This window comes from Streptomyces sp. NPDC104202, assembly GCF_055584185.1.
Window position 1 is genome coordinate 1 of sequence record NZ_JBVJMN010000027.1, and the last position, 57,671, is coordinate 57,671.

At 72.5% G+C, this 57,671-nt stretch carries 53 protein-coding genes (1 of these 53 running past the window's edge); 48 read left to right on the forward strand and 5 right to left on the reverse strand.

What is annotated here, in order from left to right; all coding sequences use genetic code 11:
• Positions 1-136: 136 nt before the first annotated feature.
• From ruvC to ACZ60W_RS18870, 8 genes are all read left to right on the forward strand, one after another.
• Complete coding sequence (gene ruvC, locus ACZ60W_RS18835) at positions 137-700, forward strand: crossover junction endodeoxyribonuclease RuvC (RefSeq protein ID WP_469756440.1); 564 nt, start codon at positions 137-139, stop codon at positions 698-700.
• Positions 697-1,326 (forward strand): Holliday junction branch migration protein RuvA, encoded by a 630-nt coding sequence (gene ruvA, locus ACZ60W_RS18840; RefSeq protein ID WP_469756441.1) that lies wholly within the window; start codon positions 697-699, stop codon positions 1,324-1,326. Before ruvC ends, ruvA begins: the two co-directional genes overlap by 4 nt.
• A 53-nt stretch (positions 1,327-1,379) precedes the next feature.
• On the forward strand, positions 1,380-2,468 hold the full coding sequence (ruvB, locus tag ACZ60W_RS18845) for a Holliday junction branch migration DNA helicase RuvB (protein WP_469756442.1): 1,089 nt from the start codon (positions 1,380-1,382) through the stop codon (positions 2,466-2,468).
• A 165-nt stretch (positions 2,469-2,633) separates the two neighbouring features.
• A complete protein-coding gene (gene yajC, locus ACZ60W_RS18850) occupies positions 2,634-3,116 on the forward strand; it encodes a preprotein translocase subunit YajC (protein WP_469756443.1) in 483 nt (160 codons plus the stop codon).
• 145 nt (positions 3,117-3,261) lie between these two features.
• Positions 3,262-5,025, forward strand: coding sequence for a protein translocase subunit SecD (secD, locus tag ACZ60W_RS18855; RefSeq protein ID WP_469756444.1), 1,764 nt, complete (start codon positions 3,262-3,264; stop codon positions 5,023-5,025).
• Position 5,026: 1 nt separating this feature from the next.
• Positions 5,027-6,103: a protein translocase subunit SecF gene (secF, locus tag ACZ60W_RS18860; protein ID WP_469756445.1), complete on the forward strand. Its 1,077-nt coding sequence runs from the start codon at positions 5,027-5,029 to the stop codon at positions 6,101-6,103.
• On the forward strand, positions 6,100-6,651 hold the full coding sequence (locus tag ACZ60W_RS18865) for an adenine phosphoribosyltransferase (protein ID WP_469756446.1): 552 nt from the start codon (positions 6,100-6,102) through the stop codon (positions 6,649-6,651). Before secF ends, ACZ60W_RS18865 begins: the two co-directional genes overlap by 4 nt.
• Before the next feature lie 220 nt (positions 6,652-6,871).
• Positions 6,872-9,349, forward strand: a complete 2,478-nt coding sequence (locus ACZ60W_RS18870) for a RelA/SpoT family protein (RefSeq protein ID WP_469756447.1) — start codon at positions 6,872-6,874, stop codon at positions 9,347-9,349.
• 112 nt (positions 9,350-9,461) lie between these two features.
• Here ACZ60W_RS18870 and ACZ60W_RS18875 read toward each other — a convergent pair whose 3' ends face one another.
• Positions 9,462-10,691, reverse strand: coding sequence for a DUF349 domain-containing protein (locus ACZ60W_RS18875; RefSeq protein ID WP_469756448.1), 1,230 nt, complete (start codon positions 10,689-10,691; stop codon positions 9,462-9,464).
• A gap of 200 nt (positions 10,692-10,891) precedes the next feature.
• Complete coding sequence (locus ACZ60W_RS18880) at positions 10,892-11,692, reverse strand: peptidylprolyl isomerase (protein WP_469756449.1); 801 nt, start codon at positions 11,690-11,692, stop codon at positions 10,892-10,894.
• A 164-nt stretch (positions 11,693-11,856) separates the two neighbouring features.
• Here ACZ60W_RS18880 and ACZ60W_RS18885 point away from each other — a divergent pair, with 164 nt between their 5' ends.
• The 6 genes from ACZ60W_RS18885 (at position 11,857) to rpsD (ending at position 17,934) form a co-directional block, all read left to right on the forward strand.
• Positions 11,857-12,564, forward strand: coding sequence for an MBL fold metallo-hydrolase (locus ACZ60W_RS18885; protein ID WP_351824619.1), 708 nt, complete (start codon positions 11,857-11,859; stop codon positions 12,562-12,564).
• A gap of 10 nt (positions 12,565-12,574) precedes the next feature.
• Positions 12,575-13,837: a histidine--tRNA ligase gene (hisS, locus tag ACZ60W_RS18890; RefSeq protein ID WP_469756450.1), complete on the forward strand. Its 1,263-nt coding sequence runs from the start codon at positions 12,575-12,577 to the stop codon at positions 13,835-13,837.
• A 141-nt stretch (positions 13,838-13,978) separates the two neighbouring features.
• Positions 13,979-14,605: a vitamin K epoxide reductase family protein gene (locus tag ACZ60W_RS18895; protein WP_469756451.1), complete on the forward strand. Its 627-nt coding sequence runs from the start codon at positions 13,979-13,981 to the stop codon at positions 14,603-14,605.
• Positions 14,606-14,647: 42 nt separating this feature from the next.
• Positions 14,648-16,000 (forward strand): replication-associated recombination protein A, encoded by a 1,353-nt coding sequence (locus ACZ60W_RS18900; RefSeq protein ID WP_469756512.1) that lies wholly within the window; start codon positions 14,648-14,650, stop codon positions 15,998-16,000.
• 271 nt (positions 16,001-16,271) lie between these two features.
• Positions 16,272-16,964: an HNH endonuclease family protein gene (locus tag ACZ60W_RS18905; protein ID WP_469756452.1), complete on the forward strand. Its 693-nt coding sequence runs from the start codon at positions 16,272-16,274 to the stop codon at positions 16,962-16,964.
• A 355-nt stretch (positions 16,965-17,319) separates the two neighbouring features.
• Positions 17,320-17,934 carry a 30S ribosomal protein S4 gene (gene rpsD / locus ACZ60W_RS18910; RefSeq protein WP_015032311.1) on the forward strand — a complete coding sequence of 205 codons (615 nt, stop codon included), beginning with the start codon at positions 17,320-17,322 and terminating at the stop codon, positions 17,932-17,934.
• 49 nt (positions 17,935-17,983) lie between these two features.
• Here the strand turns inward: rpsD and ACZ60W_RS18915 are convergent, their stop codons facing one another.
• On the reverse strand, positions 17,984-20,224 hold the full coding sequence (locus ACZ60W_RS18915) for an ATP-binding protein (RefSeq protein ID WP_469756453.1): 2,241 nt from the start codon (positions 20,222-20,224) through the stop codon (positions 17,984-17,986).
• Positions 20,225-20,392: 168 nt separating this feature from the next.
• Between ACZ60W_RS18915 and ACZ60W_RS18920 the strand changes: the two genes are divergently transcribed.
• The 15 genes from ACZ60W_RS18920 to nusB all read left to right on the forward strand — a co-directional run bounded on the left by ACZ60W_RS18920 (position 20,393) and on the right by nusB (position 34,385).
• Positions 20,393-20,830, forward strand: coding sequence for a DUF948 domain-containing protein (locus ACZ60W_RS18920; RefSeq protein ID WP_469756454.1), 438 nt, complete (start codon positions 20,393-20,395; stop codon positions 20,828-20,830).
• A gap of 6 nt (positions 20,831-20,836) precedes the next feature.
• Complete coding sequence (locus ACZ60W_RS18925) at positions 20,837-21,193, forward strand: hypothetical protein (protein WP_469756455.1); 357 nt, start codon at positions 20,837-20,839, stop codon at positions 21,191-21,193.
• The gene (gene alaS, locus ACZ60W_RS18930; RefSeq protein WP_469756456.1) at positions 21,193-23,862 is read left to right on the forward strand and encodes an alanine--tRNA ligase; all 2,670 of its coding nucleotides are present in this window, start codon (positions 21,193-21,195) and stop codon (positions 23,860-23,862) included. The genes ACZ60W_RS18925 and alaS overlap by 1 nt, the downstream gene beginning before the upstream one ends.
• A gap of 2 nt (positions 23,863-23,864) precedes the next feature.
• Complete coding sequence (gene ruvX / locus ACZ60W_RS18935) at positions 23,865-24,329, forward strand: Holliday junction resolvase RuvX (RefSeq protein WP_030693079.1); 465 nt, start codon at positions 23,865-23,867, stop codon at positions 24,327-24,329.
• A 103-nt stretch (positions 24,330-24,432) separates the two neighbouring features.
• Complete coding sequence (gene mltG / locus ACZ60W_RS18940) at positions 24,433-26,274, forward strand: endolytic transglycosylase MltG (RefSeq protein ID WP_469756457.1); 1,842 nt, start codon at positions 24,433-24,435, stop codon at positions 26,272-26,274.
• Positions 26,271-27,098, forward strand: coding sequence for a shikimate dehydrogenase (locus tag ACZ60W_RS18945; protein ID WP_469756513.1), 828 nt, complete (start codon positions 26,271-26,273; stop codon positions 27,096-27,098). The genes mltG and ACZ60W_RS18945 overlap by 4 nt, the downstream gene beginning before the upstream one ends.
• A gap of 41 nt (positions 27,099-27,139) precedes the next feature.
• Positions 27,140-27,502: a hypothetical protein gene (locus ACZ60W_RS18950; protein WP_469756458.1), complete on the forward strand. Its 363-nt coding sequence runs from the start codon at positions 27,140-27,142 to the stop codon at positions 27,500-27,502.
• 114 nt (positions 27,503-27,616) lie between these two features.
• The gene (gene aroC, locus ACZ60W_RS18955) at positions 27,617-28,801 is read left to right on the forward strand and encodes a chorismate synthase (protein WP_469756459.1); all 1,185 of its coding nucleotides are present in this window, start codon (positions 27,617-27,619) and stop codon (positions 28,799-28,801) included.
• A complete protein-coding gene (locus tag ACZ60W_RS18960) occupies positions 28,798-29,319 on the forward strand; it encodes a shikimate kinase (RefSeq protein ID WP_469756460.1) in 522 nt (173 codons plus the stop codon). The genes aroC and ACZ60W_RS18960 overlap by 4 nt, the downstream gene beginning before the upstream one ends.
• Complete coding sequence (gene aroB / locus ACZ60W_RS18965) at positions 29,316-30,410, forward strand: 3-dehydroquinate synthase (protein ID WP_469756461.1); 1,095 nt, start codon at positions 29,316-29,318, stop codon at positions 30,408-30,410. The genes ACZ60W_RS18960 and aroB overlap by 4 nt, the downstream gene beginning before the upstream one ends.
• A complete protein-coding gene (gene aroQ, locus ACZ60W_RS18970; protein WP_469756462.1) occupies positions 30,407-30,853 on the forward strand; it encodes a type II 3-dehydroquinate dehydratase in 447 nt (148 codons plus the stop codon). Before aroB ends, aroQ begins: the two co-directional genes overlap by 4 nt.
• Positions 30,854-30,966: 113 nt before the next feature.
• The gene (locus tag ACZ60W_RS18975) at positions 30,967-32,064 is read left to right on the forward strand and encodes an AAA family ATPase (protein WP_469756463.1); all 1,098 of its coding nucleotides are present in this window, start codon (positions 30,967-30,969) and stop codon (positions 32,062-32,064) included.
• A gap of 152 nt (positions 32,065-32,216) precedes the next feature.
• Positions 32,217-33,329 (forward strand): aminopeptidase P family protein, encoded by a 1,113-nt coding sequence (locus ACZ60W_RS18980; protein ID WP_469756464.1) that lies wholly within the window; start codon positions 32,217-32,219, stop codon positions 33,327-33,329.
• Between the two features lie 49 nt (positions 33,330-33,378).
• Positions 33,379-33,945, forward strand: coding sequence for an elongation factor P (gene efp / locus ACZ60W_RS18985; protein WP_469756465.1), 567 nt, complete (start codon positions 33,379-33,381; stop codon positions 33,943-33,945).
• A gap of 2 nt (positions 33,946-33,947) precedes the next feature.
• Entirely contained in the window at positions 33,948-34,385 is a 438-nt protein-coding gene (gene nusB / locus ACZ60W_RS18990) for a transcription antitermination factor NusB (RefSeq protein WP_366303555.1), read from the forward strand.
• A 318-nt stretch (positions 34,386-34,703) separates the two neighbouring features.
• On the opposite strand, the gene bldD is transcribed toward nusB, so the two are convergent.
• Positions 34,704-35,204 carry a transcriptional regulator BldD gene (bldD, locus tag ACZ60W_RS18995; RefSeq protein WP_017242229.1) on the reverse strand — a complete coding sequence of 167 codons (501 nt, stop codon included), beginning with the start codon at positions 35,202-35,204 and terminating at the stop codon, positions 34,704-34,706.
• A 246-nt stretch (positions 35,205-35,450) separates the two neighbouring features.
• Here bldD and pyrR point away from each other — a divergent pair, with 246 nt between their 5' ends.
• From pyrR to ACZ60W_RS19065, 14 genes are all read left to right on the forward strand, one after another.
• Complete coding sequence (gene pyrR, locus ACZ60W_RS19000; protein ID WP_469756466.1) at positions 35,451-36,017, forward strand: bifunctional pyr operon transcriptional regulator/uracil phosphoribosyltransferase PyrR; 567 nt, start codon at positions 35,451-35,453, stop codon at positions 36,015-36,017.
• Between the two features lie 85 nt (positions 36,018-36,102).
• Positions 36,103-37,092 (forward strand): aspartate carbamoyltransferase catalytic subunit, encoded by a 990-nt coding sequence (locus tag ACZ60W_RS19005; RefSeq protein ID WP_469756467.1) that lies wholly within the window; start codon positions 36,103-36,105, stop codon positions 37,090-37,092.
• Between the two features lie 2 nt (positions 37,093-37,094).
• On the forward strand, positions 37,095-38,381 hold the full coding sequence (locus ACZ60W_RS19010; RefSeq protein ID WP_469756468.1) for a dihydroorotase: 1,287 nt from the start codon (positions 37,095-37,097) through the stop codon (positions 38,379-38,381).
• On the forward strand, positions 38,378-38,950 hold the full coding sequence (locus ACZ60W_RS19015; protein WP_469756469.1) for a PH-like domain-containing protein: 573 nt from the start codon (positions 38,378-38,380) through the stop codon (positions 38,948-38,950). The genes ACZ60W_RS19010 and ACZ60W_RS19015 overlap by 4 nt, the downstream gene beginning before the upstream one ends.
• Complete coding sequence (carA, locus tag ACZ60W_RS19020) at positions 38,947-40,095, forward strand: glutamine-hydrolyzing carbamoyl-phosphate synthase small subunit (protein ID WP_469756470.1); 1,149 nt, start codon at positions 38,947-38,949, stop codon at positions 40,093-40,095. The genes ACZ60W_RS19015 and carA overlap by 4 nt, the downstream gene beginning before the upstream one ends.
• The gene (gene carB, locus ACZ60W_RS19025; RefSeq protein ID WP_469756471.1) at positions 40,088-43,396 is read left to right on the forward strand and encodes a carbamoyl-phosphate synthase large subunit; all 3,309 of its coding nucleotides are present in this window, start codon (positions 40,088-40,090) and stop codon (positions 43,394-43,396) included. Before carA ends, carB begins: the two co-directional genes overlap by 8 nt.
• Before the next feature lie 76 nt (positions 43,397-43,472).
• On the forward strand, positions 43,473-44,582 hold the full coding sequence (locus ACZ60W_RS19030) for a quinone-dependent dihydroorotate dehydrogenase (RefSeq protein ID WP_469756514.1): 1,110 nt from the start codon (positions 43,473-43,475) through the stop codon (positions 44,580-44,582).
• 71 nt (positions 44,583-44,653) lie between these two features.
• Positions 44,654-45,466, forward strand: a complete 813-nt coding sequence (gene pyrF, locus ACZ60W_RS19035) for an orotidine-5'-phosphate decarboxylase (protein ID WP_469756515.1) — start codon at positions 44,654-44,656, stop codon at positions 45,464-45,466.
• Positions 45,467-45,795: 329 nt separating this feature from the next.
• Positions 45,796-46,119, forward strand: a complete 324-nt coding sequence (locus ACZ60W_RS19040; protein ID WP_030008746.1) for an integration host factor — start codon at positions 45,796-45,798, stop codon at positions 46,117-46,119.
• A 50-nt stretch (positions 46,120-46,169) separates the two neighbouring features.
• Positions 46,170-46,757: a guanylate kinase gene (gmk, locus tag ACZ60W_RS19045; protein ID WP_469756472.1), complete on the forward strand. Its 588-nt coding sequence runs from the start codon at positions 46,170-46,172 to the stop codon at positions 46,755-46,757.
• Between the two features lie 62 nt (positions 46,758-46,819).
• A complete protein-coding gene (gene rpoZ / locus ACZ60W_RS19050) occupies positions 46,820-47,092 on the forward strand; it encodes a DNA-directed RNA polymerase subunit omega (RefSeq protein ID WP_017242218.1) in 273 nt (90 codons plus the stop codon).
• A gap of 120 nt (positions 47,093-47,212) precedes the next feature.
• Positions 47,213-48,424, forward strand: coding sequence for a bifunctional phosphopantothenoylcysteine decarboxylase/phosphopantothenate--cysteine ligase CoaBC (gene coaBC / locus ACZ60W_RS19055; RefSeq protein WP_469756473.1), 1,212 nt, complete (start codon positions 47,213-47,215; stop codon positions 48,422-48,424).
• A 257-nt stretch (positions 48,425-48,681) separates the two neighbouring features.
• Complete coding sequence (metK, locus tag ACZ60W_RS19060; RefSeq protein WP_469756474.1) at positions 48,682-49,890, forward strand: methionine adenosyltransferase; 1,209 nt, start codon at positions 48,682-48,684, stop codon at positions 49,888-49,890.
• Positions 49,891-49,985: 95 nt separating this feature from the next.
• Positions 49,986-52,115 carry a primosomal protein N' gene (locus ACZ60W_RS19065; RefSeq protein ID WP_469756475.1) on the forward strand — a complete coding sequence of 710 codons (2,130 nt, stop codon included), beginning with the start codon at positions 49,986-49,988 and terminating at the stop codon, positions 52,113-52,115.
• Between the two features lie 74 nt (positions 52,116-52,189).
• Here ACZ60W_RS19065 and ACZ60W_RS19070 read toward each other — a convergent pair whose 3' ends face one another.
• A complete protein-coding gene (locus ACZ60W_RS19070) occupies positions 52,190-52,711 on the reverse strand; it encodes a hypothetical protein (RefSeq protein WP_469756476.1) in 522 nt (173 codons plus the stop codon).
• A gap of 227 nt (positions 52,712-52,938) precedes the next feature.
• On the opposite strand from ACZ60W_RS19070, the gene fmt reads away from it, so the two are divergent.
• From fmt to ACZ60W_RS19095, 5 genes are all read left to right on the forward strand, one after another.
• Positions 52,939-53,877 (forward strand): methionyl-tRNA formyltransferase, encoded by a 939-nt coding sequence (fmt, locus tag ACZ60W_RS19075; RefSeq protein ID WP_469756477.1) that lies wholly within the window; start codon positions 52,939-52,941, stop codon positions 53,875-53,877.
• 105 nt (positions 53,878-53,982) lie between these two features.
• Positions 53,983-55,395 carry an RsmB/NOP family class I SAM-dependent RNA methyltransferase gene (locus tag ACZ60W_RS19080; RefSeq protein ID WP_469756478.1) on the forward strand — a complete coding sequence of 471 codons (1,413 nt, stop codon included), beginning with the start codon at positions 53,983-53,985 and terminating at the stop codon, positions 55,393-55,395.
• A 118-nt stretch (positions 55,396-55,513) separates the two neighbouring features.
• Complete coding sequence (gene rpe / locus ACZ60W_RS19085; RefSeq protein ID WP_469756479.1) at positions 55,514-56,197, forward strand: ribulose-phosphate 3-epimerase; 684 nt, start codon at positions 55,514-55,516, stop codon at positions 56,195-56,197.
• A gap of 120 nt (positions 56,198-56,317) precedes the next feature.
• The gene (locus tag ACZ60W_RS19090; RefSeq protein ID WP_469756480.1) at positions 56,318-57,367 is read left to right on the forward strand and encodes a sugar-binding transcriptional regulator; all 1,050 of its coding nucleotides are present in this window, start codon (positions 56,318-56,320) and stop codon (positions 57,365-57,367) included.
• A 193-nt stretch (positions 57,368-57,560) separates the two neighbouring features.
• On the forward strand, positions 57,561-57,671 hold the beginning of the coding sequence (locus ACZ60W_RS19095; RefSeq protein ID WP_469756481.1) for a guanyl-specific ribonuclease. Its footprint extends 330 nt past the window's final position; the window shows 111 of its 441 coding nt (coding positions 1-111); the start codon lies at positions 57,561-57,563; its stop codon lies off the right edge, out of view.

The window sequence follows — 57,671 nt, forward strand, 5'->3', positions numbered from 1 at the left end:
GAAAATCGCTACCCCCCACCCCCCCCCCCACACAAACCAACACACCCCCCCCCCCCCCCCCCCCCCCGCTGCGTTGTCGGTGGCACCCGATAGCCTGCACAAACAGTTGAGCGACAGCGGTCCAGGGAGGGGCACAGTGCGCGTTCTCGGGGTGGACCCCGGGCTGACCCGGTGCGGCGTCGGCGTCGTCGAGGGCGTCGCCGGCCGGCCCCTCACCATGCTCGGCGTGGGTGTGGTGCGGACGTCCGCGGACGCGGACATCGGCCTGCGGCTGGTCGGCATCGAGCGCGGCATCGAGGAGTGGCTCGACCGCTTCTCGCCCGAACTCGTCGCCGTCGAGCGGGTGTTCGCCCAGCACAACGTGCGCACGGTGATGGGCACGGCCCAGGCCAGCGCCGTCGCGATGCTGTGCGCCTCGCGGCGCGGCATCCCCGTCGCGCTGCACACCCCCAGCGAGGTCAAGGCCGCCGTCACCGGCAGCGGACGCGCGGACAAGGCCCAGGTCGGTGCCATGGTGACCCGCCTGCTGCGGCTCTCCGCCCCGCCCAAGCCGGCCGACGCCGCCGACGCCCTCGCCCTCGCCATCTGCCACATCTGGCGGGCACCCGCGCAGAACCGCCTCCAGCAGGCCGTCGCCCAGAACCGTCTCCAGCAGGCGGTCGCCCAGCAGGCGTCCGCAGTGAAAGGCCGAACCCGATGATCGCCTTCGTCAGCGGCCCGGTCGCCGCGCTCGCCCCCACCACCGCCGTCATCGAGGTCGGCGGCGTGGGCATGGCCGTCCAGTGCACGCCGAACACGCTCTCCGGACTGAGGATCGGCCAGGAGGCCCGGCTCGCCACCTCGCTGGTCGTCCGCGAGGACTCCCTCACGCTGTACGGCTTCGCCGACGACGACGAGCGGCAGGTCTTCGAGCTCCTCCAGACCGCCAGCGGCGTCGGCCCCCGCCTCGCGCAGGCCATGCTCGGCGTGCACAGCCCCGACGCCCTGCGCCTCGCCGTCTCCACCGGCGACGAGAAGGCCCTCATGGCCGTCCCCGGCATCGGCAAGAAGGGCGCGCAGAAACTCCTCCTCGAACTGAAGGACAAGCTCGGCGCCCCGCTGGGCAGCAGCGGCCTGGTCGGCGCCCAGCGCGCCGCGGCCGGTCCCGCCCCCTGGACCGAGCAGCTCTCCGCCGCGCTGATCGGCCTGGGCTACGCGAGCCGCGAGGCGGAGGAGGCCGTCGCCGCCGTCGCCCCGCAGGCCGAGGCCGCCCTCGCCGAGACCGGCAGCGCGCCCGTGCCGCAGCTGCTCCGTGCCGCCCTGCAGACCCTCAACCGCACCCGCTGACCCGCTGCCCGCCGCACCGCCGGCCAGACCGTACGAACGAGAAGGCATCCACCGTGAACTGGGACGACGACATCACCGCCGAGGCACCCGAGGCCGAGGCGCGCATCGTCGGCGCCTCCGCCGAGGGGGACGACCAGGCCGTCGAGGCGGCGCTGCGCCCCAAGGACCTCAGCGAGTTCGTCGGCCAGGAGAAGGTCCGCCGGCAGCTCGACCTGGTCCTCAAGGCCGCCCTCCAGCGTGGTGCCACCGCCGACCACGTCCTGCTCTCCGGCGCCCCCGGCCTCGGCAAGACGACCCTCTCGATGATCATCGCGGCCGAGATGAACGCGCCGATCCGCATCACCTCCGGCCCCGCCATCCAGCACGCCGGCGACCTCGCCGCGATCCTCTCCTCCCTCCAGGAGGGCGAGATCCTCTTCCTCGACGAGATCCACCGGATGTCGCGGCCCGCCGAGGAGATGCTCTACATGGCGATGGAGGACTTCCGCGTCGACGTCATCGTCGGCAAGGGGCCCGGAGCCACCGCCATCCCCCTGGACCTGCCGCCGTTCACCCTGGTCGGCGCCACCACCCGGGCCGGCCTGCTGCCGCCCCCGCTGCGCGACCGCTTCGGCTTCACCGCCCACATGGAGTTCTACGACCCGGGCGAGCTCCAGCGCGTCATCCACCGCTCCGCCGGCCTGCTCGACGTCGCCATCGACCCGGCCGGAGCCGCCGAGATCGCCGGCCGCTCCCGCGGCACCCCCCGCATCGCCAACCGTCTGCTGCGCCGCGTCCGGGACTACGCACAGGTCAAGGCGGACGGAGTGATCACCCGGGAGATCGCCGAGATCGCCCTCGGGGTGTACGAGGTCGACAGCCGTGGCCTCGACCGGCTCGACCGCGCCGTCCTGGAGGCCCTTCTCAAGCTCTTCGGCGGCGGACCGGTCGGGCTCTCCACCCTCGCCGTCGCCGTGGGGGAGGAGCGCGAGACCGTCGAGGAGGTCGCCGAGCCCTTCCTCGTCCGCGAGGGACTGCTGGCCCGTACGCCCCGTGGCCGGGTAGCCACTCCCGCGGCATGGGCGCACCTCGGACTGGTTCCGCCGCAGGCAGCGGGCCCGGGAGCACACGGAAGCGGACAACAGGGGCTCTTCGGGGCGTGACAGCGCGGACACTCGCCCGCACAGGAACCAGGGTGCGATGCTGGACGTTGTTCCATCGATGCGGACTCGCCTAGACTCCGCCGATGCCGCCCTTTCCGGTCGGCGCGCCCACCCCCGAAGATCAGGCCGCGGGTTCTCCGCGACCATGCGAAGGAAACCCGTCCCGTGAACATCGTGACCCTCCTCCCCTTCATCGTCCTCATCGGGGCCATGTTCCTGATGACCCGCTCCGCCAAGAAGAAGCAGCAGGCGGCGGCGCAGATGCGCGACGAGATGCAGCCCGGCACCGGCGTACGGACGATCGGGGGGATGTACGCCACGGTCAAGGAGATCGGCGACGAGACCGTCCTCCTCGAGGTCGCCCCCGGCGTGCACGCGGTCTACGCCAAGAACGCCATCGGCGCGGTCCTCCCGGACGCCGAGTACAACCGCATCGTCCACGGCGACGAGGAGGAGCCGGACTCCGGCACCGTCGTTCCCGACGACGCCTCCTCGCTGACCGAGACCGCCGAGGACACGGAGAAGGACGCGGACGCCACGGCCGACGCGGCGCCGAAGGCCGATCTGACCAAGAAGTCGGACGCGGCCGAGGACGCCACCGAGGGCAAGAAGGACGGCAAGGCCGACGGCGAGACCGACGCGAAGTAGTCGCGGCCGGGGACCGCGCGCACGCCCGACCGGCGAGCGCGGTCCCCGGAACGGTTCCACGTCTGCGGGGGCAGGTCCCCACACACACTTCGTGGCCGTCCCGCGCACACCCGGCGCGGGACGGTTGGACAGGGAGATACGACAGGTGGCAGCACCGAAGAAGGGCCGAAGGCCGGCGGGGGGACAGAGCCGTCCGGGCCGCGCCCTGGCACTCATCCTGATCGCCATGGTCGCGCTCACCGGCGGGATGTTCTGGTCGGGGCACACCACCCCGCGCCTCGGCATCGACCTCGCCGGCGGTACGTCGATCACGCTGAAGGCCAAGGCCGAGCCCGGCCAGGAGTCGGCGGTCAACGAGACCAACATGAACACGGCGGTCGGCATCATCGAGCGCCGCGTCAACGGTCTGGGTGTCTCCGAGGCCGAGGTCCAGACGCAGGGCCGCGAGAACATCATCGTCAACATCCCTCGCGGGACGAACGAGAAGCAGGCCCGTGAGCAGGTCGGTACCACCGCCCAGCTCTACTTCCGGCCCGTTCTCGCCGTGACGAACGGTGCTCCGCAGGCCGCCCCGAGCGCCACGCCCTCGGGCAGCGCCACGGGCAGCCCGAAGCCGTCCGCCTCCGCCACCGGCACCACCGCGGGCGAGAAGTCGGCCACGCCGACGGCCACCGCCTCCACCCAGGGCCGCGCGCTCACCGAGGCCCTCAAGGCCCCGAGCCCGACGCCCACCGCGACCGGCTCGTCCTCCGCGACCCCCAAGGCGAGCGGCACTCCCTCGGCGACCCCGACGCCCGACGCCGCCACCGCGGCGCTGGAGAAGAAGTTCACCGCCCTGAACTGCCTCGACCCCAAGCAGCGCGCCGCGGCCGGCCAGGGCGTCAAGCCCGCCGAGCCGACCGTCGCCTGTGGCGAGGACGCCCCCGGCGTGTGGTCGAAATACCTCCTGGGCCCGGCCGAGGTCGAGGGCCGTGACGTCGACGACGCCAAGGGCGTCCTCGACCAGCAGCGCGGCATGTGGATCGTGACCATGGACTTCACGGACGCGGGTTCGAAGAAGTTCCAGGCGATCACCGGCAAGCTGTCGGCGCAGACCGACCCGCAGAACCGCTTCGCGATCGTCCTGGACGGCGAGGTCGTCTCGGCCCCGTCGGTCCGCCAGACGCTGAGCGCCAGCGCGGAGATCTCCGGCAACTTCAACCAGCAGTCGGCGCAGGACCTCGGCAACATCCTGTCGTACGGCGCCCTGCCCCTGACGTTCGAGACGCAGAGCGTCGACACCGTCACCGCCGCCCTCGGCGGCGACCAGCTGGAGGCGGGCCTCATCGCGGGCGCCATCGGCCTGGCGCTGGTCATCATCTACCTGGTCGCCTACTACCGCGGCCTGTCGCTGATCGCCATCCTCAGCCTCGGCGTCTCGGCGCTCCTCACATACGTGATCATGGCCCTCCTCGGCCCGGCCATCGGCTTCGCGCTGAACCTGCCGGCCGTCTGCGGCGCCATCGTCGCCATCGGCATCACCGCGGACTCGTTCATCGTCTACTTCGAACGCATCCGTGACGAGCTCCGCGAGGGCCGCACGCTCCGCCCGGCCGTCGAGCGCGCCTGGCCGCGTGCCCGACGCACGATCATGGTCTCCGACTTCGTGTCGTTCCTCGCCGCGGCCGTGCTCTTCATCGTCACCGTCGGCAAGGTCCAGGGCTTCGCGTTCACGCTCGGCCTGACCACCCTGCTCGACATCGTCGTGGTGTTCCTCTTCACCAAGCCGGTCATGACGCTCCTGGCGCGGACCAAGTTCTTCGGGAACGGCCACGCCTGGTCCGGCCTGGACCCGAAGCGCCTCGGTGCCCAGCCGCCGCTGCGCCGCACCCGCCGTGCCCACGCCCCCGTCGACGCGAAGGAGGCGTGAGATGTCGAAGCTCGGCGATCTCGGCGCCCGGCTCCACCGCGGTGAGGTCGGTTACGACTTCATCGGCAACCGCAAGATCTGGTATGGCCTGTCCATCCTGATCACCATCACCGCCATCGTCGCCCTGGCCGTCCGCGGCCTCAACATGGGCATCGAGTTCCAGGGCGGCGCCGTCTTCACCACCCCGAAGTCGGAGGTCTCCGTCAGCCAGGCGCAGGAGTACGCGGAAGAGGCCTCCGGCCACGACGCGATCGTCCAGCAGCTCGGCAACGGCTCCCTGCGCATCCAGATCGGCGGCCTCGACACCGCGCAGTCCGACAAGGTCCGCGGGGAGCTCTCGAAGGACCTGGGCGTCCCCGAGGACAAGATCGCGGCCGAGCTGGTCGGTCCCAGCTGGGGCGAGCAGATCGCCAACAAGGCGTGGACCGGCCTGGGGGTCTTCATGATCCTCGTGGTGATCTACCTGGCCATCGCCTTCGAGTGGAGAATGGCGGTCGCGGCACTGATCGCCCTCATCCACGACCTCACGATCACCGTCGGCATCTACTCGCTGGTCGGGTTCGAGGTCACGGTCGGTACGGTCATCGGTCTGCTGACGATCCTCGGTTACTCGCTGTACGACACGGTCGTGGTCTTCGACTCGCTCAAGGAGCAGACGAAGGACATCACCAAGCAGACCCGCTTCACCTACAGCGAGCTGGCCAACCGCTCGATCAACGGCACCCTGGTCCGTTCGATCAACACCACCGTCGTCGCGCTGCTGCCGGTCGCCGGCCTGCTCTTCATCGGTGGCGGCGTCCTCGGCGCCGGCATGCTGAACGACATCTCGCTGTCGCTGTTCGTGGGTCTCGCCGCCGGCGCGTACTCCTCGATCTTCATCGCCACCCCGCTGGTCGCCGACCTCAAGGAGCGCGAGCCGGCGATCCGGGCCCTGAAGAAGCGCATCATGGCCAAGCGCGCGAGCGCCGCGGCCAAGGGCGAGTCGGAGGACGGCACGGACGGCCCGTCCGCCGAGGCCGAGACCGCCGTCGTGGGCCCCCGCGCCGGCCGCCGCGGCACCCGGGAGCACCGAGGATGACCGCCGAGGCCCAGGACGTCACCGCACTCCTGCTCAGCCGCATCCGCGACGTCCCCGACTACCCGAAGCCGGGCGTGCTGTTCAAGGACATCACGCCGCTGCTCGCGGACCCGGCGGCGTTCACGGCCCTCACCGACGTCCTCGCCGGGCTGTGCACCGCGCACGGCGCGACGAAGATCGTCGGCCTGGAGGCCCGCGGCTTCATCCTGGCCGCCCCCGTCGCCGTCCGCGCGGGCCTGGGGTTCATCCCGGTCCGCAAGGCCGGCAAGCTCCCCGGGGCCACGCTCAGCCAGGCGTACGAGCTGGAGTACGGCACCGCCGAGATCGAGGTGCACGCCGAGGACCTGGTTGCGGGCGACCGCGTCATGGTCATCGACGACGTCCTCGCCACCGGAGGCACGGCCGAGGCCTCGATCGAGCTCATCCGCCGCGCCGGCGCCGAGGTGGCGGGCGTCGCGGTCCTGATGGAACTGGGCTTCCTCCCGGGCCGCGCCCGGCTGGAGCCCGCGCTGGACGGCGCACCGCTCAAGGCACTGATCACGGTCTGACACCACGGCCCGTGCACGGGGGCGCTCCGGGGAATCCCCGGGGCGCCCCCGTCGTTCTCCCCTGTGACCCGGTACGGGGCCCGGTGCGCGCGTTTCGTCCCCGCCGGAGTGCGCCCCCTCCCCGGGGTGACGGCCACCGCGTGCGCATCCGGCCTCGTGGCTCGATACCATGGCCTTTCCGGGCCTGACCGGGGGACCCGGCACCGCACGAGGAGCGCTCTTGCCAGACGAGGCCCAGTCACTCTCCGCCGCGCAGCCCGACCCGAAGGCCGACCAGGCCGCGCAGGGAACCGGCACGCCCCAGAACAAGCCGGCGGAGACCGGGCCCGCGCCCGAGGCGCCCACGCCGGCGCCCGCGCCGGCCTCGACGACCCGGCCGGCACCGGCCGCGCCCGCCCGCTCCGGCGGCTCGTCCAACCGCGTCCGCGCCCGCCTCGCCCGCCTCGGAGTCCAGCGCTCCTCCCCGTACAACCCGGTCCTCGAACCGCTGCTGCGGATCGTGCGCTCCAACGACCCCAAGATCGAGACGGCCACCCTCCGGCAGGTCGAGCACGCCTACCAGGTCGCCGAGCGCTGGCACCGCGGCCAGAAGCGCAAGAGCGGCGACCCGTACATCACGCACCCGCTCGCCGTGACGACCATCCTCGCCGAGCTCGGCATGGACCCGGCGACCCTGATGGCCGGCCTGCTGCACGACACCGTCGAGGACACCGAGTACGGCCTGGAGACCCTCCGCCGCGACTTCGGCGACCAGGTCGCGCTCCTCGTCGACGGCGTCACCAAGCTCGACAAGGTCAAGTTCGGCGAGGCCGCCCAGGCCGAGACCGTCCGCAAGATGGTCGTGGCCATGGCGAAGGACCCCCGCGTCCTGGTCATCAAGCTCGCCGACCGCCTGCACAACATGCGCACCATGCGCTACCTCAAGCGGGAGAAGCAGGAGAAGAAGGCCCGCGAGACCCTCGAGATCTACGCGCCCCTGGCCCACCGCCTGGGCATGAACACCATCAAGTGGGAGCTGGAGGACCTCGCCTTCGCGATCCTCTACCCCAAGATGTACGACGAGATCGTCCGGCTCGTCGCCGAGCGCGCCCCCAAGCGGGACGAGTACCTCGCGATAGTGACCGACGAGGTCCAGACCGACCTGCGCGCCGCCCGGATCAAGGCGACCGTCACCGGCCGCCCCAAGCACTACTACAGCGTCTACCAGAAGATGATCGTCCGCGGCCGGGACTTCGCGGAGATCTACGACCTGGTCGGCATCCGCGTCCTCGTGGACACCGTCCGCGACTGCTACGCGGCGCTCGGCACCGTCCACGCGCGATGGAACCCGGTCCCCGGCCGGTTCAAGGACTACATCGCGATGCCGAAGTTCAACATGTACCAGTCGCTGCACACGACGGTCATCGGACCCAACGGCAAGCCGGTCGAGCTCCAGATCCGCACCTTCGACATGCACCGGCGCGCCGAGTACGGCATCGCCGCCCACTGGAAGTACAAGCAGGAGGCCGTCGCCGGCGCCTCCAAGGTCCGCGCCGACGTGCCCAAGAAGGCCGGCAAGGACGACCACCTCAACGACATGGCGTGGCTGCGCCAGCTCCTCGACTGGCAGAAGGAGACCGAGGACCCCAGCGAGTTCCTGGAGTCCCTGCGCTTCGACCTCTCCCGCAACGAGGTCTTTGTTTTCACGCCCAAGGGCGACGTCATCGCGCTGCCGGCCGGGGCCACCCCCGTCGACTTCTCGTACGCCGTCCACACCGAGGTCGGCCACCGGACGATAGGAGCGCGGGTCAACGGACGGCTCGTGCCGCTCGAATCGACCCTCGACAACGGCGACCTGGTCGAGGTCTTCACCTCCAAGGCCGCCGGCGCCGGTCCCTCCCGCGACTGGCTCGGCTTCGTCAAGTCGCCGCGCGCCCGCAACAAGATCCGCGCCTGGTTCTCCAAGGAACGCCGCGACGAGGCCATCGAGCAGGGCAAGGACGCCATCGCGCGGGCCATGCGCAAGCAGAACCTGCCGATCCAGCGCATCCTCACCGGCGACTCGCTCGTCACCCTCGCCCACGAGCTGCGCTACGCGGACATCTCCTCGCTGTACGCGGCGATCGGCGAGGGCCACGTCACCGCCCAGTCGATCGTGCAGAAGCTGGTCCAGGCGCTGGGCGGCGAGGAGGCCGCCACCGAGGACATCGACGAGGCCGCGCCGCCGACCCGGGGCCGCTCCAAGCGCCGCTCCAGCGCCGACCCCGGTGTCGTCGTCAAGGGCGTCGACGACGTCTGGGTGAAGCTGGCCCGCTGCTGCACCCCCGTCCCCGGCGACCCGATCATCGGATTCGTCACCCGCGGCAGTGGCGTATCGGTTCACCGCAGCGACTGCGTCAACGTGGAGTCCCTCTCCCGGGAGCCGGAGCGGATCCTGGAGGTCGAGTGGGCCCCGACCCAGTCCTCGGTCTTCCTCGTCGCCATCCAGGTGGAGGCCCTCGACCGGTCCCGGCTGCTCTCCGACGTCACCCGGGTCCTGTCCGACCAGCACGTCAACATCCTCTCGGCGGCCGTCCAGACCTCCCGCGACCGGGTGGCCACCTCCCGCTTCACCTTCGAGATGGGCGACCCGAAGCACCTGGGCCACGTCCTGAAGGCGGTGCGGGGCGTGGAGGGCGTCTACGACGTCTACCGCGTCACCTCGGCCCGCAGGCCGTAGCGCGGTCGCTCCGGGGCCCGAGAGCCCCGGAGCCGAGCACGAGGAAGGCCCCCCGGCGCGATGCCGGGGGGCCTTCCTCGTACGGTCACGGCGTCGGCCGGACGGGTGGGTCTCAGCCGCCGAACTCCTCCAGGCCCTTCAGGGCCTGGTCGAGCAGGGCCTGACGGCCCTCCAGCTCGCGGGCGAGCTTGTCGGCCTTGGCGTCGTTGCCGGCGGCGCGGGCCGCGTCGATCTGCTTGCGCAGCTTCTCCACGGCGTCCTGGAGCTGACCGGTCAGACCCGCGGCACGCGCGCGCGCCTCCGGGTTCGTCCGGCGCCACTCGGACTCCTCGGCCTCCTGGATGGCCCGCTCCACGCCGTGCATCCGGCCCTCGACCTTGGGACGGGCGTCCCGCGGGACGTGGCCGATGGCCTCCCAGCGCTCGTTGAGGGAACGGAAGGCCGCGCGGGCCGCCTTCAGGTCCGTCACCGGGACGAGCTTCTCGGCCTCGGTCGCGAGCTCCTCCTTGGCCTTGAGGTTCTCGGTCTGCTCCGCGTCCCGCTCGGCGAAGACCTCGCCGCGCGCCGCGAAGAAGACGTCCTGCGCGCCGCGGAAGCGGTTCCACAGGTCGTCCTCGTGCTCGCGCTGGGCGCGGCCGGCGGCCTTCCACTCGGTCATCAGGTCGCGGTAGCGCGCGGCGGTGGCGCCCCAGTCGGTGGAGTTCGACAGCGACTCCGCCTCGGCGACCAGACGCTCCTTGGCCTTGCGGGCGTCCTCGCGCTGGGCGTCCAGCGAGGCGAAGTGGGCCTTGCGGCGCTTCGAGAACGCCGAGCGGGCGTGCGAGAAGCGGTGCCACAGCTCGTCGTCCGACTTGCGGTCGAGCCGGGGCAGGCCCTTCCAGGTGTCGACGAGCGCGCGCAGCCGCTCACCGGCCGAACGCCACTGCTCGCTCTGGGCCAGTTCCTCGGCCTCGGTGACGAGCTTCTCCTTGGCGGAGCGGGCCTCGTCGGTCTGCTTCGCCTTCTGGGCCTTGCGCTCCTCGCGGCGCGAGTCGACCGCCTCGACGAGCTTGTCCAGCCGGGCGGCGAGCGCGGCCAGGTCGCCGACGGCGTGGTGCTCGTTGACCTGCTGGCGGATGTGCTCGATCGCCGTCGTGGCGTCCTTCGCCGAGAGGTCGGTGGTCCTCACGCGCTTCTCGAGGAGGCCGATCTCGACCACCAGGCCCTCGTACTTGCGCTCGAAGTAGGCCAGGGCCTCCTCAGGGGTGCCGGCCTGCCACGATCCGACGACCTTCTCGCCCTCGGCCGTCCGCACGTACACGGTGCCCGTCTCGTCGACGCGGCCCCACGGGTCGCTGCTCACAGCGCCTCCTCACCATGATGCCGTCGCGGGGTCGTACCCCCCGGGCATCGTCCACAGTTTCCCGGCGGGCCTCGCCCGCCATCCGCAGCGCGGCCGACGGCCCACGCTGCACAACGCCAATCTAGGCGAATCGCGGCCCGGCTGTCCGCACTCAGCGCGACCGAGATTCCACGGTCACGCGTGCGTGCGGACGCCCCGGCTCACTTCTTCGCGACGGTGGCCTTCTCGATGGTGACGGGCTTCTTCGGGGCGCCGTCCCCCGCGCCGCCCTCGACACCGGCCGCGGCCACGTCCTGGACCGCCTTGAGCCCGGCCGCGTCGATCTTCCCGAACGGGGTGTAGCTCGGGGGCAGCTTGGTGTCCTTGTAGACCAGGAAGAACTGCGATCCGCCGGTGCCCGGCTGCCCGGTGTTGGCCATGGCGACGGTGCCGGCCGGGAAGGTGACCGAGCCGTCCGCGCCGGCCTTGCCCAGCGAGTCCAGGTTCTCGTCCGGGATGGTGTAGCCCGGGCCGCCGGTGCCGTCGCCCTTGGGGTCACCGCACTGGAGCACGTAGATGCCCTGGGTGGTGAGCCGGTGGCACTTGGTCCCGTCGAAGTACTTCTTGCCCGCGAGGTACGCGAAGGAGTTCACCGTGCGCGGCGTCTTCGACGCGTCCATGGTGATCGTGATGTCGCCCTCGTCGGTCGCGAGGGACATCGCGTAGGTGGCCTTCGTGTCCACGGTGAGCTTCGGCTCGGGGCTCGCCGCCTGGGTCGGGGTCGGCGTGGGCGCGGCCGAGGTCGGCGCGTCGCTCGCCGTGTTGTCCGCGCCCTTGTCCGTGCCGTCCGTCAGTGCCACGGAGGCGTAGACCGCGCCGCCCGCGGCCACCACCACCGCGAGGGCCGCGGCGATGACGGTGTTGCGGCGCTTCGCCTTGCGCCGGTTCTCCTCCCGCCGCTGCTGCTGCCGTGCGTACTTCTCCCTGGCAAGCTGCCGCCGCCGCTGATCGCTGGTGACCACCGGGTCCGCTCCTCGTCGCTCGTCTGTTCCTGTCCTGGCCGGATGTGCCCGTACGGTATACGGGTTGGCTGTGGAACCGGCACCGCCGGTAGGCTCTGATCTGCCGCATTCCGTGTTTTCCGCGAGTTCCGCGCCCCCGTGCCGGACGACATCTAAGGACGAACGTGCTGATTGCCGGGTTCCCCGCCGGGGCCTGGGGGACCAATTGCTATCTGGTCGCCCCCGCCGCAGGCGAGGAGTGCGTGATCATCGACCCGGGCCACCAGGCCGCCCAGGGTGTCGAGGAGACGCTGAAGAAGCATCGGCTCAAGCCCGTCGCCGTCGTCCTGACCCATGGACACATCGACCACGTCGCCTCCGTCGTCCCGGTGTGCGGCGCCCATGACGTCCCCGCGTGGATCCACCCGTCCGACCGCTACATGATGAGCGACCCGGAGAAGGCCCTCGGCCGCTCCATCGGGATGCCCCTCATGGGCGAGCTGACCGTGGGGGAGCCCGACGACGTGCGCGAGCTCACCGACGGCGCCGAGCTCAAGCTCGCCGGTCTCGACTTCTCCGTCGCCCACGCGCCCGGTCATACCAAGGGGTCGGTGACCTTCAGGATGCCCGAGACCACGGAGATCCCCTCCGTGTTCTTCTCGGGCGACCTCCTGTTCGCCGGCTCCATCGGACGCACCGACCTTCCCGGCGGTGACATGGACGAGATGCTCGCTTCGCTGGCCCGTGTGTGCCTGCCGCTCGACAACTCGACCGTGGTGCTGTCGGGACACGGTCCCCAGACGACCATCGGCCAGGAGCGCGCCACCAACCCGTACCTGCGGGACGTGGCGGCCGGCCTCGGGAGCACGAAGGCTCCCCGACGAGGAATGTGACGAGAACCCCGTGAGCACCTTCAAGGCCCCCAAGGGCACGTACGACCTGATCCCGCCCTTCTCCGCCAAGTACCTCGCGGTCCGCGACGCGATCGCGGAGCCGCTGCGGACGTCCGGCTACGGCTACGTCGAGACCCCCGGCTTCGAGGACGTGAACCTCTTCGCCCGCGGCGTCGGCGAGTCCACCGACATCGTCAGCAAGGAGATGTACGCCTTCGAGACCAAGGGCGGCGACAAGCTCGCCCTGCGTCCCGAGGGCACCGCCTCCGTGCTGCGCGCCGCCCTGGAGTCCAACCTCCACAAGCAGGGCAACCTGCCGGTCAAGCTCTGGTACTCCGGCTCGTACTACCGCTACGAGCGCCCGCAGAAGGGCCGCTACCGCCACTTCTCGCAGGTCGGTGCCGAGGCGATCGGCGCCGAGGACCCGGCGCTCGACGCCGAGCTGATCATCCTGGCCGACCAGGCGTACCGCTCGCTCGGTCTGCGGAACTTCCGGATCCTGCTGAACTCGCTCGGCGACAAGGAGTGCCGCCCCGTCTACCGCGAGGCGCTCCAGGACTTCCTCCGTGCCCTCGACCTCGACGACGAGACCCGCCGCCGCATCGAGATCAACCCGCTGCGCGTCCTCGACGACAAGCGAGAGGCCGTCCAGAAGCAGCTGGTCGGCGCGCCGCTCCTGCGCGACTACCTGTGCGACGCGTGCAAGGCGTACCACGAGGAGGTGCGCGCCCTCATCACCGCGGCGGGCGTCGTCTTCGAGGACGACGCCAAGCTGGTCCGCGGCCTCGACTACTACACCCGCACCACCTTCGAGTTCGTCCACGACGGTCTCGGCTCGCAGTCGGCGGTCGGCGGCGGCGGCCGCTACGACGGCCTCTCCGAGATGATCGGCGGCCCCGCGCTGCCGTCCGTGGGCTGGGCGCTCGGCGTGGACCGCACGGTCCTCGCCCTGGAGGCGGAGGGCGTCGAGCTCGACATCCCCGCCGCGACCAGCGTCTTCGCCGTGGCCATCGGCGACGAGGCCCGCCGTCTGCTCTTCGGCAAGGTCACCGAGCTGCGCCGGGAGGGCGTCGCCGCCGACTTCTCCTTCGGCGGCAAGGGCCTCAAGGGCGCCATGAAGGACGCCAACCGGTCGGGCGCCCGCCTCGCCGTCGTCGCCGGCGAGCGCGACCTCGCCGAGGGCGTCGTCCAGCTCAAGGACATGGAGTCCGGCGAGCAGCAGGCCGTCCCGGTCGACGGCCTCGTCGACGCGGTCAGGGCCAGGCTGGCCTGACCGGCCCGCACGCGCGGACGGGGCCCGGACCACCACGGTGGTCCGGGCCCCGTCCTTATGCCCAGCGAACGGTGCGGAGCAGGACAGGTGTTGCAGAATGACCCTGCCCACAAGGCCCGCGAACGAGGGAAACCAGGCGACATGACGAAGGCAGCGGTGGAAGAGACCGCGTCCGGCCGGGACGGCGACGGCACGATCGGGGCGAGCCGGGCCTTCGCCTGGCTGCTCGTGATCACCGGGGCGGCCGGCCTGCTCGCCGCCTGGGTCATCACGATCGACAAGATCAAGCTCCTGGAGGACCCCGACTTCACCCCGGGGTGCAGCCTCAACCCGATCGTGTCGTGCGGCAACATCATGAAGAGCGAGCAGGCCTCGGTCTTCGGTTTCCCCAACCCCATGCTCGGCCTCGTGACGTACGCCATGGTCATCGCGATCGGCGTGGCCCTGCTCGCCGGAGCCCGCTACCGCCGCTGGTACTGGCTCGGCCTCAACGCCGGCACCCTGTTCGGCGTCGGCTTGTGCGCCTGGCTGACGTACCAGTCGCTGTACGAGATCAACTCGCTCTGCCTCTGGTGCTGCCTGGCCTGGGTCGCCACCATCGTCATGTTCTGGTACGTGACCTCGCACAACGTCCGCACCGGCGTCCTCCCCGCCCCCCGCGCCCTGCGGACCTTCTTCGGCGAGTTCACCTGGGTCCTGCCCGTCCTCCACATCGGGATCATCGGCATGCTGATCCTGACCCGCTGGTGGGACTTCTGGACCGGCTGACGGAGGCCGCGCTGTCGGTGCGGTGACCTAGGCTTCATGACTGTGGAGCCCGACCTCTTTACCGCAGCAGCCGAAGACCGCCAGGAGAAGGACCCGGCCGGCAGTCCGCTGGCCGTCCGGATGCGCCCCCGCACCCTCGACGAGGTGGTGGGCCAGCAGCACCTGCTCAAGCCCGGCTCGCCGCTGCGCCGGCTCGTCGGCGACGGCGACGGCGGCCCGGCCGGCGCCTCCTCGGTGATCCTCTGGGGCCCACCGGGCATCGGCAAGACCACCCTGGCGTACGTCGTCTCGAAGGCGACCGACAAGCGCTTCGTGGAGCTCTCCGCCATCACCGCGGGCGTCAAGGAGGTCCGGGCCGTCATCGACGGAGCCCGCCGCGCGGTCGGCGGATACGGCAAGGAGACCGTCCTCTTCCTCGACGAGATCCACCGCTTCTCCAAGGCCCAGCAGGACTCCCTCCTGCCGGCCGTCGAGAACCGCTGGGTGACGCTGATCGCCGCCACCACCGAGAACCCCTACTTCTCCGTCATCTCGCCCCTCCTCTCCCGCTCGCTGCTCCTCACCCTGGAGCCGCTGACCGACGAGGACCTGAGCGGGCTGATGGCCCGCGCCCTGACGGGCGAGCGCGGGCTCGGGGGCGCCGTCACACTGCCGGAGGACGCCGAGGCCCACCTGCTGCGGGTCGCCGGCGGCGACGCCCGACGCGCCCTCACCGCCCTGGAGGCGGCCGCCGGCGCCGCCATCGCCAAGGGCGAGCCGGAGATCACCCTCCAGACCGTCGAGGAGACCGTCGACCGCGCCGCCGTGACGTACGACCGGGACGGCGACCAGCACTACGACGTGGCCAGCGCCCTCATCAAGTCGATCCGCGGCTCCGACGTCGACGCGGCGCTGCACTACCTGGCCCGGATGATCGAGGCGGGGGAGGACCCGCGCTTCATCGCCCGGCGGCTGATGATCTCCGCGAGCGAGGACATCGGCCTCGCCGACCCGCACGCCCTGCCGACCGCCGTCGCCGCCGCCCAGGCCGTCGCCATGATCGGTTTCCCCGAGGCGGCCCTCACCCTGAGCCACGCCACCATCGCCCTGGCGCTGGCCCCCAAGTCCAACGCGGCGACGACCGCGATCGGCGCCGCCCTCGCCGACGTGCGGGGCGGCCTGGTGGGCACCGTCCCGGCGCACCTGCGCGACGGCCACTACAAGGGCGCGGCCAAGCTCGGCCACGCCCAGGGGTACGTCTACCCGCACGACGTCCCCGGCGGCATCGCCGCCCAGCAGTACGCCCCGGACGCCCTCCACGGCCGCCGGTACTACGAACCCACCCGCTACGGCGCCGAGGCGCGGTACGCCGACGTGGTGGAGCGCGTCCGCGAGCGGCTGCGGGGCGGCGGCTGACACGGCCCCGCTCCCCGATCGGGCCGGGCTCGCGGGGTCCGGCTCCGCGGCTCGCCGATACGGCCTGATCGGCAGGACACCCCCTAGGGCCTGTCGTCAAAATCCCCTCTGCCCCGCGACGCCTGGCACGCGCTCTCGCCGCACCGGGCGAAAGCGCGAGTACGTCCCGTACGAGCACTTCCACCCGGCACACCGAGAGCACGCACCAGACGCCGCAGGGCCGCCCTTCGGGCAACGAGGGGATTGTGACGACAGGCCCTAGGCTCATCCCATGATCCGTGCGGTCGGTTGCCTGGTCCTCGTCGGTGCGGCGCTCGTCGGGTGCGGCGCCGGCGCGCGGACGCCGGAGCGTCCGGGCGCCTCCGCCGTCCCGCTCGTCACTCCCGGCTTCCCGCCGACCGCCGCGCAGGCCCGCACCCAGCTGGCCGCGCTGAAGGTCGCCCGGGGCGAGCACGGGCGGACCTACCGGCGGGAGAAGTTCGGGGACGGCTGGTCCGACGCGACCGACGCCCCCGGCGGGCGCAACGGCTGCGACACCCGGGACGACGTGCTGCGCCGGGACCTGAAGGACGTGCGGCTCGGCGACCGCGACCCGTGCGTGGTGCTGTCGGGGGTGCTGGACGACCCGTACACCGGGCAACGGCTGCCGTACACGTACCGCAGGGCCTCGCAGATCCAGACCGACCACGTCGTCGCCCTCGGCGCGGCCTGGCGGGCCGGCGCCTGGGCGTGGACCCCCGAGCGGCGGCTGCGCTTCGCCAACGACCTGGACGTGCTCCTCGCCACCGACAAGCGGACGAACCAGGAGAAGAGCAGCCTCACACCGGACAGGTGGACGCCGCCGCGCACGGCCTACCGGTGCGAGTACGGCCGGCGCTGGACCGGGATCAAGGCGAGGTACGGCCTGACGGTCTCCCCGCCGGAGAAGGCGGCCGTCCGGGAGCTGCTGGCCGCCTGCGGCTGAGCCCGCCGGACCCCGTGCGGGACGACCTCGCGGAGCCGGTACACTGGTCGGGATTGCTGCGTCCCGTGTCCGGCCCCGGTCGGCACACCAGAGCGGGACAGTCAGCGGGAGACCCGGCCCTCGGGCGGGGTTTCCAGGAGCGTCGCGCACCTTCGAAGGTGTCGCGGGCCACCCATCACCACCCGGGTTCCCGGGAGCGGCGATGGGTCGTTCGCGTGCTGCACGTATGTGCCCAGACCTGGGAGCGGCTGCCCTCCGGTCCGTCCCGTACGGACCCGGCGGGTTTCCCGGCTGCGGATGCGACCTCCCCTAACCCTGGTGAAGCCGTTTTCGCATCAATGAGAGAGGTTGGTTCATGCCGAACCAGTCCCGTCCCAAGGTCAAGAAGTCGCGTGCCCTCGGCATCGCGCTGACCCCGAAGGCCGTCAAGTACTTCGAGGCCCGCCCCTACCCGCCGGGCGAGCACGGCCGTGGCCGCAAGCAGAACTCGGACTACAAGGTCCGTCTGCTCGAGAAGCAGCGTCTGCGCGCCCAGTACGACATCAGCGAGCGCCAGATGGCGCGTGCCTACGACCGCGCCAAGAAGGCCGAGGGCAAGACGGGCGAGGCGCTGGTCGTCGAGCTCGAGCGTCGCCTCGACGCCCTGGTCCTGCGTTCGGGCATCGCCCGCACCATCTACCAGGCCCGCCAGATGGTCGTCCACGGCCACATCCAGGTCAACGGTGGCAAGGTCGACAAGCCGTCGTTCCGCGTCCGTCCCGACGACGTCGTGATGGTCCGCGAGCGCAGCCGCACCAAGCCGCTGTTCGAGATGGCCCGTGAGGGTGGCTTCGCCGCCGACGGCGAGACCCCGCGCTACCTGCAGGTCAACCTGAAGGCCCTGGCCTTCCGCCTCGACCGCGACCCGAACCGCAAGGAAATCCCGGTCATCTGCGACGAGCAGCTGGTCGTCGAGTACTACGCCCGCTGATCCGGGCCCCCGGCGCGAGCCGGGGGACGTGGTACCACCCCCGCGGTGTTCAGCCCGCCGCTTCCCCGCCCTTGCCGGTGGGGGAGCCGGCGGGCTTCCGCGTTCCCGGGACCGCCGCCGACCTGGCCGTACGGAACGGGCGCGGAGCCCCGGGCCCGGCCTGACGGCCGACGGAGGCGTTCCGCCGACCGGCCAGCGCGCGCTCCACCGCCGCGTCGACGGGCAGCGCCAGGCCCTCGCGGAACGCGGCGCCGTACGCCTCTGCCCCCAGCGCCTCGCCCGCCAGCCGCTCGCCCAGCGCCCTGGGCCCGCCGAAGGTCTCCGAACCGAACAGCCGGACGCCGACCGTGTCCCACACCGGCACCGTCGCCCCCTGCAGGACCGCCGCCTCCGCCGCGTCCCCCTCGCTCACCGTCACCAGCGCGATCAGCTCGATGGCGAGGACCAGCCCGACCAGGTCGTGGAAGACGTGGTTGATCGCGAGGCACTCGTCGAGCAGTCCGCGCGCCTCCGCGTACGCGCCCCGGGTCCAGGCGGAGAACCCCAGGACGTACAGGGCGTAGGCGCGCGTCCAGCGCTCCCCGCGCTCCTCGCACACCTCCCGCACCTCGCGGCAGATCGCGACCGCCCCCTCCAGGTCGCCCCGGAAGACCCGCGCCATGGCCAGTTCGACCTGCCCCATCAGGACGTTGCTGTTCAGCTCGCCGAGCTCCCGGTAGGCGTCCAGGGCCCGCCCGATCAGCTCCTCGGCCCGCGGCATGTCGTCGGAGAGCAGCGCCAGACACCCCATCCGGTGCGTCGCGTACGCCTCCGCCAGCGCGTTCCCCGAGGCCCGCGCCCGCTCCCCGCACTCGTGGAGCGCCGCCACCGCCGCGGTCCCGTCCCCCTGGAGGACGGCCACGTACCCCAGCACCCACAGCGCCTTCAGGCGCGCGTCCTCGTGCCCCGACTCCAGTGCGAGCGCCCGCTCCAGCCAGTGCCGGCCCTCCGAGAGACGGCCGCAGCCCACCCACGCGAACCACAGGGTGCCCGCCAGGTGCTGGGCGAGGTGCGCGTCCTCCGGGAGTTCCAGGCACAGGTCGAGGGCCGCCCGCAGATTGGGCAGCGCGGCGTCCGTACGGGCCGCGACCTCGCCCTGGCGCGGGCTGAACCACTCCAGCTCGCACCAGGTGGCCAGGCCCATGTACCAGTCGCGGTGCCGGCGGCGCATCCGCTCGGTGTCCCCGAGCGCCGCCAGCCACTCCGCCCCGTACGCGGCGACCGTGTCCAGCAGCCGGTAGGCGGGGCCCGCAGGCGTGTCCTCCCGCGCCACCAGCGACTGCCCGAGCAGCCCCCCGAGCAGATCCAGGATCCGGTCGGGCGGCAGCTCCGGGCCGCCGCACACGTACTCCACCGCCTCCAGGTCGAACGGGCCCGCGAAGACCGAGAGCCGCGCCCAGAGCAGCCGCTCCTCGACGGTGCACAGCTCGTGGCTCCAGCCGATCGCGGTCCGCAGCGTCTGGTGACGGGGGAGCGCGCCGCGCGTGCCGTCCGTGAGGAGCCGGAAGCGGTCGTCGAGACGGCACAGCATCTGCTCGACGGAGAGCAGCGGCAGCCGGCCCGCCGCCAGTTCCAGCGCGAGCGGGATGCCGTCGAGCCGCCGGCACAGCTCCCGCACGGCCTCCGCGGGGCCCGGGAGGAAGAGGGTCTCCGGTCCGGGCCGGCCGGCGGCCGGCGGGGGCGCGCCCACCGTCGCCGGGGCGGCCGGGACCGCCGCCATCGGGGCCCCCGCCTCCGCGGCCCGCTCGGCGAGCAGCGCCACGGCGTCCGCCTCGCCCATCGGCGCGAGCGTGAAGACCGTCTCGCCCGGCACCCGCAGCGCCCGGCGGCCCACCGCGAGCACCGTCAGCCCCGGAGCGTGGGCGAGGAGGTCCCGCACCAGCGGGGCGCAGCTCTCCACGAGGTGCTCGCATCCGTCCACGACCAGCAGCAGCCGCCGGTCCGCGAGGTGCTCCACGAGCGCCTCGCGCGGCGCGCGCGGGGTGTGGTCCGTCAGTCCGAGGGCCTCCACGAGGGCGTACGCCACCAGGTCGGGGTCGCGCAGGGGCGCCAGATCGGCGAGGCGCACCCCGTCGACGTAGCGTTTCTGCGCCTCGGCGGCAGCCCGGACGGCCAGCCGGGTCTTCCCGACCCCGCCCACTCCCACGACCGTGACCAGGCGGGACGCCTCCAGGAGCGCCGTGAGGGCGGCCTGCTCGGCGGCCCGTCCGACGAACCGGTTCAGCTCCGCCGGGAGATTGCTCCGTCGCATGGGACACGGAGCGTACCCATCCGCGCGCGCTCCGTACAATCGGTTCCCCGAACTCCCGTCCCACGAGCGGTAATGCGGTACGGCGGTCCGGCCCGGGCGCGATAGGGTCGGGGGACTACTTTGGGCACGTACCCACGACAGATCCGACGACACAGAGAGCGGTGCAGCGTGACCGGTGGAGAGGTTGCCGGCATCCTGGTGGCCGTCTTCTGGGCGATCCTCGTCTCCTTCCTCGCCGTGGTGCTGGTGAGGCTGGCGCAGACGCTCAAGGCGACCACCAAGCTGGTGGCGGACGTGACCGAGCAGGCCGTCCCCCTCCTGGTGGACGCCTCCACGACGGTCCGCTCGGCGCAGACCCAGCTCGACCGGGTCGACGCCATCGCGTCGGACGTCCAGGAGGTCACCTCCAACGCCTCCGCGCTCTCCTCCACCGTCGCGTCCACCTTCGGGGGCCCGCTCGTCAAGGTGGCCGCCTTCGGCTACGGCGTGCGCAAGGCGCTCGGCCGCGACCGGGACGGCGGGGACGTGCCGCGGGGTTCCGCGCGACGTACTGTGATCGTCGGCCGTACCGTGCCGTCCTCGAGACGCCGGAAGCAGAAGGGCTGAGCCGCCATGTTCCGCCGCACGTTCTGGTTCACGGCCGGCGCAGCCGCCGGCGTGTGGGCCACCACCAAGGTCAACCGCAAGCTCAAGCAGCTGACCCCCGAGAGCCTCGCGGCCCAGGCGGCGAACAAGGCGGTCGAGACCGGCCACCGGCTCAAGGACTTCGCCCTCGACGTGAGGGCGGGCATGGTCCAGCGGGAGGCCGAACTCGGCGAGGCGCTCGGCATCGACGCCCCGGTCGACCAGGCCGCCGCCCTCGACCGCGAACTGCCGGAGCCCCGTCGCAGGCCCGCGCTCGGCCCCCTGTCGCACAAGACCACGCATGCAATTCCCACGATCTCGTACAACCGGAATGAGGACCACTGATGGAGTCGGCTGAAATCCGCCGCCGCTGGCTGAGCTTCTTCGAGGAGCGCGGGCACACCGTCGTCCCTTCGGCGTCGCTCATCGCGGACGACCCGACTCTGCTGCTCGTCCCCGCCGGCATGGTGCCCTTCAAGCCCTACTTCCTGGGTGAGGTCAAGCCGCCCTTCTCGCGCGCCTCCAGCGTGCAGAAGTGCGTGCGCACGCCGGACATCGAGGAGGTCGGCAAGACCACCCGCCACGGCACGTTCTTCCAGATGTGCGGCAACTTCTCCTTCGGCGACTACTTCAAGGAAGGCGCCATCAAGCTCGCCTGGGAGCTGCTGACCACTCCGGTGGAGCACGGCGGCTACGGGCTGGAGCCGGAGAAGCTCTGGATCACCGTCTACCAGGAGGACGACGAGGCCGAGCAGATCTGGCGCGACGTCGTCGGCGTCCCCGCCGAGCGCATCCAGCGCCTCGGCAAGAAGGACAACTACTGGTCCATGGGCGTCCCGGGCCCCTGCGGCCCGTGTTCCGAGATCAACTACGACCGCGGCCCCGAGTTCGGCGTCGAGGGCGGCCCGGCCGTCAACGACGAGCGGTACGTGGAGATCTGGAACCTGGTCTTCATGCAGTACGAGCGCGGCGAGGGCTCCGACAAGGAGAACTTCCCGATCCTCGGCGAGCTGCCGTCGAAGAACATCGACACGGGCCTCGGCCTGGAGCGCCTGGCGATGATCCTCCAGGGCGTCCAGAACATGTACGAGACGGACACCCTCCAGGTCGTCATCGACAAGGCCACCGCGCTGACCGGCGTCGCCTACGGCAAGGCCCACGACAGCGACGTGTCGCTCCGTGTCGTCGCCGACCACATGCGCACCTCCGTGATGCTCATCGGCGACGGCGTCACCCCGGGCAACGAGGGCCGCGGCTACGTCCTGCGCCGCATCATGCGCCGCGCCGTCCGCAACATGCGCCTGCTCGGCGCCACCGGACCGGTCGTCCAGGAGCTCGTCGACACCGTGATCGACACGATGGGCGAGCAGTACCCGGAGCTGATCACGGACCGCAAGCGCATCGAGACCGTCGCCCTCGCCGAAGAGGCCGCCTTCCTGAAGGCCCTCAAGGGCGGCACGAACATCCTCGACACCGCCGTGACCGAGACCAAGGCCGCCGGCGGCACGGTCCTCTCCGGCGACAAGGCGTTCCTGCTCCACGACACCTGGGGCTTCCCGATCGACCTCACCCTGGAGATGGCCTCCGAGCAGGGCCTCTCCGTGGACGAGGACGGCTTCCGCCGCCTGATGAAGGAGCAGCGGGAGCGCGCCAAGGCCGACGCCAAGGCCAAGAAGACCGGCCACGCCGACATGACGGCGTACCGCGAGATCGCCGACGGCAACGGCGCCACCCAGTTCACCGGCTACACCAACACCGAGGGCGAGACCACGGTCGTCGGCCTCCTGGTCAACGGCGTCTCCTCGCCCGCCGCCACCGAGGGCGACGAGGTCGAGGTCGTCCTCGACCGCACCCCCTTCTACGCCGAGGGCGGCGGCCAGATCGCCGACCAGGGCCGGATCAAGCTGCACAGCGGCGCGGTCATCGAGGTCCGCGACGTCCAGCAGCCGGTCCCGGGCGTCTCCGTCCACAAGGGTTCCGTGCAGGTCGGCGAGGTGACCGTGGGCGCCACCGCCTACGCCAGCATCGACGTGCGCCGCCGCCGGGCCATCGCCCGCGCCCACTCGGCCACCCACCTGACCCACCAGGCGCTGCGCGACGCCCTCGGCCCGACGGCCGCCCAGGCCGGTTCCGAGAACCAGCCCGGCCGCTTCCGCTTCGACTTCGGTTCGCCGAACGCCGTTCCCGGCGCGGTCCTCACCGACGTCGAGCAGAAGATCAACGAGGTCCTCTCGCGCGAGCTGGAGGTCCACGCCGAGGTGATGCCGATCAACGAGGCCAAGCGCCAGGGCGCCATCGCCGAGTTCGGCGAGAAGTACGGCGAGCAGGTCCGCGTCGTCACCATCGGCGACTTCTCCAAGGAGCTGTGCGGCGGCACGCACGTCGGCAACACCGCCCAGCTGGGCCTGGTGAAGCTGCTCGGCGAGTCCTCCATCGGCTCCGGCGTGCGCCGCATCGAGGCCCTCGTCGGCGTCGACGCGTACAACTTCCTCGCCCGCGAGCACACGGTCGTCGCCCAGCTCCAGGAGCTGGTCAAGGGCCGCCCGGAGGAGCTGCCCGAGAAGATCTCCGCCATGCTCGGCAAGCTGAAGGACGCCGAGAAGGAGATCGAGAAGTTCCGCGCGGAGAAGGTCCTGCAGGCCGCCGCCGGTCTGGTCGACTCCGCCCAGGACATCCGCGGCCTCGCCCTGGTCACCGGCCAGGTGCAGGACGGCACCGGCGCCGACGACCTGCGCAGGCTCGTCCTCGACGTGCGCGGGCGCTTCCCGTCGGACCGCCCGGTCGTCGTCGCCCTGTTCACCACGGCCAACGGCAAGCCGCTGACGGTCATCGCCACCAACGAGGCCGCCCGCGAGCGCGGCCTCAAGGCCGGCGAGCTGGTCCGCACGGCCGCCAAGACCCTCGGTGGCGGTGGCGGCGGCAAGCCGGACGTCGCCCAGGGCGGCGGACAGAACCCGGCCGCCGTCGGCGAGGCCATCGCCGCCGTCGAGCGCCTCGTGGTGGAGACGGCGTGACGATGCGCCGCGGCCGCCGTCTCGCGGTCGACGTCGGGGACGCCCGGATCGGGGTCGCCTCGTGCGACCCCGACGGGGTCCTCGCGACGCCGGTGGAGACCGTGCCGGGACGTGACGTCCCGGCCGCCCACCGGCGGCTCCGCCAGATCGTCGAGGAGTACGAGCCCATCGAGGTCGTCGTGGGCCTGCCCCGCTCGCTCAGCGGGCGGGAGGGTCCGGCCGCCACCAAGGTCCGGGCCTTCGCGCGGGAGATGGCGAAGGGCATCGCACCGGTGCCGGTGCGGCTGGTCGACGAACGGATGACCACGGTCACCGCGACCCAGGGGCTCCGGGCCTCCGGGGTGAAGGCCAAGAAGGGCCGCTCGGTCATCGACCAGGCCGCCGCTGTGATCATCCTTCAGAACGCTCTTGAGTCCGAACGGGTATCAGGTAATCCGCCCGGCGAGGGCGTCGAAGTGGTCATCTGATCGCGATACGGTAACGTTCCGCGCGATGCGGCGGTTTTCGAACAGCTGCCGCACTACGTACGAGGCGGATCGTCCGGAAGCCTCGCGGCTGTTTTGGGGATCGATGACTGAGTATGGCCGGAGCCCCGGCTCCGAACCGTGGCACCCCGGGGACCCGCTCTACGGGGACCAGGGGTGGGAGGGCCAGCAGCAGCAGTACCCGCACGCGCAGCAGGCGAGCCCGTACGGCCAGGCCGGTCACGGCTACGAGGACCCGTACGGTCAGGGCGTCCCCGCAGGTCAGGGCGGTTACCAGGGCGACCCCTACCAGCAGCAGCCGCAGCAGCACTACCCGCAGCAGGGCTACCCGGACGCGCAGTACCCGCAGCAGTACCCGTACCAGCAGCAGGGTCAGCCGCAGCAGCAGTACCAGCAGGAACCTCCGCAGCAGCAGTACCCGCAGGAGTCTCAGCAGCAGCACTACCCGCAGCAGGCCCAGGGCGGTCAGCAGTACGAGACGGGATACCCGGGCGGTTACGACACGCCCGGGAACCTCGGACAGCAGTACGACGGCGGCTGGGAGGCCGGCCAGGCCGCGATGGCCTACGGCACGCCGCCCGCCGATCCGTACGGCGGCCAGAACCCCGACCTCTACGGCACCCCCGAGGCCTATCCGCCGCCCCAGCCCCCCGGCCGCCGCCGGACGCCCCCGGAGCCGGTGGTCGACTGGGCGCCGGAGGAGGAGGCGCGCCCCGAGCCGGAAGAGGAGAAGCACCCCTTCTTCACGGGCGAGGACGAGCCCGGGGACGACGACGCGTACGACGACGAGCCCGCCCGTGGCGGCGGCTCCCGCGGCGACGACCGCGATCGCCGGAGCAAGGCCAAGAAGCGCAAGGGCAAGAACGGCATGGCCTGCCTCGTCGTCGCCCTCGTCCTCGTCGGCGGCGTCGGCGGCATCGGCTACTTCGGCTACCAGTTCTGGCAGGGCGAGTTCGGTGCGGCCCCCGACTACGCGGGTAGCGGCAGCGGCGACGTCCAGGTCGAGATCCCCAAGTCCGCCGGCGGCTACGAGATCGGCAACATCCTCAAGAAGGCCGGCGTGGTCAAGAGCGTCGACGCCTTCGTCTCCGCCCAGCAGAAGAACCCCCGCGGCCTCTCCATCCAGGCCGGCGCCTACACGCTGAAGAAGGAGATGTCGGCGGAGAGCGCGGTCGCGCTCATGCTCGACCCGGCCAGCCAGAGCAACTTCGTCATCCCCGAGGGCCGGCGGAACGTCTGGGTGTACGCGGAGATCGACAAGAAGCTCGCGCTCGAGCCCGGCACGACGCAGGGCATCGCGAAGGCCAAGGCGGACACCCTCGGACTCCCGGACTGGGCCAGGAACCACAAGAACCTGAAGGACCCGCTGGAGGGCTTCCTCTTCCCGGCGAGCTACCCGGTCGCCAAGGGCAACAAGCCCGAGGACGTGCTCCGCAAGATGGTCAGCCGCGCCAACGCCGAGTACACCAAGCTCGACCTGGAGGAGAAGGCCCAGGCGCTCGGCGTCGAGAGCCCCTGGCAGCTCATCACCATCGGCAGCCTCGTCCAGGCGGAGGGCACCTCGCACGACGACTTCCGCAAGATGGCCGAGGTCGTCTACAACCGGCTCAAGCCGTCGAACCCGCAGACCTACGGCGGGCTGGAGTTCGACTCGACGTACAACTACATCAAGAACCAGAGCAAGATCGACCTCTCGCTGACCGAGCTGCGGAAGTACGACAACCCGTACAACACGTACTTCGTGAAGGGGCTGCCGCCCGGCCCGATCGGCAACCCCGGCGTCGAGGCCATGCAGGCCGTGCTGAACCCGACCCACGACGGCTGGTACTACTTCATCTCGATGGACGGCAAGACGTCCCAGTTCACGCGGACCAACGCCGAGCACCAGAAGCTGGTCGACAAGTTCAACGAGTCGAGGAAGAACTGATGGCAGCACGACGGGCGGCGGTCCTCGGATCGCCGATCGCCCACTCGCTCTCCCCGGTCCTGCACCGGGCCGCGTACGCCGAGCTCGGTCTCGCGGACTGGTCCTACGACCGGTTCGAGGTCGACGAGGCGGGGCTGCCGGGCTTCGTCGCCGAGCTGGACGACAGCTGGGCCGGGCTCTCGCTGACCATGCCGCTCAAGCGGGCGGTCATCCCGCTGCTCGACGAGATCAGCGACACGGCCGCCTCCGTGGAGGCGGTCAACACGGTCGTCCTCGGCGAGGACGGCCGCCGCGTCGGCGACAACACCGACATCCCCGGCATGATCGCCGCCCTGCGGGAGCGCGGCGTCGAGAAGGTCGAGTCGGCCGCGGTCCTCGGGGCCGGCGCCACCGCCTCCTCCGCGCTCGCCGCCCTCGCCCGGATCTGCGGCGGACCCGTCACCGCCTACGTCCGCAGCGAAGCCCGCGCCGAGGAGATGCGGGGCTGGGGCGAACGGCTCGGCGTCGAGGTCCGCACGGCCGCCTGGGAGCGCGCCGCCGAGGCGTTCGCCTCCCCGCTCGTCGTCGCCACCACCCCGGCGGGCACCACCGACGCGCTGGCCGCGGACGCCCCGGACGCCGTCGGCACCCTCTTCGACGTCCTCTACGACCCCTGGCCGACCCGCCTCGCCGCCGCCTGGTCCGACCGCGGCGGCAAGGTCGTCGGCGGCCTCGACCTCCTCGTCCACCAGGCCGTCCTCCAGGTCGAGCAGATGACGGGCCGCGTGCCCGCCCCGCTCGGCGCCATGCGGGCGGCGGGGGAGAAGGCCCTGGCGGCCCGCTAGGGCCATGTCACGCAGGGCGCACCACGGGGGACCACGGGGACATGGACGAGACATCGGTACTGGCGTCGCGGTGGGACCTGCCGGTCGGCGCCGGCCGGCTGCTGTGGGCGCTGGTCTTCGGCCATCTGCCGACGTGGGCGCGGTACACCCTCCTCGCCGTCCTCCTCACCCTGCTCGGCCACGCGGTCCTCGGCCGGCTGCGCGACCGCTCGGACGTGACGCGGGACGACGGCGCGCCCGACCCGGACGACGACACGGCGGTCCGTGAGGCCGACGCACCCGACACACCGGCCGACGAACCCGACCAGGCACCTGGCGGACCCGACGCACCGGCCGACGGACCCGGCGCGCCCGCCCGGCAGGGCGACGCACCCGTCCACGAGAGCGGCGCCGGCGTCCGATAGCTGGACCGGAGGGCGGGTCGGGGCTCCGGACGTGGGAGGATCGGGGGCGGCGGGCCAGGGCCGCGCACCCGGCCGCGTCGTCGCAGTGCCCAGGCGCGAGCATGAGGAGCATCGTTGAGCAGGTTGCGTTGGCTGACCGCTGGGGAATCCCACGGACCCGCGCTGGTCGCGACGCTGGAGGGTCTTCCCGCCGGCGTCCCGGTCACCACAGAGCTGGTGGCGGACCACCTCGCGCGGCGACGCCTCGGCTATGGGCGTGGCGCCCGCATGAAGTTCGAGCAGGACGAGATCACCTTCCTGGGCGGTGTCCGGCACGGACTCTCCCTCGGCTCCCCGATCGCCGTCATGGTCGGCAACACCGAGTGGCCCAAGTGGGAGAAGGTCATGTCGGCCGACCCGGTCGACCCCTCGGAGCTCAAGGAGACGGGCCGCAACGCGCCCCTGACCCGGCCCCGCCCCGGCCACGCCGACCTCGCCGGCATGCAGAAGTACGGCTTCGACGAGGCCCGGCCGATCCTGGAGCGCGCCAGCGCCCGGGAGACCGCGGCCCGCGTCGCCCTCGGTGCCGTCGCCCGGTCCTTCATCAAGGAGGCCGCCGGCATCGAGATCGTCTCGCACGTCGTCGAGCTGGCCGCGGCCAAGGCGCCCTACGGCGTCTACCCGGTCCCCGGTGACGTCGAGCGCCTCGACGCCGACCCGGTCCGCTGCCTCGACGCCGACGCGTCGAAGGCGATGGTCGCCGAGATCGACCAGGCCCACAAGGACGGCGACACCCTCGGCGGCGTCGTCGAGGTCCTCGCCTACGGCGTGCCCGTCGGCCTCGGCTCGCACGTCCACTGGGACCGGCGTCTCGACGCCCGCCTCGCCGCCGCCCTCATGGGCATCCAGGCCATCAAGGGCGTCGAGGTCGGCGACGGCTTCGACCTCGCCCGGGTGCCCGGCTCCCAGGCGCACGACGAGATCGTCCGCACCGAGGACGGCATCAAGCGCACCTCCGGCCGCTCCGGCGGCACCGAGGGCGGTCTGACCACCGGCGAGCTGCTGCGCGTCCGCGCCGCCATGAAGCCGATCGCGACCGTGCCGCGCGCCCTCGCCACGATCGACGTCGCCACCGGCGAGGCCACCGCCGCCCACCACCAGCGCTCCGACGTGTGCGCCGTCCCGGCCGCCGGCATCGTCGCCGAGGCCATGGTCGCGCTCGTCCTCGCCGACGCGGTCGTCGAGAAGTTCGGCGGCGACAGCCTCCCCGAGACGCGGCGCAACGTGCGGTCGTACCTCGACAACCTGCACATCCGGTGACCGGCGGTCCCCTGGTCGTCCTCGTCGGGCCCATGGGCTCCGGCAAGTCCACGGTGGGCGCGCTCCTGGCCGAGAAGCTGGGCGCGCCCTACCGGGACACCGACGCCGACATCGTCGCCGCCGAGGGACGCGAGATCTCCGACATCTTCGTCGAGGACGGCGAGGAGTACTTCCGCGCCCTCGAACGGGCCGCGGTCGCCGCGGCGGTCGCCGAGCACGAGGGCGTCCTCTCCCTCGGCGGCGGTGCCGTCCTCGACGACGGCACCCGCGCCCTGCTGACCGGGCTGCCCGTCGCGTACCTCTCGATGGACGTCGAGGAGGCCGTGCGCCGCGTCGGCCTCAACACCGCGCGGCCGCTGCTCGCCGTCAACCCGCGCCGCCAGTGGCGCGAGCTGATGGAGGCGCGCCGCCACCTGTACACCGAAGTCGCCCGGGCCGTCGTCACCACCGACGACCGCACCCCCGACGAGGTCGCGGACGCGGTCCTCTCGGCACTGGATCTGAAGAAGGACGCATGACGGACCAGGAAACGACCCGTATCCACGTCGCGGGCAGCGCGGGCACGGATCCGTACGAGGTGCTGGTCGGCCGCCAGCTGCTCGGGGAGCTCCCCGCCCTCATCGGCACCCAGGCCAAGCGGGTCGCCGTGATCCACCCCGAGGCGCTCGCCGACACGGGCGAGGCGCTCCGCGCGGACCTCGCCGAGCAGGGCTACGAGGCGGTCGCCATCCAGGTGCCGAACGCCGAGGAGGCGAAGACCGCCGAGGTCGCCGCCTACTGCTGGAAGGCGCTCGGCCAGACCGGCTTCACCCGCAGCGACGTCGTCGTCGGCGTCGGCGGCGGCGCCACCACGGACCTGGCCGGCTTCGTCGCCGCGACCTGGCTGCGGGGCGTGCGCTGGATCGCCGTCCCGACCACCGTCCTGGCGATGGTCGACGCGGCCGTCGGCGGCAAGACGGGCATCAACACCGCCGAGGGCAAGAACCTCGTCGGCGCCTTCCACCCGCCGGCCGGGGTGCTCTGCGACCTCGCCGCGCTGGACTCGCTGCCCGTGCACGACTACGTCAGCGGCCTCGCGGAGATCATCAAGGCCGGCTTCATCGTCGACCCGGTGATCCTCGACCTCATCGAGGAGGACCCGCAGGCGGCCCGTACGCCCGCCGGTCCGCACACCGCCGAGCTGCTGGTCCGCTCGATCAGGGTGAAGGCCGAGGTCGTCTCCGGCGACCTCAAGGAGTCGGGCCGCCGCGAGATCCTCAACTACGGCCACACCCTCGCCCACGCCATCGAGAAGAACGAGCGGTACAAGTGGCGCCACGGCGCCGCCGTCTCCGTCGGCATGGTCTTCGCCGCCGAGCTCGGCCGGCTGGCCGGACGCCTCGACGACGCCACCGCCGACCGGCACCGCGCGATCCTGGAGTCCGTCGGCCTGCCGCTGACCTACCGCGGTGACCAGTGGCCCAAGCTGCTGGAGACCATGCGGGTCGACAAGAAGTCCCGCGGCGACCTGCTCCGCTTCATCGTGCTCGACGGGATCGGCAAGCCGACCGTCCTGGAGGGCCCGGACCCGGCGGTGCTGATCGCGGCGTACGGCGAGGTGTCCGCGTGAGCGAGGCGCGTCCGGTCCTCGTGCTCAACGGCCCCAACCTGGGCCGTCTGGGTTCCCGCGAGCCCGACATCTACGGGGCCACCTCGTACAAGGGCCTCGTCGAGTCCTGCCGCACGCTCGGCACGGAGCTCGGCTTCGACGTCGACGTGCGGGAGACCAACGACGAGGGCGAGATGATCCGCTGGCTGCACGAGGCCGCGGACCGCTCGATCCCCGTGGTGATCAACCCCGGCGCCTTCACCCACTACTCGTACGGGATGCGCGACGCGGCCGCCCAGCGGACCGCCCCGCTCATCGAGGTGCACATCTCGAACCCGTACGCCCGGGAGGAGTTCCGGCACACCTCCGTCGTCGCCGCCGTGGCGAGCGGGACGGTGGCCGGCTTCGGGATCGGTTCCTACCGGCTGGCCCTGCGGGCGCTCGCCGAGGAGCTCGACGGCTGACGGGGCACCGGGCGGCGTTCCCGCCCGTTCCCCCTGAGGGGGGCGGGGGCGGTAACGTTCCGGCGTCCACGGTTACCAGAGGCCGACAGGCGTACGAGACGGAGTGGCACCGGATGCAGCACGCAGTGGGGGGTCCGCTGCCATCGCCCGAGCGGCCGGGGCAGGCACCTGAACCCGGCCCCGTCCCCCTTCCGGGAGCGGCGGCCGGACCGGGCGCGGCCACGGGGAGCGGCGCGCCCGGCGCGCATCCCCCCGTACCCCCGGCACCGCCCCTGGGCGGCCCCTATCCGGGCCGTCCGGCCGGCCCGCCGCCGGTCGGCGCACCGTCGCCGGTGACCCCGCCGGCCGCTCCGGTGCCGCCCCCCGCGGCCCCGCTCGCCGGGGCGCCCCACCCGGCCGGCCCGGCCTCCGCCGGGGGACGGCTCGGTGTGCACCCCGCCGCGCAGGCCGGCGGCCCCCCGCACCCGCAGGCTCCGTCCCCGCAGCCCGGCCCGGGGACGCCGGGCTGGGGCTCGCCCGGGGCGATACCCCAGGCCCCGTCCGCGTCCCGCTATCCGGCCGGTCCGCCGCAGCGGGCCGACCTGACCGGTCAGGTCCAGCTGCCGCCGGTGGGCCTCACTCCGGTGCCCTCCCCGGAACACGGGGGGACCGGCACCGCCACGCTCGCCGTCCTGCTGATCGGACCGGCGGGCGCGGGCAAGACGACGGTGGCGCGGCACTGGGCGCAGCGCCGCCGGGTGCCCACGGCCCACATCAGCCTCGACGACGTCCGCGAATGGGTCTGCTCCGGCTTCGCCGACCCGCAGTCGGGATGGAACGAGCATTCGGAGGCGCAGTACCGCCTCGCACGCCGGACCTGCGGCTTCGCCGCGCGCAACTACCTCGCCAACGGCATCTCCTGCATCGTCGACGACGCGGTCTTCCCCGACCGTCCCGTCGTGGGCCTCGGGGGCTGGAAGCGCCACGTCGGGCCCGGCCTGCTGCCGGTGGTCCTGCTGCCGGGCCTGGAGGTCGTCCTGGAGCGGAACGCGGAGCGCAGCGGCAACCGGCGGCTCTCGGACGAGGAGGTCGCCGCCATCCACGGCCGGATGGCCGGCTGGTACGGCTCCGGGCTGCCGATCATCGACAACTCCACCTACGACGTGGAGACCACCGCCCGCGTCCTCGACGACGTCCTGGCCCGCGCGATCGCGAGCCCGCCCACCTGGTGATCCGTCCGTCCACCGGTTCCCGGCCCGCGCCGGCGGCCGGGGGACGGTCCGGGTGGGGCCCGCCGCCGTCCGGCGGTCCGCCGCGGGCGGGGGCCCGCACGGTCGGCGGCGCAGAACAGGCCGCCGCGGCGCCGTGCTCGTAGGCTCGGAGCATGTCACAGGTGTATGCGGACCGCCGTGTACGGCTGCGCGACCGGTGCGCGGCCGCGGGCAGCCCGGCGGCCCTGGTCTCCCGCCCCGCCAACGTCCGCTATCTCGCCGGCGGCTCGCCGCCGGGCGCGGTCCTGCTCGTCGGCCCCGAGCCCGACGCCGACGTGCTCCTCTGCCCCGTCGCCCCCGGCGGGGAGCCGGCCGACGGACGGCTCGACGAGCTGCTGAGACAGCAGGTCCTGCCGACCGGCGGCGGCGACCCGGCCGTCGCGGCCGTCGACCTGGCCCGGCTGGCCGGGGCCGAGGCGCTCGCCGTCGAGGAGCACGACCTCACGGTCGCCCGGCACCGGGCGATGGGCTCCGCCGCCCCCGGACTGCACCTCGCCGACCTCGCCTGCGCCGTGGAGCAGCTCAGGATCGTCAAGGACGAGGACGAGATCGCCTGTCTGCGGATCGCCGCCGAGATCGCCGACCAGGCCCTCGGCGAGCTCCTGGAGTCGATCCTGGTCGGGCGGACCGAGCGGCACCTGGCCCTGGAGCTGGAACGCCGGCTCGTCGACCACGGCGCCGACGGCGCCGCCTTCCCCACCTCCGTGGCCACCGGGCCGCACTCCGGGCGCCGCGGGCACCGGCCGACCGACCGCCGGGTCGAGGAGGGTGATTTCCTCTCCGTCTGCCTCGGCGCGGACTACCGCGGCTACCGCTGCGAGATCGGCCGGACCTTCGTCATCGGCACGACCCCGGACGACTGGCAGATCGAGCTGTACGAGCTCGTCTTCGCCGCTCAGCGGGCCGGGAGGGAGTCCCTGACGCCGGGCGCCGGCTACCGGGACGTGGACCGCGCGGCCCGCCAGATCCTGGACGCGGCGGGGCACGCGGAGGCCGTCGTGCCGCTCATCGGGCACGGGGTGGGGCTCGAAATCGACGAGGACCCGCAGCTCTCACCCTCGGCCATGGGTAAACTGGACGCTTGTGTGCCGGTCACCGTCGAACCGGGGGTCCACCTCCCGGGCCGGGGCGGTGTCCGGATCGATGACACGCTCGTCGTGCGCCAGGAGGCGGACGGCGGACCCGAGCTACTCACCATCACGACCAAGGAGCTGCTCGCGCTGTAAGGCGCGTACGCCTCCACGGTCCCACGTCAGTCCAGGAGATTCCGCAACCGTGGCTTCCACGAACGACCTCAAGAACGGCATGGTGCTCAAGCTCGAAGGCGGCCAGCTCTGGTCCGTCGTCGAGTTCCAGCACGTCAAGCCCGGCAAGGGCCCGGCCTTCGTGCGCACCAAGCTCAAGAACGTGCTGTCCGGCAAGGTCGTCGACAAGACCTTCAACGCCGGCGTGAAGGTCGAGACGGCCACCATCGACCGCCGCGACATGCAGTTCTCCTACATGGACGGCGACTACTTCGTCTTCATGGACATGGAGACCTACGACCAGCTGCACGTCGACCGCAAGTCGGTCGGCGACACGGCCAACTTCCTGATCGAGGGCTTCACCGCCTCGGTCGCGCAGCACGAGGGCTCGGTGCTCTACGTCGAGCTCCCGGCCGCCGTCGTCCTGACGATCGAGCACACCGACCCGGGCGTCCAGGGCGACCGCTCCACCGGCGGCACCAAGCCCGCCAAGCTGGAGACCGGCCACGAGATCCAGGTCCCGCTCTTCGTCACCACCGGTGAGAAGGTCAAGGTCGACACCCGCACCAGCGACTACCTCGGCCGGGTGAACGACTAGCCGTGGCCGCTCGGAGCAAGGCCCGTAAGCGCGCCTTCCAGATCCTCTTCGAGGCCGACCAGCGCGGTGCCTCCGTCCAGGAGGTCCTCGCCGACCAGGTGCGGCACGCGCGGTCGGACGACCGCCAGCCGCCGGTCAGCGACTTCACCATGCAGCTGGTCGAGGGGTACGCGTCCCACGTGACGCGCATCGACGAGCTCATCGCGACCTACGCGGTGGACTGGGACCTCGACCGGATGCCCGTCGCCGACCGGAACATCGTGCGCCTCGGCGCGTACGAGGTCATCTGGGAGGACGGCACGCCGGACGCGGTCGCGATCGACGAGGCCGTCCAGCTCGCCAAGGAGTTCTCCACGGACGAGTCCCCGACCTTCGTCAACGGTCTGCTGGCGCGCTTCAAGGACCTGAAGCCGCGTCTGCGCCGGGACACCGAGGACTGACGTCCTCCAGGCCGTCCCCGGCAGTCGAAGGGGCCCGCAGCACACCTGCTGCGGGCCCCTTCGGCGTCCCCGGGCGCCCTTCCGGCCCCCCGGGGCCCGACGGACCCGCCCGTGGGCGCGTACGGGCCCCGTGGAGGCGTACGGGCCTCGTGGACGCGTACGGGCCCGGTGGGACCCGCACGGGGCCGCGGCGCCGCCACGTCGCCCGCGGGGCGCTGCGCAGGGGGCGGGGAAAAGCACGGGGCCCGTGGACATCGGGTGATGTCCACGGGCCCGGCGGTACGTTTCTGCTCTGACCTGAGAAGGGCAGTGGGGAGGTCAGTTGTCCTCGTGGGCGACCGCGCGCCGCGCGTCCGCGTCCAGGACGCCCCAGCTGATCAGCTGCTCGGTGAGGACCGAGGGGGACTGGTCGTAGATGACGGCCAGGGTGCGCAGGTCGTCCTGGCGGATCGACAGCACCTTGCCGTTGTAGTCGCCGCGCTGCGACTGGATCGTCGCCGCGTAGCGCTGGAGCGGGCCGGCCTTCTCCTGGGGGACGTGCGCCAGGCGCTCCAGGTCCAGGACCAGCTTCGGCGGCGGCTCGGCGGCCCCGCCCGGGGTCGTGCCCGGCAGCAGTTCCTGCACCGGCACACCGTAGAAATCGGCCAGCTCGGCAAGACGCTGCACGGTCACCGCACGGTCACCACGCTCGTACGAGCCGACCACGACGGCCTTCCAGCGGCCCTGGGACTTCTCCTCCACCCCGTGGAGGGAGAGACCCTGCTGGGTGCGGATGGCACGGAGTTTGGCCCCGAGCTGCTTTGCGTATTCGCTGGACATAACGCTCCCGGACGCTGTGACGACATGCGGCTGCGCCGCGCGGCTGGTAACTCACTGTGAGGTTACGCAGCGTTACTCTTTCCCGTCAAGCCGAATGGTCCGTACCGGCCCCTCCCGAGGGACGGCGCCCGGAGTGGCGACCGGGGGTGCGGCCCGTGCCCCCGCCCTCCCCTGGTAGAGTGAACGGCGCAATTCCGACGTCCTTTAAGAACCGTCCCGTGAGGCGGAGAAGGAGGTCCGTTTTCCATGGACACTCAGCAGCAGTACGGCGATGACGCCCGGCCCGTCCTCGAGGCCCCCGACATCGCGCGGGTCCTGACCCGCATCGCCCACGAGATCGTCGAGCGCGCCAAGGGCGCCGACGACGTGGTCCTCCTCGGCATCCCCACCCGCGGCGTCTTCCTCGCCCGCCGGCTGGCCGAGAAGCTCGAATCGATCACCGGCACCAAGATCCCGGTCGGTTCCCTCGACATCACCATGTACCGGGACGACCTGAGGCTGAAGCCGGCCCGCGCCATCGGCCGCACCGAGATCCCCGGCGACGGCATCGACGGCCGCCTCGTCGTCCTCGTCGACGACGTCCTCTTCTCCGGCCGCACCATCCGCGCCGCCCTCGACGCCCTCGGCGACATCGGCCGCCCGCGCGCCGTCCAGCTCGCGGTCCTCGTCGACCGCGGCCACCGCGAACTTCCGATCCGCGCCGACTACGTCGGCAAGAACCTCCCCACGTCGCTGCGGGAGACGGTCAAGGTCCAGCTCGCCGAGGAGGACGGTCGCGACACCGTGCTGCTCGGTGCCCGGCCCTCCTCCTAGCCGGACCGGCTTCCCCGCGGGGGCCGGGGCACCCCCCTGCGCCCCCGCATGCCCTCACACCTCCCCACCACGGAGAGAAACCCCGATGATGCGTCACCTCATCTCGGCCGCCGACCTCACCCGCGACGACGCCGTCCAGATCCTCGACACCGCCGAGGAGATGGCCCGGGTGGCCGACCGGCCCATCAGGAAGCTGCCCACGCTGCGCGGCCGGACCATCTGCAACCTCTTCTTCGAGGACTCCACCCGGACCCGGATCTCCTTCGAGGCCGCCGAGAAGCGCCTCTCCGCCGACGTGATCAACTTCGCGGCGAAGGGCTCCAGCGTCTCCAAGGGCGAGTCCCTCAAGGACACCGCGCAGACCCTGGAGGCCATGGGCGTCGACGCGGTCGTCATCCGGCACGGCGCCTCCGGCGCCCCCTACCGGCTCGCCACCTCCGGCTGGATCGACGCCCCCGTCGTCAACGCCGGCGACGGCACCCACCAGCACCCCACCCAGGCCCTCCTGGACGCCTTCACCATGCGCCGCCGCCTCGTCGGCCGCGACGAGGGCCTCGGCAAGGACCTGGCCGGCCGGCGCATCACGATCGTCGGCGACGTCCTGCACAGCCGCGTCGCCCGCTCCAACGTCGACCTGCTGCACACCCTCGGCGCCGAGGTCACCCTGGTGGCCCCGCCCACCCTGGTCCCCGTCGGCGTCGAGACCTGGCCCTGCGAGATCTCCTACGACCTCGACCGGGTGCTGCCGAAGTCCGACGCGGTGATGATGCTGCGTGTGCAGCGAGAGCGGATGAACGCGGCCTTCTTCCCCACCGAGCGCGAGTACTCGCGCCGCTACGGGCTCGACGGCCACCGGATGGCGAGGATGCCCGAGCACGCCATCGTCATGCACCCCGGCCCGATGGTCCGCGGCATGGAGATCACCGCCGAGGTCGCCGACTCCGACCGCTGCACCGTGATCGAGCAGGTCGCCAACGGCGTCTCGATCCGGATGGCCGTCCTCTACCTGCTGCTCGGCGGCAACGACTCCGCCGCCCCCGCCCCCAGCACCCCCCGCACCGAGGAGAGCAAGTAACCATGAGCAAGATCCTGATCCGTGGTGCGAAGGTGCTCGGCGGCGAGGTGCTGGACGTCCTCGTCGAGGGCGAGACCGTCTCCGGCGTCGGCACCGGCCTCTCCGCCGAGGGCGCCACCGTCATCGAGGCCGAGGGCCTGATCCTGCTGCCGGGCCTCGTCGACCTCCACACCCACCTGCGCGAGCCCGGCCGCGAGGACTCCGAGACCGTCCTCACCGGCACCCGCGCCGCCGCCTCCGGCGGCTACACCGCGGTCTTCGCCATGGCCAACACCCACCCGGTCGCCGACACCGCCGGCGTCGTCGAGCAGGTCTACCGCCTCGGCAAGGAGTCCGGCTACTGCGACGTGCAGCCCATCGGCGCCGTCACCGTCGGCCTGGAGGGCAAGAAGCTCGCCGAGCTCGGCGCCATGCACGACTCCGCCGCCGGCGTCACCGTCTTCTCCGACGACGGCAAGTGCGTCGACGACGCCGTGATCATGCGCCGCGCCCTGGAGTACGTGAAGGCCTTCGGCGGCGTCGTCGCCCAGCACGCCCAGGAGCCCCGCCTCACCGAGGGCGCCCAGATGAACGAGGGCATCGTCTCCGCCCAGCTCGGCCTCGGCGGCTGGCCGGCGGTCGCCGAGGAGTCGATCATCGCCCGCGACGTCCTCCTCGCCGAGCACGTCGGCTCCCGCGTCCACATCTGCCACCTCTCCACCGCCGGCTCCGTCGAGATCGTCCGCTGGGCCAAGTCCCGCGGCATCGACGTCACCGCCGAGGTCACGCCGCACCACCTCCTCCTCACGGACGAGCTGGTCCGCTCGTACAACCCGGTCTACAAGGTCAACCCGCCGCTGCGCACCGAGAAGGACGTCCTCGCGCTGCGCGAGGCGCTGGCCGACGGCACGATCGACATCGTCGCCACCGACCACGCCCCGCACCCCCACGAGGACAAGGACTGCGAGTGGGCCGCGGCCGCCATGGGCATGGTCGGCCTGGAGACCGCCCTCTCCGTCGTCCAGCAGACGATGGTCGAGACGGGCCTCCTCGACTGGGCCGGCGTCGCCGACCGCATGTCCTTCGCCCCCGCCCGCATCGGACGGGCCACCGGCCACGGACGACCCGTCTCGGTTGGTGAGCCCGCGAACCTGACGCTGGTCGATCCGGCTTACCGTGGTGTCGTGGACCCCGCGGACTTCGCCTCCCGCAGCCGCAACACCCCGTACGAGGGTCGTGAGCTGCCGGGACGCGTCACCCACACCTTCCTGCGGGGCCGGGCAACGGTCGTGGACGGGAAGCTGGCGTGACACCACTCATCGCAATCGCCGCACAGGCAGCCGATCAGAAGTCGGCGGAGGTGACCGACTGGGCCGGCAGGATCGGCTGGGTCGCCGGACTGCTGCTCCTCGTCGCCTTCGTCTACTGGCTGATGCGCCAGGGATGGAAGTGGCGCGGCAGCCTCCAGTCGGACCTGCCCGAGCTGCCCGCGGTGCCGCGGGAGCCGGGTGCCGCGACACTGACCCTCAGCGGGCGCTACCACGGGTCCACGACCGCCGGGCAGTGGCTCGACCGGATCGTCGCCCACGGCCTCGGCACCCGCAGCCGCGCCGAGCTCACCCTCACCGACGCCGGGATCACGGTCGTCCGCCCCGGGGCGAACGACTTCCTCATCCCGGCCGACGCCCTGCGCGAGGCCCGCCTCGACAAGGGCATCGCGGGCAAGGTCCTCGCCGAGGGCGGCCTGCTGATCGTCACCTGGACCCACGGCGAGAAGCTGCTCGACTCCGGCTTCCGCTCCGACCGGGCGGCGGAACACACCGCCTGGGTCGAGGCCATCAACTCCATGACCACCACGACGGAAGGCATCGCACGATGACGACCTCCACCCGGGGAACCAGCAAGGTTCCCGCCGTACTCGTCCTGGAGGACGGCCGCATCTTCCGCGGCCGCGCCTACGGGGCCGTGGGGGAGACCTTCGGCGAGGCCGTGTTCTCCACCGGCATGACCGGCTACCAGGAGACCCTCACCGACCCGTCCTACCACCGGCAGGTCGTGGTCATGACCGCGCCGCACGTCGGCAACACCGGCGTCAACGACGACGACCCCGAGTCCGGCCGCATCTGGGTCTCCGGCTACGTCGTCCGCGACCCCGCACGCGTCTCCTCCAACTGGCGGGCCCGGCGCTCGCTGGACGAGGAGCTGGTCCGCCAGGGCGTCGTCGGCATCTCCGGCATCGACACCCGCGCCCTCACCCGCCACCTGCGCGAGCGCGGCGCCATGCGCGTCGGCATCTTCTCCGGCGACGCCTGGACCGGCGTCCGCGACGAGGCGCTGCTCGCCAAGGTGCAGGAGCAGCCGCAGATGAAGGGCGCGAACCTCTCCGCCGAAGTCGCGACCAAGGAGACGTACGTCGTCCCCGCGATCGGCACCAAGAAGTTCACCGTCGCCGCCGTCGACCTCGGCATCAAGGGCATGACCCCGCACCGGATGGCCGAGCGCGGCATCGAGGTCCACGTGCTTCCCGCCACCGCCACCGCCGAGGACATCTACGCGGTGAACCCGGACGGCGTCTTCTTCTCCAACGGCCCCGGCGACCCGGCCACGGCCGACGGTCCCGTCGCCGTCATGCGCGCCGTCCTGGAGCGCCGGACCCCGCTCTTCGGCATCTGCTTCGGCAACCAGATCCTCGGCCGCGCCCTCGGCTTCGGCACCTACAAGCTGAAGTACGGCCACCGCGGCATCAACCAGCCGGTGCAGGACCGCACCACCGGCAAGGTCGAGGTCACCGCGCACAACCACGGCTTCGCCGTCGACGCGCCCCTCGACAAGGTCTCGGACACCCCCTTCGGGCGGGCCGAGGTCTCCCACGTCTGCCTGAACGACCAGGTCGTCGAAGGACTCCAGCTGCTCGACCAGCCGGCCTTCTCCGTCCAGTACCACCCCGAGGCGGCCGCGGGCCCGCACGACGCCGCGTACCTCTTCGACCGCTTCGTATCCCTGATGGAGGCCGAGCGTGCCTAAGCGCACCGATATCCAGTCCGTCCTGGTCATCGGCTCCGGCCCGATCGTCATCGGCCAGGCCGCGGAGTTCGACTACTCCGGCACCCAGGCGTGCCGCATCCTCAAGGCCGAGGGCCTGCGGGTGATCCTGGTCAACTCCAACCCCGCCACGATCATGACCGACCCGGAGATCGCCGACGCCACGTACGTCGAGCCGATCACCCCCGAGTTCGTCGAGAAGATCATCGCCAAGGAGCGCCCCGACGCCCTCCTGCCCACCCTCGGCGGCCAGACCGCGCTCAACACCGCGATCTCCATGCACGAGCAGGGCGTCCTGGAGAAGTACGGCGTCGAGCTCATCGGCGCCAACGTCGAGGCCATCAACAAGGGCGAGGACCGCGACCTCTTCAAGGGCGTCGTCGAGGCCGTCAAGGCCAAGATCGGCTACGGCGAGTCCGCCCGCTCGGTCATCTGCCACTCCATGGACGACGTCCTCAAGGGCGTCGAGACGCTCGGCGGCTACCCCGTCGTCGTCCGCCCCTCCTTCACCATGGGCGGCGCCGGCTCCGGCTTCGCCCACGACGAGGACGAGCTGCGCCGCATCGCCGGCCAGGGCCTCACGCTCTCCCCGACCACCGAGGTGCTCCTGGAGGAGTCCATCCTCGGCTGGAAGGAGTACGAGCTGGAGCTGATGCGCGACAAGGCCGACAACGTCGTGGTCGTCTGCTCCATCGAGAACTTCGACCCGATGGGCGTCCACACCGGCGACTCGATCACCGTCGCCCCGGCGATGACGCTCACCGACCGCGAGTACCAGCGGCTGCGCGACATCGGCATCGCGATCATCCGCGAGGTCGGCGTCGACACCGGCGGCTGCAACATCCAGTTCGCGATCGACCCGGTCGACGGCCGGATCATCGTCATCGAGATGAACCCGCGCGTCTCCCGCTCCTCCGCGCTCGCCTCCAAGGCCACCGGCTTCCCGATCGCCAAGATCGCCGCCCGGCTCGCCGTCGGCTACACGCTGGACGAGATCCCGAACGACATCACGGAGAAGACCCCGGCGTCCTTCGAGCCCACGCTCGACTACGTCGTCGTCAAGGCCCCGCGCTTCGCCTTCGAGAAGTTCCCGCAGGCCGACTCCACCCTCACCACCACCATGAAGTCGGTGGGCGAGGCCATGGCCATCGGCCGCAACTTCACCGAGGCCCTCCAGAAGGCCCTGCGCTCCCTGGAGAAGAAGGGCTCGCAGTTCACCTTCGTCGGCGAGCCCGGCGACAAGGCCGAGCTGCTGCGCGAGGCGGTCCGCCCGACCGACGGCCGCATCAACAGCGTCATGCAGGCCATCCGCGCCGGCGCCACCCCGGAGGAGGTCTTCGACGCCACGAAGATCGACCCGTGGTTCGTCGACCAGCTCTTCCTGATCAAGGAGATCGCCGACGAGCTGGCCGCCGCGGAGAAGCTCGAGCCCGAGCTCCTCGGCGAGGCCAAGCGCCACGGCTTCTCCGACGCCCAGATCGCCGAGATCCGCGGCCTGCGCGAGGACGTCGTCCGCGAGGTCCGGCACGCCCTCGGCGTCCGCCCCGTCTACAAGACGGTCGACACCTGCGCCGCCGAGTTCGCCGCCAAGACCCCGTACTTCTACTCCTCGTACGACGAGGAGAGCGAGGTCGCGCCGCGCACCAAGCCCGCCGTGATCATCCTGGGCTCCGGCCCGAACCGCATCGGCCAGGGCATCGAGTTCGACTACTCCTGCGTCCACGCCTCCTTCGCCCTGAGCGACGCCGGCTACGAGACCGTGATGGTCAACTGCAACCCCGAGACCGTCTCGACGGACTACGACACCTCCGACCGCCTGTACTTCGAGCCGCTGACGCTCGAGGACGTGCTGGAGATCGTCCACGCCGAGACGCTGGCCGGCCCCGTCGCCGGTGTCGTCGTCCAGCTCGGCGGCCAGACCCCGCTGGGTCTGTCCCAGGCGCTCAAGGACAACGGCGTGCCGGTCGTCGGCACCTCCCCGGAGGCCATCCACGCCGCCGAGGACCGCGGCGCCTTCGGCCGGGTCCTCGCCGAGGCCGGCCTCCCGGCCCCCAAGCACGGCACCGCGACCACCTTCGCCGGAGCCAAGGCCATCGCCGACGAGATCGGCTACCCGGTCCTGGTCCGCCCCTCGTACGTGCTGGGCGGCCGCGGCATGGAGATCGTGTACGACGAGGCCCGCCTGGAGTCGTACATCGCCGAGTCCACCGAGATCAGCCCCACCCGGCCGGTCCTGGTCGACCGCTTCCTCGACGACGCCATCGAGATCGACGTGGACGCGCTCTACGACGGCCAGGAGCTCTACCTGGGCGGCGTCATGGAGCACATCGAGGAGGCCGGCATCCACTCCGGCGACTCGGCCTGCGCCCTGCCCCCGATCACCCTCGGCGGCTTCGACATCAAGCGGCTGCGCGCCTCCACGGAGGCCATCGCCAAGGGCGTCGGCGTCCGCGGTCTGATCAACATCCAGTTCGCCATGGCCGGCGACATCCTCTACGTCCTGGAGGCCAACCCGCGCGCCTCCCGGACCGTCCCCTTCACCTCGAAGGCGACCGCGGTGCCGCTCGCGAAGGCCGCCGCCCGCATCTCGCTGGGCGCCACCGTCGCCGAGCTGCGCGCCGAGGGCCTGCTGCCGAAGACCGGCGACGGCGGCACCCTGCCGATCGACGCGCCGATCTCCGTCAAGGAGGCCGTGATGCCCTGGAGCCGCTTCCGCGACATCCACGGCCGCGGCGTCGACACGGTCCTCGGCCCGGAGATGCGCTCCACCGGCGAGGTCATGGGCATCGACGCGGTCTTCGGCACGGCGTACGCCAAGTCGCAGGCCGGCGCCTACGGCCCGCTGCCCACCAAGGGCCGCGCGTTCATCTCCGTCGCCAACCGCGACAAGCGCTCGATGATCTTCCCGGCCCGCGAGCTCGTCGCCCACGGCTTCGAGCTGCTCGCCACCTCCGGCACCGCCGAGGTCCTCAAGCGCAACGGCATCAACGCGACGGTCGTGCGCAAGCTCAGCGAGGGCGAGGGCCCGAACGGCGAGAAGACGATCGTCCAGCTCATCCACGACGGCCAGGTCGACCTGATCGTCAACACGCCGTACGGCACCGGCGGCCGCCTCGACGGCTACGAGATCCGTACGGCCGCGGTGGCCCGCAGCGTCCCGTGCCTGACCACGGTCCAGGCGCTCGCCGCCGCCGTCCAGGGCATCGACGCGCTCAACCGCGGCGACGTCGGCGTCCGCTCGCTCCAGGAGCACGCGGAGCACCTGATCGCGGCACGCGACTAGCAGCCCGTCAGAGGAGGGGGACACCGGCAGGATCTGCGGTGTCCCCCTCGTCATGAGCAGACCCGGACCGGAGCACATGTACAAGTTCTTCTTCAACGTCGTCTTCAAGCGCATGGACCCCGAGGAGGCCCACTACCTGGCCTTCCGCTGGATCCGGCTCGCCGCCCGCGTCCCGGTGCTGCGGACCCTCGTCGCCGCCGTCCTCGCCCCCCGGTACGAGGAGCTGCGCACCGAGGCCCTCGGCCTGCGGATGCACGGCCCCTTCGGGCTCGCCGCCGGCTTCGACAAGAACGCCGTCGCCATCGACGGCATGTCGATGCTCGGCTTCGACCACGTCGAGATCGGCACGGTCACCGGCGAGGCCCAGCCCGGCAACCCCAGGAAGCGCCTCTTCCGGCTCGTCCCGGACCGCGCCCTGATCAACCGCATGGGGTTCAACAACGAGGGCTCCGCCGCCGTCGCCGCGCGCCTGGCCGCCCGCACGCCGGTCTTCCGCACCGTCGTCGGCGTCAACATCGGCAAGACCAAGGTCGTCCCGGAGGCCGAGGCCGCCGCCGACTACGTGAAGTCCACCGAGCGCCTGGCCGCCCACGCCGACTACCTCGTCGTGAACGTCTCCTCGCCCAACACCCCCGGGCTCCGCAACCTCCAGGCCACCGAGTCCCTGCGCCCGCTGCTCACGGCCGTGCGCGAGGCCGCCGACCGCGCGGTCACCGGCCGCCGGGTCCCGCTCCTGGTGAAGATCGCCCCCGACCTGGCCGACGAGGACGTCGACGCGGTCGCCGACCTGGCCCTGGAGCTCGGTCTCGACGGCATCATCGCCACCAACACCACCATCGCGCGCGAGGGCCTCGGCCTGAGGTCCGACCCCGCGCTGGTCGCCGAGACCGGCGGCCTCTCCGGCGCGCCCGTCAAGGAGCGCTCCCTCGCCGTCCTCCGGCGCCTCCACGCGCGCGTGGGCGACCGCCTGGTCCTGGTCGGCGTCGGCGGCATCGAGAACGCCGAGGACGCCTGGCAGCGCATCCTGGCCGGCGCCACCCTGATCCAGGGCTACAGCGCCTTCATCTACGAGGGCCCGTTCTACGCCCGCGCGATCCACAAGGGCCTGGCCGCCCGCCTCGCGGCCTCCCCGTACGCCACCCTCGCCGAAGCCGTCGGCGCCGCCCATCGAAAGGCCGCCCAGTGACCGCCCTCCCGTCGCCCGACCACCGCCCCTCGACGACGCCCTCCGGGCGGCCACTCGCTTTCGGCACCCGTCTGCGCTCCGCCATGGACGACCGCGGTCCGCTCTGCGTCGGCATCGACCCGCACGCCGCCCTCCTCGACTCCTGGGGCCTGGCCGACGACATCGCCGGCCTGGAGCGCTTCACCTTCACCGTCGTCGAGGCGCTCGCCGACACCGTGGCGGTCTTCAAGCCGCAGTCGGCCTTCTTCGAGCGCTTCGGCTCGCGCGGCGTGGCCGTCCTGGAGCGTGCCGTCGCCGACCTGCGGGCGGCGGGCGGCCTGGTCGTCATGGACGCCAAGCGCGGCGACATCGGCTCCACCATGGCCGCCTACGCCGAGACCTTCCTGCGCAAGGACTCCCCGCTCTTCTCCGACGCGCTGACGGTCTCGCCGTACCTCGGCTACGGCTCCCTGAAGCCGGCCGTGGACCTGGCCCGCGAGTCGGGTGCCGGACTGTTCGTGCTGGCCCTCACCTCCAACCCGGAGGGTGCCGAGGTCCAGCGGGCGGTCCGGGAGGACGGCCGGACCATCGGCGCGACCATGCTGGCGCACCTGGCGGCCGAGAACGCGGGGGAGACCCCGATGGGCTCCTTCGGCGCGGTGGTCGGCGCCACCCTGGGCGACCTGTCCGCGTTCGACCTGGACATCAACGGCCCGCTCCTCGCCCCCGGCATCGGCGCCCAGGGCGCGACCCCGGCCGACCTCCCCGCCGTCTTCGGCGCGGCGGTGCGCAACGTGGTCCCGAACGTCAGCCGGGGTGTCCTGCGTCACGGTCCCGACGCGGCCGCTCTGCGGGACTCGGCCGTCCGGTACGCGGACGAGGTCCGGGCGGCCGTCGGCGCCTGACCGGCCTCCGGGCGATCCGATCGGGGTCCCCGGACAAGCCGCAGGTGGGAGCGGCGCGCCCCGTCGGGACGCGCCGTCTCGCCGGACCGTCTCACTCCTTGACGAAAACTTGGCTCAAAACCGGGTCGTTTTGCCGGAAAAGTCCCGGTCGGTCGATGCTGACCAGGACTTTTCCGCTGTTCTCGCTGACGGGAGCGGCCTCGGCCGCTAGTCTCCGGGGCAGAGCAGGCGTTCAGCGACCACTCCGCTGGACGTTGCTCCACTGGTGTGGGGCGCTGGGTTCCTCACCGGTCCGTATCCGACAGATCGACATCCGAGGTGACGTAGGCGTGGCTCTTCCGCCCCTTACCCCTGAACAGCGCGCAGCCGCGCTCGAGAAGGCCGCCGCGGCTCGCCGGGAGCGGGCCGAGGTCAAGAATCGACTCAAGCACTCCGGCGCCTCCCTCCAGGAGGTCATCAAGACCGGCCAGGAGAACGACGTCATCGGCAAGATGAAGGTCTCCGCCCTGCTGGAGTCCCTGCCGGGCGTGGGCAAGGTCCGCGCCAAGCAGATCATGGAGCGCCTCGGCATCTCCGAGAGCCGCCGCGTCCGCGGTCTCGGCTCCAACCAGATCGCCTCCCTGGAGCGAGAGTTCGGCAGCACCGGCGCCTGATCCGGGGACACGCGTCCCGGGCACACCGGTAAAGCTGGAATAATCGCTGCATGGCAGCAGAGGTACGTCCGCGGCTGACCGTGCTCTCCGGCCCCTCAGGGGTCGGCAAGAGCACGGTCGTCGCTCATATGCGCAAGGTCCACCCCGAGGTCTGGCTCTCGGTGTCGGCGACGACACGCAAGCCCCGCCCCGGCGAGAAGCACGGCGTCCACTACTTCTTCGTGACGGACGACGAGTTCGACAAGCTGATCGCCAACGGTGAGCTCCTGGAGTGGGCCGAGTTCGCGGGCAACCGCTACGGCACCCCGCGTGCCGCGGTCCTCGAACGCCTCGACTCCGGGGAGCCCGTCCTCCTGGAGATCGACCTCCAGGGCGCCCGCCAGGTCAAGGACTCCATGGCGGAGTCCCAGCTGGTCTTCCTGGCCCCGCCCAGCTGGGAGGAGCTGGTCCGCCGCCTCACCGGCCGCGGCACCGAGTCCCCCGAGGTCATCGCGCGCCGACTGGACGCCGCGAAGGTCGAGCTGGCCGCCGAGTCGGAGTTCGACACCACGCTCGTCAACACCTCCGTCGAGGACGTCGCACGCGAGCTGCTAACGTTGATGCTGCTGTCATCCGGGGACCTGGACAACAACGGCTGAGGCCGATGGACCCCGCACCTCACGGCATTCCTGATTTTTTCTCCATCTTCGGAAGGTAGAGCGTGTCCTCTTCCATGACTGCGCCCGAGGGCATCATCAACCCGCCGATCGACGAGCTGCTCGAGGCCACGGACTCGAAGTACAGCCTCGTGATCTACGCGGCCAAGCGCGCGCGTCAGATCAACGCGTACTACTCCCAGCTCGGCGAGGGCCTGCTGGAGTACGTGGGTCCGCTCGTCGACACCCACGTCCACGAGAAGCCGCTCTCGATCGCCCTGCGGGAGATCAACGCGGGTCTGCTGACGTCCGAGGCCATCGAGGGCCCGGCTCAGTAAGCACGTATCGCTTGTAACGCTTGTCACCACAGGCCCGGCGGAACATCCGCCGGGCCTGTGGTGTCTCATGGAGTCGTACGCATCCGAGTGCGCGTCCGAGTGCGGGGAGTCGTGGAAGTCGTGGCCAAGCCGAAGGTCGTTCTGGGGGTCAGCGGCGGCATCGCCGCCTACAAGGCGTGCGAGCTGCTGCGCCGGCTCACCGAGTCGGGCCACGACGTCCGGGTGGTGCCGACCGACTCCGCCCTCCACTTCGTCGGGGCCGCCACCTGGTCGGCGCTCTCGGGCAACCCCGTCTCCACCGAGGTGTGGGAGTCCGTCCACGAGGTGCCGCACGTCCGGATCGGCCAGGGCGCCGACCTGGTCGTCGTCGCCCCGGCGACCGCCGACATGCTCGCCAAGGCCGCCCACGGCCTCGCCGACGACCTGCTCACCAACACGCTCCTCACCGCGCGCTGTCCGGTCGTCTTCGCCCCCGCCATGCACACGGAGATGTGGGAGCACCCGGCGACCCAGGAGAACGTCGCGACCCTCCGCCGCCGCGGCGCCGTGGTCATCGAGCCCGCCGTCGGCCGTCTCACCGGCGTCGACACCGGAAAGGGCCGGCTGCCGGACCCCGGGGAGATCTTCGAGGTCTGCCGCCGGATCATCGCGCGCGGCGTCACCGCCCCCGACCTCGCCGGTCGGCACGTCGTGGTCAGCGCGGGCGGCACCCGCGAGCCCCTCGACCCCGTCCGCTACCTGGGCAACCGCTCCTCCGGCAAGCAGGGCTACGCCCTCGCGAAGGCGGCCGCGGCCCGCGGCGCCCGGGTGACCCTGGTCGAGGCGAACACCGGCATCCCCGATCCCGCCGGCGTCGACGTCGTCCACGTCGGCACCGCCGTCCAGCTCCGCGAGGCCGTGCTCAAGGCCGCCGCGGACGCCGACGCCGTGGTGATGGCCGCCGCCGTCGCCGACTTCCGCCCGGCCGTCTACGCCGCCGGGAAGATCAAGAAGAAGGACGACGGGGGCGCGCCCACCGTCGAGCTGGTCCGCAACCCCGACGTCCTCGCCGAGCTGTCCGCCGAGCGCGCCGCGCCCGGACAGGTCGTCGTGGGCTTCGCCGCCGAGACGGACGACGTCCTCGCCAACGGCCGGCAGAAGCTCCGCCGCAAGGGGTGCGACCTGCTCGTCGTCAACGAGGTGGGGGAGCGCAAGACCTTCGGCTCCGAGGAGAACGAGGCCGTCGTCCTCGCCGCGGACGGCGCCGAGACCCCCGTGCCGTACGGACCGAAGGAAGCGCTCGCCGAGACGGTCTGGGACCTGGTCCTGCCGAGGCTGCGCGCCGCTCGCTGACGGGTGACCCCCGGGGGCGCGAAGGTGACACACGGACGGGGGAATCGCCGACGTCCGAGTGACGTGCGTCCCACCGAACGGGCGGTTCCGCCCCCGTCCCCCCGCGATTCCACCCGTACGGAGGCATTCGCCAGGCGAGACACCTGGTCCACAGCCCGACCACGACCGATAGACTGTTCGTGGAACGTCGCGGGGCGCAGCCCCCTGCCGGTCCGCGTCACGAGTAGCCAGCAGCCGCTGCAACCCCAGGGAGCGTTGTGTCCCGTCGTCTGTTCACCTCGGAGTCCGTCACCGAGGGTCACCCCGACAAGATCGCTGACCAGATCAGCGACACCATCCTCGACGCACTGCTGCGGGAGGACCCCACCTCGCGCGTCGCCGTCGAGACGCTGATCACGACCGGCCTCGTGCACGTCGCCGGCGAGGTGACCACCAAGGCGTGGGCGGACATCCCGACCCTCGTCCGGAACAAGATCCTGGAGATCGGTTACGACTCCTCCAAGAAGGGCTTCGACGGCGCCTCCTGCGGCGTCTCGGTGTCCATCGGATCCCAGTCCCCGGACATCGCCCAGGGTGTCGACACCGCGTACGAGAAGCGCGTCGAGGGTGACGAGGACGAGCTCGACAAGCAGGGCGCCGGCGACCAGGGCCTGATGTTCGGCTACGCGTCGGACGAGACCCCCGAGCTCATGCCGCTGCCGATCCACATCGCGCACCGGCTCTCCCGCCGCCTCACCGAGGTCCGCAAGAACGGCACCATCCCGTACCTGCGCCCCGACGGCAAGACCCAGGTCACCATCGAGTACGACGGCGACAAGGCCGTCCGCCTCGACACGGTCGTCGTCTCCTCGCAGCACGCCTCCGACATCGACCTGGAGTCGCTGCTCGCGCCCGACATCCGCGAGTTCGTCGTCGAGCACGTGCTCAAGCAGCTCGTCGAGGACGGCATCAAGCTCGACACCGACGGCTACCGCCTCCTGGTGAACCCGACCGGCCGCTTCGAGATCGGCGGCCCGATGGGCGACGCCGGCCTCACCGGCCGCAAGATCATCATCGACACCTACGGCGGCATGGCCCGCCACGGCGGCGGCGCCTTCTCGGGCAAGGACCCGTCCAAGGTCGACCGCTCGGCCGCCTACGCCATGCGCTGGGTCGCCAAGAACGTCGTCGCCGCCGGCCTCGCCTCGCGCTGCGAGGTCCAGGTCGCCTACGCGATCGGCAAGGCCGAGCCCGTCGGTCTCTTCGTCGAGACCTTCGGCACCCACAGCATCGAGACCGAGAAGATCGAGAACGCCATCGCCGAGGTCTTCGACCTCCGCCCGGCCGCGATCATCCGCGACCTCGACCTGCTCCGCCCGATCTACTCCCAGACCGCCGCCTACGGCCACTTCGGCCGCGAGCTGCCGGACTTCACCTGGGAGCGCACCGACCGCGTCGACGCCCTGCGCAAGGCCGCCGGGCTCTAGGTCCCGCACCGCGCGAACGAAGCCCGGCACCCCTCCACGGGGTGCCGGGCTTCGGCCGTGCCCGGCTGTCGGTGGCGTCTGGTAGGTATGGGGCTGTGAGCAGCGAGAACGAGAAGTCCGACGAACCCGAGCAGCTCGCGCTCATTCGGGAGACCGTCCGGACCGCGAAGGTGCCGCGCGCCAAGCCGCGGACCTGGCGGGGCGCCGCGCTGGCCAAGGAGCTGCCGGTCGCCCGGGTCGTGGTGAACAGGGGTGCGCTCCACCTCGACCAGTTCTTCGACTACGCGGTGCCCGAGGAGCTCGACGAGGCGGCCCGCCCCGGGGTCCGGGTCCGCGTGCGGTTCGGCGCCGGCGCCCACCAGGTCAAGAACGGGCGGAGGGAGGGCGGCCGGCTCATCGACGGCTTCCTCGTCGAGCGCCGGGCCACCTCGGACTACTCGGGGCCGCTGGCCGCCCTCGCCGACGTCGTCTCGCCCGAACCGGTCCTCGGACCCGAACTGCTCGGCCTCGCCCGCGCCGTCGCCGACCGGTACGCGGGCAGCCTCGCCGACGTGCTCCAGCTCGCCGTGCCGCCGCGCAGCGCCCGCGCCGAGGGCCGCCCCTCGCCGGCTCCGCTGCCCCCGCCCGCCCCGCCGGAGCCGGGCAGTTGGACGCGGTACGACCGGGGGCCGGCGTTCCTGGACTCCTTGGCCCGCGGCGGAGCGCCCCGGGCCGTCTGGAACGCGCTCCCGGGACCCCACTGGGCCGAGGAGATCGCCCGGGCCGTCGCCGCCACCCTCGCGTCCGGCCGGGGCGCGCTCGTCGTCGTCCCGGACGGCCGGGCCGCCGGCCGCGTCGACGCGGCGTTCACCGCCGTCCTGGGGGAGGGGCGCCACGCCCTGCTGACCGCCGAGGCCGGGCCGGAGAAGCGGTACGGGCAGTGGCTCGCCGTGCGGCGCGGAGCGGTCCGGGCCGTCGTCGGCACCCGCGCGGCGATGTTCGCGCCCGTACGGGACCTCGGGCTCGTCGCCCTGTGGGACGACGGCGACGGCAGCCACAGCGAACCGCACGCCCCGCAGCCGCACACCCGCGAGGTGCTGGTCCTGCGTGCCGGGCAGGACCGGTGCGCCTTCCTCCTCGGCTCCACCGGCTGCACCGTCGAGGCCGCCCAGCTCGTCGAGTCCGGGTGGGCCAAGGCGCTCACCGCCGGACGCGAGCAGGTCCGCAGGTCCGCCCCGCTGATCCGCACGGTCGGCGACGGCGAACTCGCTCGCGACGAGGCCGCGCGCGCCGCCCGGCTGCCCTCCCTGGCCTGGCAGACCGTGCGGGAGGGACTCAGGACGGGCCCGGTGCTCGTCCAGGTGCCCCGCCGGGGGTACGTGCCCCGGCTGGCCTGTGAGCGCTGCCGGACCCCCGCCCGCTGCCGTCACTGCGCCGGGCCCCTGGAGGCGCCCGAGCAGCAGGAGCTGCGGTGCGGCTGGTGCGGCCGGGGAGCCCCCGACTGGCACTGTGTGGAGTGCGGCGGCCACCGGCTGAGGGCCCAGGTCGTGGGCGCGCGCCGGACGGCCGAGGAGCTGGGCCGCGCGTTCCCCGCCGTGCCCGTACGGACCTCCGGACGCGACCACGTCCTGGACAGTGTGCCCGGCCGCCCCGCGCTTGTCGTCTCCACGCCCGGCGCCGAACCCGTCGCCGACGGCGGCTACGCGGCGGCGCTGCTCCTCGACGGCTGGGCCATGCTCGGCCGGCCCGACCTGCGTGCCGGGGAGGAGGCGCTGCGCCGCTGGATCGACGCGGCGTCCCTGGTCCGCGGACAGCCCGAGGGCGGCACGGTCGTGGTCGTCGCGGAGCCGACGCTCCGGCCGGTGCAGGCCCTGGTCCGCTGGGACCCGGTCGGGCACGCGCAGCGGGAGCTGGCGGAGCGGGCCGAACTGGGCTTCCCGCCGGTCTCCCGGATGGCGGCGGTGACCGGCCCGCCGGACGCCGTCGAAGGATTCCTGGCCGCCGCCGCGCTCCCCGCGGACGCCGAGGTGCTGGGTCCGGTGCCGCTGCCCGTGGTCCGTCCCGGCGGCCCGCGCAGGCCCGGTGACGCGCCGCCGGGCGAGCAGTGGGACCGCGCCCTGGTCCGGGTCCCGCCGGGCAGCGGCGCCGCCCTGGCGACGGCCCTCAAGCAGGCCCGGGCCGCCCGGACGGCGCGCGGCGGCGGGGAGCCGGTCCGCATCCGCGTCGACCCGCCGGACATCGGCTGACGTCCGCCCGGAGCGGGCGGACACGCGACGGCCGTCCGTTCCCCGGGGGAACGGACGGCCGTCGGACGGGCGGGTCAGCCGTTGCGCGGGCCGGGGAAGGCCGGCGGGCGCGGGTCCTCGCGGAGGGTGGCGCTGCCCGAGGTGGGCTGCGGGGGCATCGAACGGGCGGCGGGGACCGAGGGGAGCGTGCGGGTCGTGCCCGGCTCCACGGTGTGCTCCTGCTCCACGGGCCCGCCCTGCGGCTGGGGGCTGCGGCGGGCGCCGTAACGGCGGTGGACGGCCTGCTTGGTGACCCCGAGCGCGGAACCGACCGCGTCCCACGAGAAGCCGAGCGAGCGGTCGAAGTCGACCGCCGCGGTCACCAGGGTCTCGACGCTGTCCCGCAGCTCCTGGGCGAGCCGTACGGTGGGGGCGGGCGCGCGCCCGTAGACGACGAAGCCCGTCGACGGGCCGGAGCGGCGAGGGCGGTAGACATTGCCCAGCTGGGCCGTGAGCGTGCGCAGTGCGTCCACCTGCCGCCGGACCCGCTCGATGTCCCGCACCAACAGATGCAGACTCGCCCGGGCTTGGGCGTCGTGGGTTGCGTGGTCGGCCATGTGAAAGCCTCTCGAACCGGCGTGTGTAAGGGGGCGGGCCGCAGGGGGCGGCGGCCCGGATTCGGTCAATCTCTCTTGACCAACGCGCCACCGGGAGTTGGGTCACGCTGCGGGGGCGTACACGCATATGCGCGGGGCGCTCGTCCTTCCGTACGCCCCCTGACGCCCCGCCGCCTAGACTGGTGCGTCGCTCGCAACGCCCCCGGACAGACAGGCAGTCGCCACCCATGAAGCTCGTCTTCGCAGGCACCCCCGAGGTCGCCGTACCCGCACTGGACGCCCTGATCGCCTCCGGCCGGCACGAGGTGGCCGCCGTGGTCACCCGGCCGGACGCCCCGGCGGGACGCGGCCGGCGTCTGGTCGCCAGCCCGGTGGCGCAGCGGGCGGAGGAGGCCGGGATCGAGGTCCTCAAGCCCGCCAGGCCCAGGGACGAGGACTTCCTCGCCCGGCTGCGGGAGATCGCCCCGGACTGCTGCCCGGTCGTCGCCTACGGCGCGCTGCTGCCCAAGACCGCCCTCGACGTCCCGGCCCGGGGCTGGGTCAACCTGCACTTCTCGCTGCTGCCCGCGTGGCGGGGCGCGGCCCCCGTGCAGCACTCCCTGATGGCCGGCGACCAGGTCACCGGCGCGTCCACCTTCCAGATCGAGGAGGGGCTCGACTCGGGTCCGGTCTACGGCGTCGTCACCGAGGACATCCGCCCCACCGACACCAGCGGCGACCTGCTGACCCGCCTCGCCTTCGCGGGCGCCGGACTGCTCTCCGCGACCATGGACGGCATCGAGGACGGCACCCTGCACGCCGTCCCGCAGCCCGCCGAGGGCGTCACCCTCGCCCCCAAGATCCAGGTCGAGGACGCCCACGTCGACTTCGCGACCCCCGCGCTGCGGGTGGACCGGGTGGTCCGCGGCTGCACCCCGGCCCCCGGCGCGTGGACCCTCTTCCGCGGCGAGCGGCTGAAGCTGATCCAGGTCACCCCGCTGCCGGACCGCACCGACCTGGCGCCCGGCGAGCTCGCCGTGGGCAAGAACAACGTGTACGCCGGCACCGGCTCGTACGCCGTCGAACTGCTCTGGGTCCAGCCGCAGGGCAAGAAGCCGATGAAGGCCGCCGACTGGGCCCGCGGGGTCCGGATCGCCGCCGGCGAGCGCCTGGGCGCCGAGGCGTAGGCCGCCCTCCGGCGCGGGCGGGGGCGCGGCGGACGTAGGCTGGGAGCTGCCGGCCGCTTCGGGGCCGGCACGTTCGACCTCGTCATTTCGTCACGCGGAGCACCTTTGAGCGAGCAGGCACGTCGCCGTCCCCACAAGCCCTACCGGCGGCCCCAGAAGGACCCCGTCCGGATGCTCGCCTTCGAGGCGCTGAGGGCGGTGGACGAGCGGGACGCCTACGCCAACCTGGTGCTGCCCCCGCTGCTGAGGAAGGCCCGCGAGAAGGGCGACTTCGACGGCCGGGACGCGGCGCTCGCGACCGAGCTGGTCTACGGCACGCTGCGCCGCCAGGGCACGTACGACGCGATCATCTCGGCCTGCATCGACCGGCCGCTGCGCGAGGTCGACCCGCCCGTCCTCGACGTCCTGGCCCTCGGCGCGCACCAGCTGCTCGGCACCCGCATCCCCACCCACGCCGCGGTCTCCGCCAGCGTGGAGCTGGCCCGCGTGGTGCTCGGCGACGGCCGGGCCAAGTTCGTGAACGCCGTGCTGCGGAAGATCTCGCAGCAGGACCTCGACGCCTGGGTGGCACAGGTCGCCCCCGCCTACGACGCGGACCCCGAGGACCACCTCGCCGTCGTCCACTCGCACCCCCGCTGGGTCGTCTCGGCGCTCTGGGACTCCCTCGGCGGCGGCCGCGCCGGCATCGAGGACCTCCTGGAGGCCGACAACGAGCGGCCCGAGGTCACCCTCGTCGCCCGGCCCGGCCGCGCCACCACCGAGGAGCTCGCGGCGGCCACCGAGACCCTGCCGGGCCGCTGGTCCCCGTACGCCCTCCGGATGGCCGAGGGCGGCGAGCCCGGCGCCATCGAGGCCGTGAAGGAGGGCCGGGCGGGCGTCCAGGACGAGGGCAGCCAGCTCGTCGCGATCGCCCTGGCGAACGCGCCGGTGGAAGGCTCCGACACGCGGTGGCTCGACGGCTGCGCGGGCCCCGGCGGCAAGGCGGCCCTGCTCGCCGCCCTCGCCTCCGAGCGCGGCGCCGCCCTGCTCGCCTCCGAGAAGCAGCCGCACCGCGCCCGGCTCGTCGAGCGCGCCCTCGCCGGCAACCCCGGCCCCTACCAGGTGATCGCCGCCGACGGCACCCGGCCGCCGTGGCTGCCCGGCTCCTTCGACCGCGTCCTGATGGACGTGCCCTGCTCCGGCCTGGGCGCCCTGCGCCGCCGGCCCGAGGCCCGCTGGCGCCGCCGTCCCGAGGACCTGGACGGCTTCGCGCCGCTCCAGCGCGGGCTGCTCACCGAGGCGCTGCGGGCCGTGCGCGTCGGCGGCGTCGTCGGCTACGCCACCTGCTCGCCGCACCTGGCCGAGACGCGGGTGGTGGTCGACGACGTCCTGAAGAAGGTCGGCGGCGCGGAGCTCATCGACGCCCGCCCGCTGCTGCCCGGCGTCCCGGCGCTCGGCGACGGCCCCGACGTCCAGCTGTGGCCGCATCTCCACGGCACCGACGCGATGTACCTGGCGCTGCTGCGCCGCACGCACTGACCGCAATCTCCCGGTCCGTCCCGGTCCAGCCTCGTCGCTTCGTACCGAAATTGGTCTGGACCGACATCGAAACCGCTCAGCGGCAAAGAAGTACCCAAGAACGTGGGAGGCTTGGCACATGGCGCAGATCAACCCCAGCATCCTGTCCGCCGACTTCGCCCGGCTCGCGGACGAGGCGAAGGCCGTCCACGGTGCCGACTGGCTGCACGTCGACGTGATGGACAACCACTTCGTGCCCAACCTGACGCTGGGCGTGCCGATCGTCGAGTCGCTGGCCCGTGCGACGGACACCCCGCTCGACTGCCACCTGATGATCGAGAACCCGGACCGGTGGGCCCCGCAGTACGTGGAGGCGGGCGCCGGTTCGGTGACCTTCCACGTCGAGGCGGCAGCCGCGCCGGTCCGGCTGGCGCGGGAGATCCGTGCCAAGGGCGCCCGCGCGTCCATGGCGCTGCGCCCCGCCACGCCGATCGAGCCCTACGAGGACCTGCTCCCCGAGCTCGACATGCTGCTGATCATGACCGTCGAGCCCGGCTTCGGCGGCCAGGCGTTCCTCGACATCATGCTGCCCAAGATCCGCCGGACCCGGGAGCTGATCTCCAAGCACGGTCTGGAGCTCTGGCTCCAGGTCGACGGCGGGGTCGCCGAGTCCACCATCGAGCAGTGCGCCGAGGCCGGCGCCGACGTCTTCGTCGCGGGTTCCGCGGTGTACGGCGCGGCGGACCCGGCCGCGGCCGTCGCCTCGCTGCGGGCCCGCGCGGAGGCCGCGACGGCCACCGCCGCGTGGGCGTGTGGCCACTGAGCCTCCGGCGGATGAACGCGGCCCGTCGGGCCGCCGACAGGACTGATCAAGGCCCGCCGGATCTGACAGGATGAACGGCGAGCCAGAGTGTGAACGACAGCCGTACGTGAACAGCGGTACGTGAACAGCAGTGAGGAGATCGCGGTGGCGGGAATGTCGGCGGGACGGTCAGCCCTGCGGATGGGCCCCGCGGAGCTGGTGCAGGCGGCGGCCATGGCCCGCCGCTTCTACCTCGAGGGCAAGTCCAAGATCCAGATCGCCGAGGAGTTCGGCGTCAGCCGCTTCAAGGTGGCCCGGGTCCTGGAGACCGCCCTGGAGCGCGACCTCGTACGGATCGAGATCCGCGTGCCGGCCGAGCTGGACGCCGAGCGCTCCGACGCGCTCCGCGCCCGCTACGGGCTCCGTCACGCCGTCGTCGTCGAGTCCCCGGCGGAGGGCGACGACGAGTCGCCGGACCCGGAGAACCTCGGCGAGGTCGCGGCCGACCTCCTCGGCGAGCTGGTCACCGAAGGCGACGTCCTGGGCCTGGCCTGGGGCCGTTCCACCATCCACATGGCGGCGGCCCTCGACCGGCTGCCCCCGTGCACCGTCGTCCAGCTCACCGGTGTGTACGACGCCGGGACCGCCGAGCGCGGCTCGGTCGAGGCCGTGCGGCGCGCCGCCCAGGTCTCCGGCGGCGAGGCCCACCCGATCTACGCGCCCATGCTGCTGCCCGACCCGGCCACCGCGGCCGCGCTGCGCAGCCAGACCGGCATCGCGCGGGCCTTCGAGTACTTCGACAAGGTCACCGTCGCCTGCGTCTCCATCGGCTCCTGGGAGCCGGGCATCTCCACCGTCCACGACATGCTCTCCGACGCCGAGCGGGCCCACTACGCCTCGCTGGGCGTCGCCGCCGAGATGTCGGCGCACCTCTTCGACGCCGAGGGACGCCGGGTCGGCCGCGACCTGGGCGAGCGCTGCATCACCGTCGAGGCCGACCGGCTGCGCCGCATCCCCGAGGTCGTCGCGATCGCGGGCGGTCAGCGCAAGGCGGCGGCGATCGGGGCGGTGCTCCGCTCCGGACTCGTCACCAGCCTGGTGACGGACCGCGCCGCGGCCGACTACCTCCTCACCGAGTCCAGCCCCGGCACCCACCCGGCCCTCGACCGCACGGACCCCGACGGGCGCTGACGGCGCCCCGCCGCTCCGCTCCGCGCACCGGGCCCGACCGCCCGGTGCGCCGCCGCATCCGCCGCCGGCCGTCCCCTGACCGGGGCCGGTGGGCCCGCCACGCCCCCGCCCGGCGCGCCGTGGGCACCGGTGGTCCCGGCGGGCCCGGCGCGCCCGTCCGGCGGGCCGTACGCCCCGGTGGCAGCATCGGCTCATGATCCTCAGGTGCGCGCGGGCCGCGCTCGCGCTGCTCGCCGGCGCCTCCCTCCTCCTCACCGGCTGCTCGCCCGGCGAGGACGCCCCCACCCCGCGCGGCGGGACGACG

Bases quoted from the DNA above. Each gene is read 5' to 3' on its own strand.
- ACZ60W_RS18905 (WP_469756452.1), top strand. From the start codon at position 16,272: ATGATCCGTGCGGTCGGTTGCCTGGTCCTCGTCGGTGCGGCGCTCGTC.
- ACZ60W_RS18865 (WP_469756446.1), top strand. From the start codon at position 6,100: ATGACCGCCGAGGCCCAGGACGTCACCGCACTCCTGCTCAGCCGCATC.
- ACZ60W_RS19010 (WP_469756468.1), top strand. From the start codon at position 37,095: ATGAGCAAGATCCTGATCCGTGGTGCGAAGGTGCTCGGCGGCGAGGTG.
- ACZ60W_RS18950 (WP_469756458.1), top strand. From the start codon at position 27,140: ATGGACGAGACATCGGTACTGGCGTCGCGGTGGGACCTGCCGGTCGGC.
- alaS (WP_469756456.1), top strand. From the start codon at position 21,193: ATGGAGTCGGCTGAAATCCGCCGCCGCTGGCTGAGCTTCTTCGAGGAG.
- aroB (WP_469756461.1), top strand. From the start codon at position 29,316: ATGACGGACCAGGAAACGACCCGTATCCACGTCGCGGGCAGCGCGGGC.
- gmk (WP_469756472.1), top strand. From the start codon at position 46,170: ATGGCAGCAGAGGTACGTCCGCGGCTGACCGTGCTCTCCGGCCCCTCA.
- ACZ60W_RS18895 (WP_469756451.1), top strand. From the start codon at position 13,979: ATGACGAAGGCAGCGGTGGAAGAGACCGCGTCCGGCCGGGACGGCGAC.
- rpe (WP_469756479.1), top strand. From the start codon at position 55,514: ATGGCGCAGATCAACCCCAGCATCCTGTCCGCCGACTTCGCCCGGCTC.
- rpsD (WP_015032311.1), top strand. From the start codon at position 17,320: ATGCCGAACCAGTCCCGTCCCAAGGTCAAGAAGTCGCGTGCCCTCGGC.
- secF (WP_469756445.1), top strand. From the start codon at position 5,027: ATGTCGAAGCTCGGCGATCTCGGCGCCCGGCTCCACCGCGGTGAGGTC.
- bldD (WP_017242229.1), bottom strand. From the start codon at position 35,204: ATGTCCAGCGAATACGCAAAGCAGCTCGGGGCCAAACTCCGTGCCATC.
- fmt (WP_469756477.1), top strand. From the start codon at position 52,939: ATGAAGCTCGTCTTCGCAGGCACCCCCGAGGTCGCCGTACCCGCACTG.
- pyrR (WP_469756466.1), top strand. From the start codon at position 35,451: ATGGACACTCAGCAGCAGTACGGCGATGACGCCCGGCCCGTCCTCGAG.
- ACZ60W_RS19005 (WP_469756467.1), top strand. From the start codon at position 36,103: ATGATGCGTCACCTCATCTCGGCCGCCGACCTCACCCGCGACGACGCC.
- mltG (WP_469756457.1), top strand. From the start codon at position 24,433: ATGACTGAGTATGGCCGGAGCCCCGGCTCCGAACCGTGGCACCCCGGG.
- ruvA (WP_469756441.1), top strand. From the start codon at position 697: ATGATCGCCTTCGTCAGCGGCCCGGTCGCCGCGCTCGCCCCCACCACC.
- ACZ60W_RS18980 (WP_469756464.1), top strand. From the start codon at position 32,217: ATGTCACAGGTGTATGCGGACCGCCGTGTACGGCTGCGCGACCGGTGC.
- ACZ60W_RS18925 (WP_469756455.1), top strand. From the start codon at position 20,837: ATGTTCCGCCGCACGTTCTGGTTCACGGCCGGCGCAGCCGCCGGCGTG.
- carA (WP_469756470.1), top strand. From the start codon at position 38,947: ATGACGACCTCCACCCGGGGAACCAGCAAGGTTCCCGCCGTACTCGTC.
- ACZ60W_RS19070 (WP_469756476.1), bottom strand. From the start codon at position 52,711: ATGGCCGACCACGCAACCCACGACGCCCAAGCCCGGGCGAGTCTGCAT.
- ruvX (WP_030693079.1), top strand. From the start codon at position 23,865: ATGCGCCGCGGCCGCCGTCTCGCGGTCGACGTCGGGGACGCCCGGATC.
- ACZ60W_RS18975 (WP_469756463.1), top strand. From the start codon at position 30,967: ATGCAGCACGCAGTGGGGGGTCCGCTGCCATCGCCCGAGCGGCCGGGG.
- ACZ60W_RS18915 (WP_469756453.1), bottom strand. From the start codon at position 20,224: ATGCGACGGAGCAATCTCCCGGCGGAGCTGAACCGGTTCGTCGGACGG.
- ACZ60W_RS19030 (WP_469756514.1), top strand. From the start codon at position 43,473: ATGTACAAGTTCTTCTTCAACGTCGTCTTCAAGCGCATGGACCCCGAG.